Source organism: Streptomyces sp. LMG1-1-1.1 (genome assembly GCF_040815545.1).
In the GTDB taxonomy this organism is placed as follows: Bacteria; Actinomycetota; Actinomycetes; order Streptomycetales; family Streptomycetaceae; genus Streptomyces.
Genome location: NZ_JBFPNH010000087.1, coordinates 55387 through 111569, shown reverse-complemented (window position 1 = coordinate 111569; position 56183 = coordinate 55387). Strand labels below are relative to the sequence as shown.

At 74.6% G+C, this 56183-nt stretch carries 46 protein-coding genes and 1 pseudogene (2 of these 47 only partly in view); 23 read left to right on the top strand and 24 right to left on the bottom strand.

What is annotated here, in order from left to right:
* Window positions 1–1739: the 5' portion of an endonuclease/exonuclease/phosphatase family protein gene (locus tag MRBLMG1_RS35540; RefSeq protein WP_367828289.1), read on the bottom strand. The gene continues 100 nt to the left of window position 1, outside the view; the window shows 1739 of its 1839 coding nt (coding positions 1–1739); it begins with the start codon at window positions 1737–1739; its stop codon lies beyond the left edge, outside the window.
* A 210-nt stretch (window positions 1740–1949) separates the two neighbouring features.
* Here MRBLMG1_RS35540 and MRBLMG1_RS35535 point away from each other — a divergent pair, with 210 nt between their 5' ends.
* From MRBLMG1_RS35535 to MRBLMG1_RS35520, 4 genes and pseudogenes are all read left to right on the top strand, one after another.
* Complete coding sequence (locus tag MRBLMG1_RS35535) at window positions 1950–3404, top strand: hypothetical protein (RefSeq protein WP_367828288.1); 1455 nt, start codon at window positions 1950–1952, stop codon at window positions 3402–3404.
* A 321-nt stretch (window positions 3405–3725) separates the two neighbouring features.
* Complete coding sequence (locus MRBLMG1_RS35530; RefSeq protein ID WP_367828287.1) at window positions 3726–5156, top strand: alkaline phosphatase PhoX; 1431 nt, start codon at window positions 3726–3728, stop codon at window positions 5154–5156.
* A gap of 63 nt (window positions 5157–5219) precedes the next feature.
* Window positions 5220–5858 (top strand): annotated as a pseudogene (locus tag MRBLMG1_RS35525) (GntR family transcriptional regulator); the annotation flags it as partial.
* 353 nt (window positions 5859–6211) lie between these two features.
* Window positions 6212–7231: a 1-aminocyclopropane-1-carboxylate deaminase gene (locus tag MRBLMG1_RS35520; RefSeq protein ID WP_367828285.1), complete on the top strand. Its 1020-nt coding sequence runs from the start codon at window positions 6212–6214 to the stop codon at window positions 7229–7231.
* Window positions 7232–7301: 70 nt separating this feature from the next.
* On the opposite strand, the gene MRBLMG1_RS35515 is transcribed toward MRBLMG1_RS35520, so the two are convergent.
* Complete coding sequence (locus MRBLMG1_RS35515) at window positions 7302–8531, bottom strand: TerD family protein (RefSeq protein ID WP_367828284.1); 1230 nt, start codon at window positions 8529–8531, stop codon at window positions 7302–7304.
* Between the two features lie 36 nt (window positions 8532–8567).
* Window positions 8568–8807 (bottom strand): hypothetical protein, encoded by a 240-nt coding sequence (locus MRBLMG1_RS35510; RefSeq protein WP_367828283.1) that lies wholly within the window; start codon window positions 8805–8807, stop codon window positions 8568–8570.
* Between the two features lie 55 nt (window positions 8808–8862).
* On the opposite strand from MRBLMG1_RS35510, the gene MRBLMG1_RS35505 reads away from it, so the two are divergent.
* On the top strand, window positions 8863–9858 hold the full coding sequence (locus MRBLMG1_RS35505; protein ID WP_367828282.1) for an AraC family transcriptional regulator: 996 nt from the start codon (window positions 8863–8865) through the stop codon (window positions 9856–9858).
* A 377-nt stretch (window positions 9859–10235) separates the two neighbouring features.
* Here MRBLMG1_RS35505 and MRBLMG1_RS35500 read toward each other — a convergent pair whose 3' ends face one another.
* On the bottom strand, window positions 10236–11045 hold the full coding sequence (locus MRBLMG1_RS35500; RefSeq protein ID WP_367828281.1) for an NAD-dependent epimerase/dehydratase family protein: 810 nt from the start codon (window positions 11043–11045) through the stop codon (window positions 10236–10238).
* A 229-nt stretch (window positions 11046–11274) separates the two neighbouring features.
* Between MRBLMG1_RS35500 and MRBLMG1_RS35495 the strand changes: the two genes are divergently transcribed.
* The gene (locus MRBLMG1_RS35495) at window positions 11275–12207 is read left to right on the top strand and encodes a 5-dehydro-4-deoxyglucarate dehydratase (protein WP_367828280.1); all 933 of its coding nucleotides are present in this window, start codon (window positions 11275–11277) and stop codon (window positions 12205–12207) included.
* Complete coding sequence (locus tag MRBLMG1_RS35490) at window positions 12204–13337, top strand: hypothetical protein (RefSeq protein ID WP_367828279.1); 1134 nt, start codon at window positions 12204–12206, stop codon at window positions 13335–13337. Before MRBLMG1_RS35495 ends, MRBLMG1_RS35490 begins: the two co-directional genes overlap by 4 nt.
* Window positions 13338–13405: 68 nt before the next feature.
* Here the strand turns inward: MRBLMG1_RS35490 and MRBLMG1_RS35485 are convergent, their stop codons facing one another.
* Window positions 13406–14107 carry a GntR family transcriptional regulator gene (locus MRBLMG1_RS35485; RefSeq protein ID WP_367828278.1) on the bottom strand — a complete coding sequence of 234 codons (702 nt, stop codon included), beginning with the start codon at window positions 14105–14107 and terminating at the stop codon, window positions 13406–13408.
* A 194-nt stretch (window positions 14108–14301) separates the two neighbouring features.
* On the opposite strand from MRBLMG1_RS35485, the gene MRBLMG1_RS35480 reads away from it, so the two are divergent.
* Both MRBLMG1_RS35480 and MRBLMG1_RS35475 read left to right on the top strand, forming a co-directional pair.
* Window positions 14302–15543, top strand: coding sequence for an amidohydrolase (locus tag MRBLMG1_RS35480; protein ID WP_367828277.1), 1242 nt, complete (start codon window positions 14302–14304; stop codon window positions 15541–15543).
* A complete protein-coding gene (locus MRBLMG1_RS35475) occupies window positions 15540–17003 on the top strand; it encodes an APC family permease (RefSeq protein WP_367828276.1) in 1464 nt (487 codons plus the stop codon). The genes MRBLMG1_RS35480 and MRBLMG1_RS35475 overlap by 4 nt, the downstream gene beginning before the upstream one ends.
* Window positions 17004–17172: 169 nt before the next feature.
* On the opposite strand, the gene MRBLMG1_RS35470 is transcribed toward MRBLMG1_RS35475, so the two are convergent.
* Genes MRBLMG1_RS35470 through MRBLMG1_RS35460 form a run of 3 tightly spaced genes read right to left on the bottom strand, consistent with a single transcriptional unit; the run spans window position 17173 to window position 23250 of the window.
* A complete protein-coding gene (locus MRBLMG1_RS35470; protein WP_367828275.1) occupies window positions 17173–19977 on the bottom strand; it encodes a SpoIIE family protein phosphatase in 2805 nt (934 codons plus the stop codon).
* The gene (locus tag MRBLMG1_RS35465; RefSeq protein ID WP_367828274.1) at window positions 19974–22040 is read right to left on the bottom strand and encodes a SpoIIE family protein phosphatase; all 2067 of its coding nucleotides are present in this window, start codon (window positions 22038–22040) and stop codon (window positions 19974–19976) included. Before MRBLMG1_RS35465 ends, MRBLMG1_RS35470 begins: the two co-directional genes overlap by 4 nt.
* Window positions 21970–23250 (bottom strand): MFS transporter, encoded by a 1281-nt coding sequence (locus tag MRBLMG1_RS35460; protein WP_367828273.1) that lies wholly within the window; start codon window positions 23248–23250, stop codon window positions 21970–21972. Before MRBLMG1_RS35460 ends, MRBLMG1_RS35465 begins: the two co-directional genes overlap by 71 nt.
* A 190-nt stretch (window positions 23251–23440) precedes the next feature.
* Between MRBLMG1_RS35460 and MRBLMG1_RS35455 the strand changes: the two genes are divergently transcribed.
* A complete protein-coding gene (locus MRBLMG1_RS35455) occupies window positions 23441–24871 on the top strand; it encodes an NCS2 family permease (RefSeq protein WP_367828272.1) in 1431 nt (476 codons plus the stop codon).
* A 16-nt stretch (window positions 24872–24887) separates the two neighbouring features.
* On the opposite strand, the gene MRBLMG1_RS35450 is transcribed toward MRBLMG1_RS35455, so the two are convergent.
* Together MRBLMG1_RS35450 and MRBLMG1_RS35445 are read right to left on the bottom strand one after the other, a co-directional pair.
* A complete protein-coding gene (locus tag MRBLMG1_RS35450) occupies window positions 24888–25268 on the bottom strand; it encodes a hypothetical protein (protein ID WP_367828397.1) in 381 nt (126 codons plus the stop codon).
* A gap of 156 nt (window positions 25269–25424) precedes the next feature.
* Window positions 25425–26873 (bottom strand): peptidoglycan D,D-transpeptidase FtsI family protein, encoded by a 1449-nt coding sequence (locus MRBLMG1_RS35445; RefSeq protein WP_367828271.1) that lies wholly within the window; start codon window positions 26871–26873, stop codon window positions 25425–25427.
* A gap of 206 nt (window positions 26874–27079) precedes the next feature.
* Between MRBLMG1_RS35445 and MRBLMG1_RS35440 the strand changes: the two genes are divergently transcribed.
* Complete coding sequence (locus MRBLMG1_RS35440; RefSeq protein WP_414721715.1) at window positions 27080–28168, top strand: hypothetical protein; 1089 nt, start codon at window positions 27080–27082, stop codon at window positions 28166–28168.
* A 4-nt stretch (window positions 28169–28172) separates the two neighbouring features.
* On the opposite strand, the gene MRBLMG1_RS35435 is transcribed toward MRBLMG1_RS35440, so the two are convergent.
* From MRBLMG1_RS35435 to MRBLMG1_RS35425, 3 genes are read right to left on the bottom strand one after another with little or no spacing between them, the layout of a single operon-like run.
* Entirely contained in the window at window positions 28173–28790 is a 618-nt protein-coding gene (locus MRBLMG1_RS35435) for a response regulator (protein WP_414721718.1), read from the bottom strand.
* 38 nt (window positions 28791–28828) lie between these two features.
* The gene (locus MRBLMG1_RS35430) at window positions 28829–30067 is read right to left on the bottom strand and encodes a sensor histidine kinase (protein WP_367828269.1); all 1239 of its coding nucleotides are present in this window, start codon (window positions 30065–30067) and stop codon (window positions 28829–28831) included.
* Complete coding sequence (locus tag MRBLMG1_RS35425; protein WP_367828268.1) at window positions 30064–31059, bottom strand: hypothetical protein; 996 nt, start codon at window positions 31057–31059, stop codon at window positions 30064–30066. Before MRBLMG1_RS35425 ends, MRBLMG1_RS35430 begins: the two co-directional genes overlap by 4 nt.
* Before the next feature lie 211 nt (window positions 31060–31270).
* On the opposite strand from MRBLMG1_RS35425, the gene MRBLMG1_RS35420 reads away from it, so the two are divergent.
* The gene (locus MRBLMG1_RS35420; protein ID WP_367828267.1) at window positions 31271–31768 is read left to right on the top strand and encodes a cupin domain-containing protein; all 498 of its coding nucleotides are present in this window, start codon (window positions 31271–31273) and stop codon (window positions 31766–31768) included.
* Here MRBLMG1_RS35420 and MRBLMG1_RS35415 read toward each other — a convergent pair whose 3' ends face one another.
* Window positions 31769–32539 (bottom strand): IclR family transcriptional regulator, encoded by a 771-nt coding sequence (locus MRBLMG1_RS35415; protein WP_367828266.1) that lies wholly within the window; start codon window positions 32537–32539, stop codon window positions 31769–31771.
* Between the two features lie 162 nt (window positions 32540–32701).
* On the opposite strand from MRBLMG1_RS35415, the gene MRBLMG1_RS35410 reads away from it, so the two are divergent.
* Window positions 32702–34204 carry an aldehyde dehydrogenase (NADP(+)) gene (locus tag MRBLMG1_RS35410; protein ID WP_367828265.1) on the top strand — a complete coding sequence of 501 codons (1503 nt, stop codon included), beginning with the start codon at window positions 32702–32704 and terminating at the stop codon, window positions 34202–34204.
* Between the two features lie 40 nt (window positions 34205–34244).
* Here the strand turns inward: MRBLMG1_RS35410 and MRBLMG1_RS35405 are convergent, their stop codons facing one another.
* Window positions 34245–35258: a zinc-dependent alcohol dehydrogenase family protein gene (locus MRBLMG1_RS35405; protein WP_367828264.1), complete on the bottom strand. Its 1014-nt coding sequence runs from the start codon at window positions 35256–35258 to the stop codon at window positions 34245–34247.
* A 108-nt stretch (window positions 35259–35366) separates the two neighbouring features.
* Here MRBLMG1_RS35405 and MRBLMG1_RS35400 point away from each other — a divergent pair, with 108 nt between their 5' ends.
* Window positions 35367–36281 (top strand): AraC family transcriptional regulator, encoded by a 915-nt coding sequence (locus MRBLMG1_RS35400; RefSeq protein WP_367828263.1) that lies wholly within the window; start codon window positions 35367–35369, stop codon window positions 36279–36281.
* A 46-nt stretch (window positions 36282–36327) separates the two neighbouring features.
* Here the strand turns inward: MRBLMG1_RS35400 and MRBLMG1_RS35395 are convergent, their stop codons facing one another.
* Window positions 36328–37698 carry an MFS transporter gene (locus MRBLMG1_RS35395; RefSeq protein WP_367828262.1) on the bottom strand — a complete coding sequence of 457 codons (1371 nt, stop codon included), beginning with the start codon at window positions 37696–37698 and terminating at the stop codon, window positions 36328–36330.
* Between the two features lie 70 nt (window positions 37699–37768).
* On the opposite strand from MRBLMG1_RS35395, the gene MRBLMG1_RS35390 reads away from it, so the two are divergent.
* The 4 genes from MRBLMG1_RS35390 to MRBLMG1_RS35375 all read left to right on the top strand — a co-directional run bounded on the left by MRBLMG1_RS35390 (window position 37769) and on the right by MRBLMG1_RS35375 (window position 41291).
* On the top strand, window positions 37769–38710 hold the full coding sequence (locus tag MRBLMG1_RS35390) for a GlxA family transcriptional regulator (protein WP_367828261.1): 942 nt from the start codon (window positions 37769–37771) through the stop codon (window positions 38708–38710).
* Window positions 38711–38866: 156 nt separating this feature from the next.
* Window positions 38867–39343 (top strand): GNAT family N-acetyltransferase, encoded by a 477-nt coding sequence (locus MRBLMG1_RS35385; RefSeq protein WP_367828260.1) that lies wholly within the window; start codon window positions 38867–38869, stop codon window positions 39341–39343.
* Window positions 39344–39408: 65 nt separating this feature from the next.
* Window positions 39409–40119 (top strand): DsbA family oxidoreductase, encoded by a 711-nt coding sequence (locus MRBLMG1_RS35380; RefSeq protein ID WP_367828259.1) that lies wholly within the window; start codon window positions 39409–39411, stop codon window positions 40117–40119.
* A gap of 113 nt (window positions 40120–40232) precedes the next feature.
* On the top strand, window positions 40233–41291 hold the full coding sequence (locus MRBLMG1_RS35375; RefSeq protein WP_367828258.1) for an aminotransferase class V-fold PLP-dependent enzyme: 1059 nt from the start codon (window positions 40233–40235) through the stop codon (window positions 41289–41291).
* A gap of 213 nt (window positions 41292–41504) precedes the next feature.
* Here the strand turns inward: MRBLMG1_RS35375 and MRBLMG1_RS35370 are convergent, their stop codons facing one another.
* Window positions 41505–42029 carry a MarR family winged helix-turn-helix transcriptional regulator gene (locus MRBLMG1_RS35370; protein WP_367828257.1) on the bottom strand — a complete coding sequence of 175 codons (525 nt, stop codon included), beginning with the start codon at window positions 42027–42029 and terminating at the stop codon, window positions 41505–41507.
* Window positions 42030–42163: 134 nt separating this feature from the next.
* Here MRBLMG1_RS35370 and MRBLMG1_RS35365 point away from each other — a divergent pair, with 134 nt between their 5' ends.
* Window positions 42164–43231, top strand: coding sequence for an alkene reductase (locus tag MRBLMG1_RS35365; protein WP_367828256.1), 1068 nt, complete (start codon window positions 42164–42166; stop codon window positions 43229–43231).
* Window positions 43232–43329: 98 nt separating this feature from the next.
* Here MRBLMG1_RS35365 and MRBLMG1_RS35360 read toward each other — a convergent pair whose 3' ends face one another.
* Entirely contained in the window at window positions 43330–44430 is a 1101-nt protein-coding gene (locus MRBLMG1_RS35360) for a pyridoxal-phosphate-dependent aminotransferase family protein (protein WP_367828395.1), read from the bottom strand.
* A gap of 301 nt (window positions 44431–44731) precedes the next feature.
* On the opposite strand from MRBLMG1_RS35360, the gene MRBLMG1_RS35355 reads away from it, so the two are divergent.
* Together MRBLMG1_RS35355 and MRBLMG1_RS35350 are read left to right on the top strand one after the other, a co-directional pair.
* Window positions 44732–45697, top strand: coding sequence for a hypothetical protein (locus MRBLMG1_RS35355; RefSeq protein WP_367828255.1), 966 nt, complete (start codon window positions 44732–44734; stop codon window positions 45695–45697).
* A gap of 76 nt (window positions 45698–45773) precedes the next feature.
* Window positions 45774–46859 (top strand): amidohydrolase family protein, encoded by a 1086-nt coding sequence (locus MRBLMG1_RS35350; RefSeq protein ID WP_367828254.1) that lies wholly within the window; start codon window positions 45774–45776, stop codon window positions 46857–46859.
* 12 nt (window positions 46860–46871) lie between these two features.
* Here the strand turns inward: MRBLMG1_RS35350 and MRBLMG1_RS35345 are convergent, their stop codons facing one another.
* Window positions 46872–47432: a GNAT family N-acetyltransferase gene (locus MRBLMG1_RS35345; RefSeq protein WP_367828253.1), complete on the bottom strand. Its 561-nt coding sequence runs from the start codon at window positions 47430–47432 to the stop codon at window positions 46872–46874.
* Window positions 47429–49648 (bottom strand): penicillin acylase family protein, encoded by a 2220-nt coding sequence (locus MRBLMG1_RS35340; protein ID WP_367828252.1) that lies wholly within the window; start codon window positions 49646–49648, stop codon window positions 47429–47431. The genes MRBLMG1_RS35345 and MRBLMG1_RS35340 overlap by 4 nt, the downstream gene beginning before the upstream one ends.
* Window positions 49649–50000: 352 nt before the next feature.
* Here MRBLMG1_RS35340 and MRBLMG1_RS35335 point away from each other — a divergent pair, with 352 nt between their 5' ends.
* On the top strand, window positions 50001–50987 hold the full coding sequence (locus MRBLMG1_RS35335) for an SCO1860 family LAETG-anchored protein (RefSeq protein ID WP_367828251.1): 987 nt from the start codon (window positions 50001–50003) through the stop codon (window positions 50985–50987).
* 96 nt (window positions 50988–51083) lie between these two features.
* Here the strand turns inward: MRBLMG1_RS35335 and cobC are convergent, their stop codons facing one another.
* The gene (cobC, locus tag MRBLMG1_RS35330; RefSeq protein WP_414721714.1) at window positions 51084–52787 is read right to left on the bottom strand and encodes an Rv2231c family pyridoxal phosphate-dependent protein CobC; all 1704 of its coding nucleotides are present in this window, start codon (window positions 52785–52787) and stop codon (window positions 51084–51086) included.
* Between the two features lie 6 nt (window positions 52788–52793).
* Here cobC and MRBLMG1_RS35325 point away from each other — a divergent pair, with 6 nt between their 5' ends.
* On the top strand, window positions 52794–53522 hold the full coding sequence (locus MRBLMG1_RS35325) for a ZIP family metal transporter (protein WP_367828250.1): 729 nt from the start codon (window positions 52794–52796) through the stop codon (window positions 53520–53522).
* 2 nt (window positions 53523–53524) lie between these two features.
* Here the strand turns inward: MRBLMG1_RS35325 and MRBLMG1_RS35320 are convergent, their stop codons facing one another.
* The 3 genes in view from MRBLMG1_RS35320 to MRBLMG1_RS35310 are tightly spaced (each overlapping or abutting the next) and all read right to left on the bottom strand, a layout consistent with a single transcriptional unit that may run on beyond the window.
* Entirely contained in the window at window positions 53525–54910 is a 1386-nt protein-coding gene (locus MRBLMG1_RS35320; RefSeq protein ID WP_367828249.1) for a cobyrinate a,c-diamide synthase, read from the bottom strand.
* Window positions 54904–55512 carry a cob(I)yrinic acid a,c-diamide adenosyltransferase gene (cobO, locus tag MRBLMG1_RS35315; RefSeq protein ID WP_367828248.1) on the bottom strand — a complete coding sequence of 203 codons (609 nt, stop codon included), beginning with the start codon at window positions 55510–55512 and terminating at the stop codon, window positions 54904–54906. The genes MRBLMG1_RS35320 and cobO overlap by 7 nt, the downstream gene beginning before the upstream one ends.
* On the bottom strand, window positions 55512–56183 hold the 3' portion of the coding sequence (locus MRBLMG1_RS35310) for a putative cobaltochelatase (RefSeq protein WP_367828247.1). Its footprint extends 1422 nt past the window's final position; only the last 672 of its 2094 coding nucleotides appear in the window; the start codon falls outside the window, past its right edge — the gene reads right to left on this strand; the stop codon is at window positions 55512–55514. The genes cobO and MRBLMG1_RS35310 overlap by 1 nt, the downstream gene beginning before the upstream one ends.

Here is a 56183-nt window from a genome sequence, read left to right as displayed (position 1 = left end):
GGGCTCGTCAGGATCTGGTCGAGGACCTGGCTGTTGCCCTGGTAGACGTACGAGTAGCGCTCGCTGAGGGGCAGCGACGTCACGGCCGGGTACAGCGCGCCGCCGTCGGTCAGCGCCTGCGTCGTCCCGGAGAACTCGAAGTCGTTGATGTCGCCGACGACGAGGACGTCCGCCTGCTTCTCCACCGCGACGATGTCCTTCACGAAGGCGTTGACGGCCTGCGCCTGGAGGAGTCGCTTCGCCTCGGAGGAACGGTTCGGCGGCTGGTGGTGCGAGACGATGGACTCGTCGCCGCCCTTCGAACCGAAGTGGTTGGCGATCACGAAGACCGTACGGCCGCGGAAGACGAACTCGCCCGCGAGCGGCTTGCGGCTGGCCTCCCAGGCGGCGTTCGCCGGGTCGATGCGGCCGGGGGAGAGGGTCAGCGCGGCGCGGCCCTTGGTGCCCGTCACGGCGGTGGCGGTGGTCGCGTCGCCGCCCGCGCGGTCCGTGAAGGAGACCCGCTCGGGGTTGAAGAGGAAGACCTGACGGATGTTGCCGCCGGGCTCGCCGCCGTCCTTGCCGTTCTGCGGGTCGACCGAGCGCCACTCGTACGCCGGGCCGCCGGCCGCCACGATCGCGTCGGTGAACTTCTTCACCGTCAGGTCGGCGGCGACCGTGCCGTCGTTCTTGGCGCCGTTGTTGTCCTGGATCTCCTCCAGGGCGACGATGTCGGGCGAGGCCAGGTTGTCGACGACCGCCTTGGCGAGCGCGTCGAACTTCTCCTGCGGGTCGGTCGGGTCGAGGTTCTCGACGTTGTACGTCGCCACGGCCAGCTCGTTCTTGTGCTGCTTGTCCGTGGACTCGCGCTCCAGGCCCTCGTCGACGACCGTGCCCAGGGTGCGGGCCGTCAGCGTGTATCCGCCGAACTGGTTGAAGTCGAGCGGGCCCTCGGTGGTGCCGGTCAGCCGGTCGCCGACGTTCGCCTTGGGGAACGGCTGCTGGGCGAGCGGGGTCAGCGACTGGATCTGGAGCCGACCGGTGTTCTGCGACTCGTACGAGCCGTAGACGGTGCCGCCGCGCCGGTTGTCGTTCTCCCAGGGCTTCACCGTCACCCAGAGCTCCGCGTACGCGTCGGTGGCGCCGACCACCCGCGAGGAGCCGATCCGGACGTTGGTGCCCTCCAGGGACTCGTAGTAGTCCAGGGCGTACGTCTCGGGGTCGAGCGTCAGGCCGTTGATCGAGCCGCCCGCGGCCGGGTCGCCCTCGGGGGTGTACTCGTCGGGGACCGACCAGGGCGAGATCGTGACGGGGGCCGGGACGGCGTTGCCCTTCGAGACGACCGTGACGACCGGCTTGGAGATCTGGGTCAGCGACTGGTTCCCGGACGTCAGGCCGCCGGGGACGTACTCCGTGACCGTGCCGTTCACGCTGACCGCGTCGCCGACGGCGACGGTCGGGACGGAGCTGGTGAAGACGAAGACGCCCTCACTGGTCGCCGGGTCCGCGTCGGCCTCGGGGTCCTGGATCCAGAAGCCGCGCGAGCCGTAGGTGCGGACGCCGGTGACGATGCCCGTGACGCCCGTGACCGGCTTGCCGACGAGAGGCGAGACGCGCGTCGTGCCCTGGATGTCGTGGATGCGGACGCCGGCGGCGGCGTCCTCGGCGGCGGCGCTCGCCGAGCTCGCGAGCAGACCGGCGGCGAGGGCGGCGGCGACGACGGCGGAGACCGCGGCGGATCTCGGTATGGAGGAAGACATCAGAGGACTCCGAGGGTGCTTGGACGATCGGCATAAAGATCTACGCGCGTCAATCTCTTGCGAGAGCGGTGGACTTGTCAAGAGTCGACGGGTGTACGAAGGCTGACGGATCCGTGAACCGGCGGACGGCACCCCGGATGCGTCTACGCTGAGGACCGCTCTTTGAGCCCATTCGCCTTCACCCACGCACGTGTCGAGGAGACCCCCCAGATGTCAGCGGAGCACCCCACCCTTCCCCCCGTTCGGCTCCGTGCGGACGCGGAGCTGGCGCGGGACGCCCTGGCCGCCCCCCTCCTCGTCCAGGCGGTACGGCTCGCCCGCTGGGCCGGGCCCGACACCCGGGTCGACGCCGGCGGCGAACTCCTCGACGAGCAGCTCCCCGAGGCCGTCGAGGTCCTGGGCCTCACCGGCGAGGAGGACGCCGGGATCCTGGCCGGTGACGCCTGGCGGCTCGCGGTCGACACCGGTCTCGTCGACGTCGAGGACGGCGAGGAGGACGCGGAGGGGGCGGCCGCCGGGCGCGCCGCCGCCGGCGAGAACCTGGCGCTCGTCACGGGCGGTTCGCCGCAGGACGTCCTCGCGCTCTGGCTGGACGGCTTCGACGCGGTCTTCGCCGACGCCGTCGCCCCCGTCCTCGACGACCTGGACGCGATCGTCGGCGAGGACGGCGAGATCGACTTCGAGGCGCTGGACTGGGACCCCGAGGTGGAGGCCGACTTCCTTGAGGGCGTCCTCGGCAACCTCTACCTGCTGACCGTCAGCGAGGGCGGGGCCGGGGAGGGCCCGGTGCCGCTGCCCGCGCTCGCCGCGTCCATGGTCGTCCCCGACGACATGGGCGAACCGACCGACGACGTCCTGGAGCAGGTCTCCGACGCGATGATGCGGCTCGACGAGCAGTTCCGGCTCCTGGAGCCGATCGGGCTCGTCGAGTACCAGCCCGTCGACGAGGCCCTGATGGCCGAGGAGGGCGAGGAGCCCGCCCCGCCGGTCGACGACGAGGACGTCTCCCGGTACGGCATGGTGCGGCTCACCCCGCTCGGCCTGTACGGCGTCCGGGCCCGCATGCTGGAGGCCGGGGTGGACGCGCCCGCCGTCGGCGACCTGGCCGGGAAGGGCGCCGACGCGCTCCTCGACGGAATCGCCGGCTACCCGGAGGGCGCTGCCCGCGAGGAGACCGCCGCCTGGCTGAACGGCCGCGACGCGCTCACCGCGGCCCGCGAACTGCTCGCCGCCGCCCGGGGCGCGGACGCGGGCTCCCCGCTCCGCCGCCTGCACTGCCAGCAGACGCTCTCCCTCGTGGGCGCCGAGGCGGAGCCCGCGGTGCGGGAGGTGCTCGACGACCCGGAACTCGGCGGCCTCGCACGGGTCTGGCTCGCCGAGCGGGGCGCGACGGACGTGCCCGCGCCCTCCGAGACGATGATCTTCTGGCTGGCCATCGACACGATCGCGGCCCAGCTCGGCGCCGACGGCGACCTGGAGGAGCTCCAGGAGCTGATCGAGGGGCTGACCGGGCGCCACAGCGGCTTCTTCGAGGCCGCCTGGCGGGTCGAGCACCCGGCGACCGCGGAGGTCCTGGAGGCGATGGGGCGCCTGCACCGGGACAAGGCGGTCGCCAAGGACGCCCGCAAGGCCGCCTTCAAGGCCCGCTCGCGGTCCGGCTCCTGACGCGGTGCCGGGTGCGCGGCGGCGGGACCGTCGCGCACCCGGCACCCGGCACCCGGCAAGCACCCGGCACCCGGCACCCGGCACCCGGCACCCGGCACCCGGACCCGGCAAGCACCCGCACCCGGCACCCGCCGCGGGAGGCGCGGCCGGTGTTCCCGTGGGGTGAGACGACCGAGGGGTGCTCCCGCGGGGTGAGGCGATCGACGGGTGCTCCCGTGGGGTGAGGCGCGCGGCCGGTGTTCCCGTGGCGTTCAGCCGCCGTTCGCCGGGGCGCGCAAGGGTGGCCCGCGAGATCAGGCCACCACAGGGAGACGCCACGCCATGCCCCTCAACCGCAGAGAGTTCACCAAGCAGTCCGCCGCCGCCGGCGCGGGCCTCGCCCTCACCGGTGTCGTCGGGGCTCTCGCCACCGCGCCCGAGGCGCTCGCCTCCGACGAGCCGGAGGCGCACGGTGCCGGCCACGGTCACGGCCACGGGCACGCGCTCGGATACGGGCCGCTCGAAGCCGACCCCGAGGGCGTACTCGCCCTGCCCGCCGGCTTCTCGTACCGCGTCGTCACCCACAGCGGCGTGACCCGGCTGGAGAGCGGTGAGTTCACCCCGTCCAACCACGACGGCACGGCCGCCTTCGCCGGCCCGCGCGGCACCACGTACCTGGTCAACAACCACGAGCTCAAGGGCCCCCGCGCCAAGTGGGCCCACCCCGTGCCGCTCGCCGAGGGCCTCGTCTACGACCCGGCCGCGGCCGGCGGCTGCACGGTCGTCGAGGTGCACCGCGACGGCACCGTCGCCGAGTGGGTCGGCGTCGCCGGCACCTCCACCAACTGCGCGGGCGGCCGCACCGCCTGGGGCACCTGGCTGACCGGCGAGGAGACCGAGGACCTGGCCGGCAAGAACGGCATGACCAAGGACCACGGCTACATCTTCGAGGTCGACCCGCGCGACCGCCGCGCCAACCTCGACCCGAAGCCGGTCAAGGCCTTCGGCCGCTACGCCCACGAGGCCGTCGTCGTCGACCCCAAGCGCGGCCACGCCTACCTCACCGAGGACGCTTCCGGCCCCAACGGGCTGCTCTTCCGCTGGGTGCCGCCGCAGGACTTCGAGCACGGCCGCGGGAAGCTCCGTACCCTCGCCGACGACGCCGGTGTGCTCCAGGCCTTCAAGTGCACCGACTCCGCGGGCCGGTTCGTGGACGACCTCTCCCGCGCCACCCGGATCGGCACCGTCTACGGCGTGGACTGGGTCGACGTCCCCGACCGCGACGGCCGCACCACCCCGGTCCGCAAGCAGTTCACGGACGGCCAGGTCACCCGCGCCCGCAAGCTGGAGGGCATGTGGTGGGCGGACGGCGGCACCTACGTCGTCTCCTCCTACGCGCGCGAGGAGAGCCCGGGCGCCGCGCACGACGGCCAGGTCTGGTTCTACGACCCCAAGCGCCGCACCCTCACCCTCAAGGTGCTGCTCGGGGTGAACGCGACCCCCGGCGAGGACGGCGCCTTCGACGGTCCCGACAACATCACGGTCTCGCCCTACGGCGGGCTCGTCATCGCCGAGGACGGCGAGGGCGTCCAGCACCTCTTCGGCGCCACGGACTCCGGCCGGACGTACCCGATCGCCCGGAACGACCTCAACGACAGCGAGTTCACGGGTGTGACCTTCTCGCCCGACGGTGACACGCTGTTCGCCAACATCCAGGACCCGGGCATCATGGTGGCGATCACCGGCCCCTGGCGCCGCCAGCCCCGCGGCTGAACACCCCAGGGCCGAAACCGATCCCTGGTCAGTGCCATGGGCTGACATCTAACATGTCAGCCCATGGACGCACTGCGGCCCGTGGGCCGGACCCTGCTGCGTGACCGGGCGTACGAGGCGCTGCGCGAGGCCATCGTGCGCGGCGAACTCGCGCCCGGCGCCCCGCTCAAGGACGCCGATCTCGCCGAACGGCTCGGGCTCTCGCGCGCACCCGTGCGCGAGGCCCTGGCCCGGCTCGGCGACGAGGGGCTCGTCGAGTCCAAGCCGCAGAGCTACACCCGCGTCACCCGGCCGGTCAGCCGGGTCGTCCGGGACGCCGCCTCGGTGGTGCGGGTCATGCACGAACTCGCCGCCAGGACCGGCGTACCGCTCCTCGGCCCCGAGGGCATCCGGGCCATGCGCGAGGCCAACGAGCGCTTCGCCGCCGCCGTCCGCGTCTCCGACGTGGAGGCCGCCCTGAGCGCCGACGACGAGCTGCACGAGGTCCTCGTCGTCGCCAGCGGCAACCACGCCGCGGCCGCCACGATCGCGCGGTACACCCCGCTCATCCGCCGCGTCGAGCGGAGGCTCTTCGGCGACGCCGGAAGCTGCGGTTCGGCCGAACTCCACGCCCGGCTCATCGAGGCGTGCGCCGCCGGGGACACGGAGGAGGCGGTCCGGGTCACCACGGAGATCTGGGCGGCCCTCGAACAGCTCGCCGACGACGCCATCGAGGTCGCCGAGGTCACCGGCATCCCCGCCCCCGCCCCCGTCCCCGCCGCCGTCCCCGTCCCACCGGCGGCCGTGAGCCCGGACCCGACGGCGAGCCCCGCGCCGGCTGCCGAGCGCCCCGCGCCGGCTGCCGAGGGCTTTGCGCCCGCCGAGCGCCCGGCGCCGCCCGCCGAGAGCCCCGAGCCCGGCGAGAGCCCCGAGCCCGTCGTGGGACCCGAGGCCGTCGTGGGGCCGGCCGAGGGACCCGTCGTGGGGCCCCGGCCCGACGGGCCGCCCGTACCGTCCGGACGTCCGTAGCGCGTCCCGGACCGCCGATCCGTCGCCGTCACCCACCGGGAGCCGCCTTGCCGATCACCGATTTCGACCGCTACCCGCTCCTCTTCGGGCCCTCGCCGGTCCATCCCCTGGAACGGCTGACGCACCACCTCGGGGGCGCCACGCTGTGGGCCAAGCGCGAGGACTGCAACTCGGGTGTGGCGTACGGCGGGAACAAGACGCGCAAGCTGGAGTACCTGGTCGCCGACGCCCTCGCGCAGGGCTGCGACACCCTCGTCTCCATCGGCGGCGTCCAGTCCAACCACACCCGCCAGGTCGCGGCCGTCGCCGCGCGGGCCGGCCTGAAGTGCGTCCTCGTCCAGGAGAGCTGGGTCGACTGGCCCGACGCGGTCTACGACAAGGTCGGCAACATCCTCATCAGCCGCCTGGCCGGCGCGGACGTGCGCCTGGTGAAGGCCGGTTTCGGCATCGGTTTCAAGGAGAGCTGGGAGCAGGCGCTGCGGGAGGTCGAGGAAGGCGGCGGGAAGCCGTACGCGATCCCGGCCGGCGCCTCCGACCACCCGCTCGGCGGCCTCGGCTTCGCGAACTGGGCGTACGAGGTGGCCGAGCAGGAGCGCGCGCTCGGCGTCTTCTTCGACACGGTCGTCGTCTGCTCGGTGACCGGCTCCACCCAGGCCGGCATGGTGGCGGGCTTCGCCGCGCTCGCCGAGGAGGGCGGCCGGCCCCGCCGGATCATCGGCGTCGACGCCTCCGCGAAGCCCGGCCCGACCCATGAGCAGATCACCCGGATCGCCCGGGACACCGCCGCCCTCATCGGCGTCGAGCGCGCGGTGACGGCGGCCGACGTCGAGCTGGACGAGCGCTACCACGGCGGGGTGTACGGCATCCCGGACGAGGCCACCCTCGACGCGATGCGGCTCGCCGCCCGCACCGAGGGCATGGTCACGGACCCCGTCTACGAGGGGAAGTCGATGGCGGGTCTGGTCGACCTGGTGGACCGGGGGGAGATCGGCCGGGACTCGACCGTGCTCTACGCCCACCTCGGCGGCCAGCCCGCCCTCAACGCCTACAGCGCCCTGTTCTCCTAGGTCCTGTCGGGAAAGGCCCGCCTGGCCCGCGGCGCCTGACGGGACCCGGCGGAGCGCCCGGGCCGGTCGCTCAGAGCGCCTGGGCGGCCGGCTGCACCATGCCGCGGACGGTACGGGACTTCACGAACTCGCCGATCGCCGTCATCTCCCACTCGCCGGAGAACTGCTTGATCAGCTTGGCCATCATGACGCCGGTCTGCGGCTCGGCGGTGGTGAGGTCGAAGCGGACCAGCTCCTCGCCGGTCGCCGCGTCGATCAGCCGGCAGTAGGCCTTGGCGACCTCGGTGAACTTCTGCCCGGAGAAGGAGTTGACCGTGAAGACCAGGCCGGTGGCGTCGGCGGGCAGACGGCCCAGGTCGACGACGATGACCTCGTCGTCGCCCGCGCCCTCGCCGGTGAGGTTGTCGCCGGAGTGCTTCACCGAGCCGCCCAGGATGGACAGCTTGCCGAAGTAGCAGCTGTCCAGGTGGTTGCGCTGCGGGCCGTACGCGATGACGGAGGCGTCCAGGTCGATGTCCTTGCCCCGGTAGGCGGGCTCCCAGCCGAGTCCCATCTTGACCTGGGACAGCAGCGGGCGGCCGCCCTTGACCAGGGACACCGTCTGGTTCTTCTGGAGGCTGACCCGCCCCTTGTCGAGGTTGATCTTGCCGGTGGAGACGGGGGCGGCGGGCGCGGCGGGCGCGGCCGGGGGAGCGGGCGGCGCCGGCGGGGCGGCGATCCGCGGGTCCACCGGGGCGGCCGGCGGCGCGGGCGGGACCGGCGGTGCGACGGCGGCCGGTGCCGGGGCGGCGGCCGGCTCCTCGTCCACCGAGACGCCGAAGTCGGTCGCGATGCCGGCCAGGCCGTTCGCGTACCCCTGGCCCACGGCGCGGGCCTTCCACGCGCCGTTGCGCAGGTAGATCTCGACGACCACCAGGGCCGTCTCGGTGGCCAGCTGCGGCGGCGTGAAGGTGGCGAGGACGCTGCCGTCGTCCGCATTGCGCAGGGTCGCCGTGGGCTCGATGCCCTGGAAGGTCTGGCCGGTGGCGTCGGGGCTCGCCGTGACGACGATCCGCTCGATGCCGGCCGGGAGGGCGCCGGTGTCCACCACGATGGCGTCGGGCGCGGTCCCGCCGCCGGAGCGGTAGGTGACGCCGGGCCCGGCGGGCTGGTTGTAGAAGATGAAGTCGTCGTCCGAGCGGACCTTGCCGTTGGCGCCGAGCAGCAGGCCCGAGACGTCGAGCCGCACCGGGGCGGCGACGTCCACCGCCACGCGCGCGGCGGTGAGAGGGATGTTCGAGCCGGGGGTCATAGCGGTCATGCCAGGGCTAACGATCCGGGTCCCTTTGCCGTTCCCTTACCCGCGCGCGGTTCGGCCACTCTGGTTACGCGGGTGGTTCCTGGCCTGCCGTTCGTTGCCGAAGCGGTACGCGCCCGTCCAGCGGGCCATGACCAGCTGGGCGTCGCCGGACTCGACCTCCGCGAGGAACTTCTCGGCGCGCCCGCCGCGCAGCACGCCGGCGGCGCGCCCCTGGTGGGTGAGGACGACCGTGCCGTCCCGGCGCTGCTCGTACGTGAATCCCTGAGGTCGTGGCATGCCGCGCATCCTGCCGTTCCCGGTCAGATCCGTCATATGAATATTCTTTCGGTCCATGGGTGCAGTGGGGGCCGCGGGTGCGGTGGGTGGGAGTTCGTTCCGTACGGGGGACGTGGACGAGGCGCGTGTGGAGCTGGACGCCCGCTACTACGCGAACCGGATGGACGTGGTCGACGGGGAGCGGCGGCCTTTCGCGGCCCGCTTCGACACCGTCGTGCTCGGGCCGCTGGTCATCGGCGACCTGAGCTGCGGCGCCGACGTGCGGATGAGCTTCGGCGAGCTCGGCGCCTACCACCTGAACGCGCCGTTGAGCGGGACGATGGAGATGCGCCAGGGCGGCGGTTCCGCGATCGTCGCGACGCCGGCCGAGGCGCTGCTGCTCGATCCGGCGGGGGACACGTACCTCGACCGCTGGAGCGGCGACTGCCGGACGTTGTCGGTGAAGGTGGGGGCGGCCGCGCTGCGCGACCGGCTGGCGCAGCTGACCGGCCGTCCGCCGGGCGGCCCGCTCGCCTTCGCGCCCCGCCTGGACATCACGCGCGGCCCCGGTCTGAGCTGGGTGCGCTTCGCCCGGCAGGTCGCGGCGGAGGCGCTCGCCGGGGACGGGCTCGCCCGGCACGAACTGGTGGCCCGGCCCTTGCAGGAGGCCCTGCTGAACGGGCTGCTCCTGGCCGCCGACCATCCCTGGCGCGAGGTCCTCGCCCACCCGGCGGAGCCGCGCCGTCCGGCGCCGGTGAAGCGGGCGATGGACGCGGTGCGGGAGCGCCCCGAGCACCCCTTCACCAGCACCGAGCTCGCGGCGCTGTCCCGGGTGAGCGTGCGGCGCCTCCAGGAGTCCTTCCGCGAGTACGTGGGGATGTCGCCGATGGCGTACGTGCGGGAGGTGCGCCTCGACCGGGTGCGGGAGGAGCTGCGGGCGGCGGCCCCGGACGAGGTGAGCGTGAGCGAGGTGGCCTGGCGCTGGGGTTTCGCCCACCAGGGGCGGTTCGCGGCGCGCTACCGGGAGAAGTTCGGGGAGTCGCCGTCCCGGACGCTGCGGGCCGCCGGCTGACTGCGGGCGGCCGGCTGGCCCGTGGTCCCCGGCCGGGGTCGGGGTTCCGACCGGGGTCGGGGGCCGGAGCCGGGGTTTCAAGCCAGAGTTCGGGTCGGGCCCCGGGCGTGCGCGGGGCGGGGTCGGGGGCGTGACGTGCGCCGGGCGTGCGCCGGGTGCTCGCCTCCGTGCGTCGACTCGTCGCGCATTCCGGACAGGGGCCGCGTTCCGCGGCTCGCGATGATCTTCGTCCAGGCCTACGGTGAGGAGGTCCGGTCTGCCAGCGCGCGCCGTGACCCGGGCCCCGGCCGGCTCCCCCGTATCAGTCCGGCCGGGTCCTGCGTACCACCGCACCCCCGTCCCCCCGGTACGCGCCCGGTGGACTCGCCCCCGGTCGCTCAGTGCGGCCAGCGGGGCGGGTCGACGCAGAAGTGGCCGCCCAGGTAGAGGTCGTCGGCGCTGCCCTCCGGTGGGACGCCCTTGTCGGCGACGAGCTTCTCCGCGTACGCCTCCGAGTCGTCCCGCGGTTCGAAGCCGAGCGCGCGGGCCGTGGTGAGGTCCCACCACGCGCGCGTGTTGGCGGAGGAGCCGTACACGACGGTGTGGGCCACGTCCGGGGCGGTGAGCGCGGCGTGCAGGAGGCGGGCGCAGTCGGCGGGGCTGAGCCACATCGAGAGCATCCGCACGGAGGTGGGCTCGGGGAAGCAGGAGCCGATGCGGACGGAGACCGTCTCCACGCCGTGCAGGTCCCAGTAGAGCTGGGCCAGGTCCTCGCCGAAGCACTTGGAGAGGCCGTAGAAGGTGTCGGGGCGGTGCGGGGTGTCCACCGGGACCAGGGGTTCGCCCTCGCGGGGACGCCGGGTGAAGCCGACGGCGTGGTTGCTGGAGGCGAAGACCACGCGCCGGACGCCCTCCTCGCGGGCGGCCTCGTAGAGGTGGTGGGTGCCGGCGATGTTGGCGGCCATGATCCTGTCGAAGTCGGCCTCCAGGGAGATGCCCGCGAGGTGCACGACCGCGTCGACGCCCCGGACCGCCTCGCGCAGCGCCGCGCGGTCCGCGAGGTCGGCGACGATCGCGTCCGGTTCCCCTGGCACCGGGACGGCGTCCAGGAGGCGGAGGTCGTAGCCGTACGGGGGCAGCAGCTCCCGCATCAGCGTGCCGACGCCCCCGGCGGCGCCGGTGAGCAGGACGGTGCGGGGTACGGACATGGAGCGGGTCTCCTCCGTCGAGTGCCATGCGGCTGAGTGTCGTTCACAACCATGGACACGCTAGGGAGCGGTCCGACGGAGCGTCAAGGGTCCGTGATGCGGCGGGCTTTCTCCTTGACCCTTGTTCCTGGCTGATCTAGCGTGCGTCACGGCATCGTTCAAGAATATGGATGACAGTCATAACTGTGCACAGCGTGTCTGTGTGCAACGGACTTCCCTGGGAGCGCCCGTGACCACTGCCCCGCTCGCCGGCCGGCTCGACGGCCTGCTCTTCTTCCCCGTCACCGCCTTCGCGCCGGACGGCTCCGTCGACCTCGACGCCTTCCGCGCCCACGTCCGCGCCGGGGTCGACGCGGGCGCCGCGGCCGTGTTCGCCTGCTGCGGCACCGGAGAGTTCCACGCCCTCACCCCAGAGGAGTTCCGGGACTGCGTCGCCGCCGCCGTCGAGGAGGCGGCCGGCCGCGTCCCGGTCGTCGCCGGCACCGGCTACGGCACCGCGCTCGCCATCCGCTACGCGCGCCTCGCCGAGGAGGCGGGCGCGGACGGACTCCTCGCCATGCCCCCGTACCTCGTCGTCGCCGACCAGGCCGGACTGCTCCGCCATTACACCGAACTCGCCGCCGCCACCCCGCTCGACGTCATCGTCTACCAGCGGGACAACGCGATCCTCACCCCCGCCACCGCCGTCGCACTCGCCCGCACCGACGGCGTCATCGGCCTCAAGGACGGCCACGGCGACCTCGGCCTCATGCAGCGGATCGTCAGCGCCGTCCGCGCCGAAGGCCTCGACCTGCTGTACTTCAACGGCCTGCCGACCGCCGAACTCACCGGCGCCGCCTACCGCGCCATCGGCGTCACCCTCTACTCCTCCGCCGTCTTCTGCTTCGCCCCCGACCTCGCCCTCGCCTTCCACCGCGCCCTCGCCGACGGCGACGACGCCACCGTCGACCTGCTCGTCGACGGCTTCTACCGGCCGCTCGTCGAACTCCGCGACCAGGGACGCGGCTACGCCGTCTCGCTCGTCAAGGCGGCGGTGCGCATGGGCGGCCTGGACGTCGGCGAGGTACGGCCGCCGCTGAGCGAGCCCGCACCCGGACACCTCCGGGAACTCGCCCTCCTCGTCGAGCGCGGCCGGGCCCTCCTCAAGGAGGCCGGAGCGTGAGGGCGGGCGCCTTCCTCTACCCCTGGGACGTCGACGGCGACCCCGCCGCGCCCGCCCTCCTCGCCGGACTCGGCCTCGCCCAGGTCACCCTCGCCGCCGCCTACCACTCCACCCGGGCGCTGAGCCCCCGGCACCCCGCCCACCGGATCGTCACCGCCGAGTACGCAGCCGTGCTCTACCCGCCGGACCCCGACCGCTGGAACGGCCGCGCGCCGCGCCCGTACCCGGCGGGGGAGTGGGCGTCCGGCGACGCGTACGGGCGGGCCGCCGACGCCCTCGCCGGCACCGGCCTCGACGTGCACAGCTGGGTCGTCCTCGCGCACAACTCCCGCCTCGGCGCCGAGCATCCGGAGACCTCCGTCGTCAACGCCTACGGCGACCGGTACCCCTGGGCCCCCTGTATCGCCCGCCCCGACGTCCACGCGCTCCTCGTCGACCTGGCGGCCGAGGCCGCCGTACGGCCCGGCGCGGCCGGCACCGAACTGGAGTCCTGCGGCTGGTACGGCCTCGCACACCTCCACGCCCACGACAAGACCGGCGGGATCGCCCTCGGCGACCGGGAGCAGTACCTGATGTCGCTCTGCTTCTGCCCCGCCTGCCGGCAGGGATACGGGGACGAGGGCGCCGACCCCGACGAGCTGGCGGCCGCCGTGCGCGCGGCCCTCGCGCCCGTCTGGGCCGGTGCGGGCCCGGCCGGCGGCCTCGGCGCCCTGGAGGCCCCGGCCCTGGCCTGGCGCGCCGGGACCGCCCGCACCTTCCAGGACGCCGCCGTGGCCGCCGTACGGGCCGCCGCCCCGCCCGGCTTCCGGATCCTGCTGCACGCCGACCCCGACCCGTACCGCTGCGGCGCCGACGCCGGCACCGACCCGGCGCACGTCCTCGGGCTCGCGGACGGCGTCGTCGCCCGCCCGCCGAAGGTCGCCGCCTTCGCCGCCCACGCCCGCCCGGAGACCGTCGTCGCCGCCAACCTCTCCGTCGTCACCGGCATGGGCGGCGCGCCCGGACACCTCGCCCGCGACGCCGGCGCGGCCCGTGACGCGGGCGCGACCGAACTACGGCTCTACCACGCCGGGCTGGCCTCGGACGAGGACCTGCACGCGGTCCGCACGGCGCTGCGGAAGCTCGGCTAGCCTCCGGCGGACCAGGGCCCCGCGACGATCGCCGACCGCCGCCAGGTGATCGGCTTCTACAGCAGGCCCTATTCGCTGTCCTGCTCCTCCAGCGTCGCCAGCAGGCGTTCCGTCGAGGCTCGGGTGTCCGCGACGTGGGCGCGCGCGAGCGTCTCGGCGCCGTGCTCGTCGCGGTCGCGGACCGCAGCGTAGAGCCGCTCGTGGGCCCCGCACATCGGTTCGCCGTCGGACTGGGCGGAGGTGAGCCGGAAGAGGCGGCGCAGGCGGGAGTCGAGCGGGGCCATGAGGTCCACCAGGAGCGGATTGCCGGAGAGTTCGACGATCCGCCGGTGGAAGTCCGCGTTGAGGGAGACCGCCTCGCGCAGGCGTCCGGACTCGGCCGCCTTCCGGGCGCGGGCCAGGAGGCCCTCCAGGTCGCGGAGTTGCGCGGGGGTGGCGTGCCGGGCGGCGAGGCGGGCGGCCAGGCCCTCCAGGTTCTCCCGCACGTCGAAGAGGTGGGCGGCGTCGCGGGGGCCGAAGTCCGCCACCACCGAGCCCCGGCGCGGCCGCACCGAGAGGAAGCCCTCCGATTCGAGCCGCTGCATCGCCTCGCGCACCGGCACCCGGGAGACCCGCAGCTCCTCGGCGATCTCCCGCTCCACGAGGCGCGTGCCCGCCGCGTACTCCGCCTCGATGATCCGCTCGCGCAGCTCCACGTACACGCGCTCGCGCAGGGACGGGTGGCTGTCCCCGAGGGCGGAGCTGCCGGCGGCGGGGCGGGGCGTGGTCATGGGGACGGCTCCAGTCGGGAGGTGCGCGGCGGTGGTCCTCCGATCTTCGCAGACCGGTTCGGGCGGCCGGTGAACAACAGGGCCGTAAGCCATTGCCTGGTATTCGGTATACCAGATACGTTGACGCCGCACCGCGGTCACCAGGGCGAACCCGCCTCGCCCCCGACCCGTACGAACCTCTCGAAGGAGCCACCATGAGCGAGGCCACCGCCCCGCCTCCGCCCCCTGTCCTCCTCGGCGCGGGCCTCCCCGACGGGCGCGTCGCCGACGTCCACCTCCGCGACGGCCGCGTGCACACCGTCGAGGACCACGTCCCCGGCCGCCCCACCCCGCCCGGCGCCCTCCACCTCGGCGGCGCGCTCCTGCTGCCCGCGCTCGTCGACGGTCACGCCCACCTCGACAAGACCCTCCTCGGCGCGCCCTGGCGCCCGCACCACGCCACCGCCACCCTGCGGGAGCAGATCGCCGCCGAGCGCGCCTCCCGCCGCACCGCCGAGGTGTCCGTCGCCGAGCGGGCCGCCTCCCTCGCCCGCCGGATGGTCTCCCTCGGCACCGGGCACGTCCGCTCGCACGTCGACGTGGACCCGGACACCGGCCTCGACCACCTGCACGCCCTCCTCCGCGTCCGCGAGGAGTTCCGCGACCGGCTCGGCATCCAGCTGGTGGCCTTCCCGCAGAGCGGCGTCGTCACCGCCCCGGGCGTCGCCGACCTCCTCGACGCGGCCCTCGCCGACGGCGCCGACCTCGTCGGCGGGCTCGACCCGGTGGGCTTCGACGGCGACGCCGCCGGCCAGCTCGACACCGTTTTCGGCCTCGCCGAGCGCCACGGCAAGGGCATCGACCTGCACCTCCACGACGGTGGCGTGACCGGCACCGCCCAGCTGCGGGACATCGCCGCCCGCACCGCCGCCCTCGGCCTCGGCGGCCAGGTCGCCGTCAGCCACGCCTACGCGCTCGGCGCCGTCGACGACACCGAACTCGACCGCACCTGCGCCGCCCTGGCCGCCGCCGGCGTCGCCGTCATGACCAACGGGCCCAGCGGCCCCGTGCCGCCCGTCCTCCGACTGCGCGAGCACGGCGTCCGGGTCTTCGCCGGCTCCGACAACATCCGCGACACCTGGTGGCCCTACGGCACCGCCGACATGCTCGAACGCGCCACGATCATCGGCCTCAGGGCCGGACTCATGACCGACCCCGAACTGCGCACCGCCGCCTCCCTCGTCACCGGCGAGGCCGCCGCCGCGCTCGGCCTCGACGACTACGGGATCACCCCCGGCGCCCGCGCCGACCTCGTCGCGGTCGCCGCCGGCTCCGTCCCCGAAGCCGTCGCCGCCCACCCCCGCCGGCTGCTCGTGCTGCACGCCGGCCGGATCGTCGGGCCCTTCGCCGACGACACGTACCCCGAGATCGTCCCGTCCGCCGGAGGAGCGAGATGAGCGCCGACACCACCGCCCGCACGACCCCGGCGACGGAGAAGCTCGCAGCCGGCCGGATCGGCACCTTCGACCTCGTCTTCTTCGTCGTGGCCGCCGCCGCGCCGCTCACCGTCCTCGCCGGTGTCGCCCCCTTCGCCATCGGCATCGGCGGCCCCGGAGCCCCGCTCGCCTACCTCGTCTCCGGCGCCCTGCTCGCCCTCTTCGCGGCCGGCTTCACCGCGATGAGCCTGCACGTCCGCAACGCCGGGGCGTTCTACGCGTACGTCGCCCGCGGCCTCGGCCACACCCTCGGCGTCGGCACCGCCTACGTCGCCGTCGTCTCGTACAACCTCGTCACCCCCGGAGTCGCCGCCGCCTTCGGCTACTTCGCCGCCGGTTCGATCCGGGACGCCACCGGCGCCGACGTGCCGTGGTGGCTGCTCTCCGGGCTCTGCGTCCTCGGCGTCGGCGTCCTCGGCTGGCTGAAGGTCACGCTCAGCGCCAAGGTCCTGGGCGTCGCCCTGGTCCTGGAGGTGCTGTCGCTCGTCGTCATGGACGCCGGCATCCTCGGCGAGCGCGGCACGGCCGCCCTCGACACCGCCTCCTTCGCCCCCGCCACGCTCGCCGCCGGCGGCGTCGCGGGCATGTTCGTCCTGGTCATCGGAGCCTTCACCGGCTTCGAGGCCACCGCGATCTTCGCCGAGGAGGTGCGCGAGCCGCGCCGGACCGTGCCCCGGGCCACCTTCATCGCCATCGGCTTCCTCGCCGTCTTCTACGCGGCCGGCTGCTGGCTGATCATGGGCGCCTTCGGAACGGACCGCGCCGTGGAGCTGGCCCGCGCCGCCGACGGACCCGAACTGACCTTCAGGGCCGCCGAGCTGTACGCCGGTCCCTGGCTCGCGGACGCCATGCACGGGCTCATCGTGGTCAGCGCCTTCGCCGCCGCCCTCGCCTTCCACAACGCCGCCGCCCGCTACCTCTACGCCCTCGGCCGCGAGGGCCTGCTGCCCCGCCGCCTGGGCCGGGTCTCCGGGAGGCACGGCTCGCCGGGCGGCGCCGTCGTCGCGCAGACCGCCTTCAACGCGGCGGTCGTCGCCGCCGGCGCGCTGCTCGCCGCCGACCCGTACGGCGAGGTCTTCCTCTGGACCAACAGCGTCGGCGTCCTCGGCATCATGGCCATGCAGGCCCTCGCCGCCCTCGCCGTCTGGTCCTACTTCCGCCGCGACCGGATGGGGCTCTCGGCCGCCCGGGTGGTCTGGGCGCCGCTCGTCTCCTGCGCGGGCCTCGTGGTCCTCACGGTCCTCGCCGTGCTCCACTTCGACCTCCTCACCGGCCGCACCGGCGCCGTGAACACCGCCCTGCTGGTGCCGCTGCCCCTGGTGCTCGCCGCCGGTCTCCTCGTCGCCCTCCGCATCCGGCGCACGGACCCGGAGCGGTACGCCTCGCTGACGACGGTGGACGTGGAACGCGAACGCGACTGAGGGCGTACGGGGGCGGGGCCCGGCCCCGCCCCGCACATCACGCACGCCGGACGGCCGTCCCAGGCCCCCGCCCGTACGTCACGCCATCCGGGGTCTCCTCGGATGCGTGCGGCAGCGACGCCCGTATTTGGTATACCACGACATTCCGAGGGGTCCGCCGCACGGCCCCTCACCAGGCCAGGTCCTCCAGTGCGTCCAGATCCGGCACCGCCGTCGCCTCCGGTTCCGCGTCGCCCGTGCCCACCCGTAGCTCGGCCCAGATCGTCTTGCCCCGCCGGGCGTACCGGGTGCCCCACCGCTCCGCGTACTGGGCGACCAGGTACAGCCCGCGCCCGCCCTCGTCCGTCGTCGCCGCGTGCCGCAGGTGCGGGGACGTACTGCTGCCGTCCGACACCTCGCAGATCAGGGACCGGTCGTGGAGCAGCCGGACCCGCACCGGATCCGCCCCGTACCGCACCGCGTTCGTGATCAGCTCGCTGAGCACCAGCTCCGCGGAGAAGGCCAGCCCGTCGAGCCCCCACTCCGCCAGCTTCGCCGCCGCCGCGTTCCGCACCGGCGACACGGCCGACGGGTCCCGCGGCACCTCCCACTCCGCGATCCGCTCCCGGTCCAGCAGCCGGGTCCGCGCCACGAGGAGCGCGATGTCGTCGCGCGGCGTCGGCGACAGGAGCGTCGCGAGGACGTCCGCGCAAATCTGCTCCGGACTCCGGTCCGGGCGGGCGAGCGTGGACCGCAGCAGCCCGATCCCCGCGTCCAGGTCCCGGCCCCGGTCCTCCAGGAGCCCGTCCGTGAACAGGACCAGCTTGCTCCCCTCCGGCAGCCGGAGCTGCGTCGCCTCGAACGGCACGTCGCCGAGCCCGAGCCCCAGCGGCAGCCCCGGCGACAGCTCGGGGAACTCGACCCGACCGTCCGGACCCACCAGCGCGGGCCCCGGATGCCCGGCGCTCGCCACCGTGCACAGCCCCGACGCCGGATCGTAGATCGCGTACAGACACGTCGCGCCGGTGATGCCCTCCTCGCGCCGCCGCCCCTCCGCGTCCGTCTCCTCCGGCTCGCGGTCGTCGATCCGGCCCGTCAGCTCGTCGAGATGGCCGAGGATCTCGTCCGGCGGCACGTCCAGGGTCGAGAAGTTGTGCACCGCCGTCCGCAGCCGCCCCATCGTCGCCGCCGCGTGCAGCCCGTGCCCCACCACGTCCCCCACCACGAGCGCCACCCGCGCCCCCGGCAGCGGGATCACGTCGAACCAGTCGCCGCCCACCCCCGCCTTCGCCGGAAGATAGCGGTACGCCACGTCCACCGCGCTCAGCTCCGGCAGCCCGCGCGGCAGCAGGCTCCGCTGGAGCGTCACCGCCATCGCGTGCTCCCGGGTGAACCGGCGCGCGTTGTCGATCGCCACCGCCGCCCGCGCCGCCAGCTCCTCGGCGAACGACAGGTCCTCCTCCCCGAACGGCTCCGGGGTGTCCGCCCGCCAGAAGTTCGCCATCCCGAGGACCACCCCGCGCGCCAGCAGCGGCACCGTGAGCAGCGAGTGCATCCCGTACGCCAGCGCCCGCGCCGCCCCCTCCGGGTCCTGCGCCCGCCAGCCCTCCGCCGACGCCAGCTCCGCCTGCACCACCGCGTGCCCCGCGTTCAGGGCCTTCGCCATCGGCGTGCTCGGCACGTCGAAGCGGATCGTGTCACCGACCGCCTGGAGCGGCTGGTCGGGCCGCAGCCCGCTCATCGCCGTCCGCCGCAGCTCCGTGGTCGCCGCCCCGGCCTCCGGCGGCTCCTCCCCGCGCAGCACCGGCTCCAGGAGCTCCACCGTGGCGAAGTCCGCGAACCGCGGCACCGCCACCTCCGCCAGCTCCTCCGCCGTCCGTACGACCTCCAGGGTCGTCCCGATCCGCACCCCCGCCTCGTACAGCAGCTGGAGCCGGCCGCGCGCCACCGCCGCCCGGCCCGTCAGCGCGGCCAGCTCGGTGGTGTCCCGCATCGTCATCACACACCCGGACTCCGCGCCGCTCGCGACGGTCGGCCGCACGCTCACCGCGAGCAGCCGGTCGCCCGCCCGGTGCACCTCGTCCGTCGCCGACCGGCCCGACTCCAGGAGCTCGACCGTACGGGGATCGAGACCGAGCTCCGAGACGTGCCGCCGCTCCGCGTCCGGACCGAGCCCCAGCAGCCGGCGGGCCTCGTCGTTGGCGAGCAGGAGCCGGCGGTCCGCGCCCACGATCAGCACCCCTTCGCGGACCGCGTGCAGCACCGCCTCGTGGTGCTCCTTCATCCGGGTCATCTCCGCCGGCCCGAGACCGTGCGTCTGCCGCCGCAGCCGCCGGCTCACCAGCGCCGCCCCGCCCACCGCCAGCGCGAGCGCGCCGCCCGCCGCGGCCACCAGCAGCGGCAGCCGCCCCTGCACCGCGTGCGTGATGCTCTCCACCTCGATGCCGCTGCTGACCATGCCGACGACCCGGCCCTGCTCGTCCACCACCGGGACCACGGCCCGCACCGCGTCGTTCGGCGCGCCCCGGAACAGCTCGGTGAACGACTTGCCGTCCACCGCGGCCCGCGTCAGGTCCCCGGTCGCCTTCCGGCCGATCAGCTCCGGCTGCGAGTCGGTGTACCGCACCCCGGACGGGCTCAGGACCGCGATGAAGTCGACGCCCGTGGCCCGCCGGGTCGCCTCCGCCCGGTTCTGGAGCGCCGCCGTCGGGTCGGGCGAGGTCAGCGCCGCGTCGATGCCCGGGGCGTGCGCGAAGGCCTCCGCGACGGCGAGCGAGCGGATCCGGGCGTCCCGCTCGGTGTCCTGTTGGGCCTGGTGGAACGTCACGAACACCGCCGCCGCGATCACCAGGAGCGCGATCAGCGCCTCCAGGGCGAACACCTGCCCGGCGAGGCTCCGCAGCCCCGTCGTCCGCTCGCCCGGCGCCCGTCCGGGTGCCCCGCCCCGCCCCCGGTTCCTCCGCCGGCCCGCACCGGAGCCGTTCCGGGCCTTCATCCCGTGCTCCGCGCGATGAGGAGCGCCACGTCATCCGGCGCACCCGGCCGGCGCAGCGCCTGCAGCAGCAGGTCGCAGGTCTCCTCCAGGGGCCCGCGCGCCTTGTCGAGCAGGTCCACCAGCAGCGCGAGCCGCTCGTCGATCCCCTCGTCGCGGGTCTCGATCAGACCGTCCGTGTACAGCACCAGCCGGTCCCCGGGCCGGAACGGCACCCTCGCCGTGTGGAACGCGCCGCCGCCGACCCCCAGCGGCACTCCGGTCGACAGCCGCACCAGCTCGGCCGGCCCGTCCGCCGGGACCCGGACGGGCGGCAGATGGCCCGCGTTCGCGATCCGGCACCGGTCGCGGACCGGGTCGTGGACGGCGAACAGGCAGGTCGCGATGTAGTGCTCGAGGCCCGCCGTGATCCGGTCCAGATGCCGCAGCACCTGCGCGGGGGACAGGTCGAGGTCGGCGAAGGCGCAGGTGGCGGTGCGCAGCCGGCCCATCGTCGCCGCCGCGTCGATCCCGCTGCCCATCACGTCCCCGACGACGAGCGCCGTCTTGTCGTCCGGCAGCTGGATCACGTCGTACCAGTCGCCGCCGACCTCGCTGGACGCCTGCGCCGGCTGGTACCGGGCCGCGATCTCCAGCCCCGGCAGGTCCGGCGGCGCGCCCGGCAGCAGACTGCGCTGGAGCGTCACCGCCGAGTTCCGCACGCTCTGGTACCAGCGCGCGTTGTCGATGCTCACCGCGGCCCGCGCCGCCAGCTCCGTCGCGAGCAGCACGTCGTCGCCGTCGAAGGGCAGCGCGTTCCGGTCCCGCTTCAGGTCGAGCGCCCCGAGCACCTCGCCGCGCGCGATCAGCGGGACCGCCAGGTACGAGTGCACCCCGGCCCGCGCGAGCAGCTCCGCCGCCTGCGGGCTGCGGGCGATCCGGGACAGGTCCCCCGGGCCGACGTGCTCCACCAGGACCGGCAGCCCGGTGTGCACGCACCGGGTGACCAGCCGGTCCGCCCCGTACATGGCGACCGCCCCGGGCGGGTCGGCGGCCGGCAGCGCCTCCGTCCGGCCCGCGGCCTTCACCGCGAGCGCGCGGAACAGCTCGGGCCCCTCCTCGGGCGCGCCCGGCCTGCGCAGCGCGAGGACCGAGTCGAGGACGTCGACGGCGGCGATGTCCGCCAGCTCCGGCACCACCACCTCGGCCAGCTCGTCGGCGGTCCGCTCCACCTCCAGGGTGGTGCCCACCCGGGCCGAGGCGTCCGCGATGAGCGCGAGCCGCCGCCGGGACCGGTCCGCCGCCGCGTCCGCCCGGTGCCGCTCGGTCACGTCGATCACCGACACCGCGACCCCCAGGACCCGGCCCTCGGTCCCCTCCAGGCGGGAGAGCGACACCGACCAGGCGTGGTCGAGGTCCGGGTCGGCGGGGGTCCTGCCCGTGGTGGCGTGGTCGAGCACCGGCTCGCCGGTGGCGAGCACGGTGCGCAGCGCCGCCTCGAGCCCTCCGGTGTCGAGCATCGGCAGCATGTCGCCGATCCGCCGCCCCACGTGCAGCGCGGCCGGGATGCCGTTGATCCGTTCGAGGGCCGGGTTGACCAGGATGTACCGCAGCTCGGTGTCGAGCAGGGCGAGGCCGATCGGCGACTGGGTGACGAGCCGGTCGGAGAGGGCGAGCTCGGTCTCGACCCGCTCGACGGCGGAGCGGTCGGCGGCGATCCCGAGCGCGTAGAGCGATCCCCGGTCGTCGGTGAGCCGCATGTTCCGGAACTCCACCTGCCGGTCGGTTCCGTCCTTGTGCCGTACGGGGAAGGTGCCCGACCAGGTCGTGCCGCCGCGCAGCACCTCGCCGAAGAGGCGCATCGCTTCCTCACGGTGCTCGGGGCCGACGATCAGCCGGGCCACGTACCGGCCGAGCGCCTCGTCCGCCCGGAAACCGAAGAGGTCCTCCGCCTGGGGGCTCCACAGCACGATCCGGCCCCGCGCGTCCACCACGACGGCCGCCACCCCCAGGACGTCAAGGAGTCCCTTGCCGTCCAGGGGCACGCCGACCGGCCCCGTCGTCCCCGGGAACGAACCGGCCGTCACCCTGCCCTCCTCCCGCCGGGCCCGCACGCCTCCCTCCATGCTCCCCGTCCCCCGGTCCGGCCGCGCGCCGAGCCCGCGCGGCGAGGCCCGCGGCCCATCCCAGGCCCGTCAGCGCGAGCAGCGGCAGCAGGACCCGGACGTCGACGACCGCGACCAGGCCGGCGCCGAGCGCCAGGGCCACCGCGTTGGGGGCGAGGACGAGGGTGTGCGCGGTCGCGGCGACCCGCCCCACGGCGTCCGCGGGGGCCTCCCGCTGCACGGCCGTCACCACGGCGACGAGCACCCACGGAAGCCCGACGCCGATCACCGCGCTCGCCGCCAGGGCGGTCGCCGCGTACGGCAGTGCCCGCACTCCCACCGCCAGCGCGAACAGCGCCAGGCCGGCGGCGGCGAGCGTCCGCTCCGGGACCCGGCGGAGCAGCGGGCCGGTGACCAGGCCCGCGAGGACCGACCCCGCGCCCTGGACCGCGTACAGCACACCGGCGTACGCGGGCGCGTGCCCGAGGCCCCGGTCGACCACGGCGTAGATCGCGGCCCCGTTCACCCCGGCGAGCAGCATCGTGACCGCGCCCGTCGCCACCAGCGGCCGCAGCACCGGCGACGCCCGCAGCAGCCGGACGCCCTCGGCCGTCTCGCGCCACCAGTGGCGGGCGGCGGGACGCTCGGGCCGGGGCTCGCGCACCGGCATCAGCGCGAACACCCCCGCCGCGACCGCGAAGCTCGCCGCGTCGAGGAGGGCGACGGGGCCGCCCCCGTACCGGGCGAAGAGCCCCGCCGCCACCAGCGGCGCGATCAGCTTCATCGACTCGTTCGCGGTCATCCGCAGCCCGTTGAACGTGCCGAGCCGACCCTCGTCGAGCACCGTCGCCACCAGCGCCTGCTCCGCCGCCTCGTGCACCGCGCCCTGCGCCCCGTAGAGGACGAGCACCGCGAACAGCAGCCACACCCGGTCCGCCGACTCCACCCACAGGAGCAGCGGCAGCAGGACCGCCATCGCCGCGTTCAGGACGACCAGGAGGGGCCTGCGCCGCACCCGGTCCGCGAGCGTGCCGAGCAGCGGCCCGAGGAGCACCGGCGCCCAGAGGGCGAAGGCGGTCAGTGCCGCCAGACTGTCCGAGCCCGTCAGGGACTTCACCCAGATCCCGGAGACCAGCCACATCGCCGTCGTCCCGAATCCGGACACGACCACACCTGTCAGATACCAACGCATGCCCGCAGCCTGACCTCTGAGGAGGCCCCCGCGGATCGGTCGACTGCCCTAGAACAGCCCTGCAGAACAGCCTTGGAGAACGGCCCTGGAAACGGCTCTGGAGACGGCTCTGGAGGACTCCGTAACGCGGACGACACCTGAACGGGCCGCCCGGTGGGCACAATCCAGCCAGCCGTCCCCGAGGAGAGTCATGTCAGAGCTCAGAACCGGCGTCCCGAGCGCCTCCGCCGACCGGTACTTCCGCATCAGTGAGCGGGGGTCGACGCTCGGCCGTGAGATACGCGGCGGCTTCGCCACGTTCTTCACGATGGCGTACATCCTGGTCCTCAACCCGATCATCCTCGGCAGCGCCCAGGACAAGTACGGCCACCACCTCGACCCGGCCCAACTCGTCACCGTCACCGCCCTGGTGGCGGCCGTCATGACGGTGATCATGGGCGTCGGCGGCAACCTCCCGCTCGCCATCGCCGCCGGACTCGGCCTCAACGCCGTCGTCGCCTTCCAGCTCGCGCCCCTGATGAGCTGGCCCGACGCGATGGGGCTCGTCGTCATCGAAGGCCTGCTGATCTGCGCCCTCGTCGTCACCGGGCTGCGCGAGGCCGTCATGCACGCCATCCCGCAGCCGCTCAAGCAGGCCATCAGCGTCGGCATCGGCCTCTTCATCGCCTTCATCGGCTTCGTCGACGCCGGCTTCGTCACCCGCATCCCGGGCGAGACCGGATCCGTCCCCGTGCAGCTCGGCGCGAGCGGCCACCTCTCCGGCTGGCCCGTCCTCGTCTTCTGCCTGGGCCTGCTGCTGACCGTCGCCCTCATGGCCCGCAAGGTGAAGGGCGCGATCCTCCTCTCCATCGTCGTCACGACCGTCGTCGCCGTGGTGGTGAACGAACTGGCCGACGTCCCCGCGCGGGAGTGGGGCCTGACGGTCCCCGCCGTCCCCGACGACCTGGTCGCCGCCCCCGACTTCGGCCTGGTCGGCGCCTTCAGCCTCTTCGGCGCCTTCGGGCAGATCGGGGTGGTCACCCTCGTCCTGCTCGTCTTCACGCTGCTGCTCAGCGACTTCTTCGACACCATGGGCACGGTCGTCGGCGTCTCCAGCGAGGCCGGACTGCTCGACGAGGACGGCAAGGTCCCGAACCTCGGCCGGATCCTCCTCATCGACGGCGCCGCGGCCGTCGCGGGCGGCGCCGCCTCCGCCTCCTCGAACACCTCGTACATCGAGTCCGCCGCGGGCGTCGGCGAGGGCGCCCGCACCGGTTTCGCCTCCGTGGTCACCGGGGGCCTGTTCGCCCTCGCCCTCTTCCTCACCCCGCTCGCCACCGTCGTCCCCGCCCAGGCGGCCGCTCCGGCCCTGGTCGTGGTCGGCTTCCTGCTGATGACGCAGGTCAGGTACATCGACTGGTCGGACCAGGAGGTCGCGATCCCGGCCTTCCTGACGATCGTCGTCATGCCGTTCACGTACTCCATCACCAACGGCATCGGCGCGGGCTTCCTCGCCTACGTGGTGATCAAGGCCGTGCTCGGCAAGGCGCGCGAGGTGCACTGGCTGCTGTGGGGGACGGCCGCGCTGTTCGCCGTCTACTTCGCCATCGAGCCGATCGAGTGGCTCCTCGGCGTGAAGTAGCCGCGGACGACGCGGGTCACCGGTCGCCGACCCGCCGGTCGTACCGCAGCGCGGCTCCCGTCACCACCGCGCCGAGCCCCTCCCACAGGCCCACGCCGAGGAAGCCGGAGGGGGCGCGGCCGGAGACGACCGCGAGGGTGAAGACCGCGCACGTGAGGAGACGGAAGGGGACCGTCCACCGGAAGAAGGGCTTCCAGTCGGCGAGGGCGGCCAGCACGTAGTACACGCCCATGTTGAGCGCCGCCATGGAGGAGGCCGTCAGGAAGACCAGGGTGTGGTCCCCGTTCGCGCGTCCGCCCTCGGGCACCGGCTCGAAGCCCATGACGGTGAGCAGGGCGTCCGGGGCGACCAGGCCCACCACCCCGAGCGCGGCGGCGAGCACGCCGAAGACCGCCATGGTCCAGCCGGACAGGGAACGGGGCAGGCGCACGGCGGTCCTCCGTGGGACGGGAGCAGGGGCACGTCCCGCGATGCGAATGCGCACTCGGATCGCGGGGTGTGCCCCTGCATATCGTGTGACGGCGTCCGGCGGCCAATCGGCCCCCGTCCCCCGTCACTTCAGCGCCGCCGCCATCATCTTCCGCGCCACCGGAGCCGCCAGGCCGTTGCCGCTGACCTCGGAGCGGGCGGCGCCCGAGTCCTCGATCATCACCGCGACGGCGACCTGCTTCCCGGTGGACGGGTCCTTGGCGTAGGAGGTGAACCAGGCGTACGGCGTCTTGCTGTTGTTCTCGCCGTGCTGCGCCGTGCCGGTCTTGCCGCCGACCTCGGCCCCGGCCACGGCCGCGTTGCTGCCCGTGCCCTTCTCGACCACGGTCACCATCGCGCTGCGCAGCTGCTCGGCCGTCGAGGACGAGACGATCCGCCGGGTGTCCCCGTCCTTGTACGAGGTCAGCGCGTCGCCGTCGGAGTCGACGACCTCCGACACCATGTGCGGGGCCGCGAGGAGACCGTCGTTGGCGATGGCGGCCGACACCATGGCCATCTGGAGCGGGGTGGCCGTGACGTCGAACTGCCCGATGCCGGTCAGCGCCGTCTGGGCCGCGTCCATGCCGGAGGGGTACAAGCTGGCGTAGGCGCGGACCGGTACGTCGAGCGCGTCGTCGTTGAAGCCGAACTTCTCCGCCATCGCCTTCACCTTGTCCTGCCCCAGGTCGGCCGCCATCTTGGCGAAGACGTTGTTGCAGGAGTAGCGGAGCGCGGTGCGGATCGTCGCGTTCTCGCAGGGCGCGGAGGCGTTCTCGTTGTTCAGCACCCTCCGGGTGCCCGGCAGCGTGTACGGGTCGGGGCTCTCCGTCGCCGTGTCCACCGAGCCGTAGAGCCCGTCCTCGAGGGCCGCCGCCGCGACGACCAGCTTGAACGTCGACCCGGGCGGCAGCGGCTGCCGCAGGGCCCGGTTGACCATCGGCTTGTCCTCGTCGGCGGTCAGCGCCTTCCAGGCGTCCCCGTCCGTCGTCCCGGCGATCTTCGACGGGTCGTAGGACGGGGTGGACGCCATGGCGAGGATCCGGCCGGTCACCGGGTCGACGGCGACGGCCGCGCCCTTCTTGCTCCCCAGCGCCCGGTAGGCGGCCTTCTGCACGTCCGGGTCGATCGTGGTGACGACCGTGCCCGGCGCCTGCTGCTTGCGGGTGACGGCGTCCAGCGGGTTCTTCAGCCGGTCGTCGGTGCCGTCGAGGACGCCGGAGTAGATGCCCTCGAGCTGGGTGGCGCCGTACGCCTGCGAGCTGTAGCCCGTGACCGCCGCGTACAGCTCGCCGTCCGTGTAGGTGCGCTGGTAGGCGAGGTCCTCTCCCTTCGTCTTCTTCGAGCCGGTGACCGGCGAGCCGGCCACGACGATGTTGCCGAGCGGCTGCGCGTACTGCGCGATGGTCTTCCGCCGGTTCTTCGAGTCGTCCGCGAGCGCCTTGCCTTCGTACGCCTGCACCCAGGTGGCCCGGCCCAGCAGGGCCAGCACCAGGATCAGCACGAAGACCGACGTGTGCCTGATCGTCTTGTTCATCGCACCTGTGGGGACGAACGAACCGGTGACGGACGTTCCGGATGTGCCCCGTTTCTCAGCGAACCTTCATGTCGGGGTCGGCGGCCGGCCCCGAGCCCGCCGCCGCGGAGCCGCCACCGAGCCGGGTGGAACGGCCCCGGCGCCGGTGTGTGATCATGCGGAGGCCCTGGGGAGGGGCACGAGACGCGCGGGGTGGGGAGTCGGTCGTGGGCAAGGGCGGGGAGCACGGCGGTCCGGACGTGCCGGACGAGGTGTGGGAGCAGTTCCTGCGGACCGCGGCCGACGGTACGGCGGACGCCCCGAAGGAGCCGTCGGCGCGGGCCCGCGAGGTGGCGGCCCGGCTCAGCGCGCGGCCCGAGGCGCCGCCGGCGTGGCGCGCACACCCGACCGTGCGCCCCCGACGGAGGAAGGGCTGGTACGTGGCGGGGCTCGTGGCCTCGCTCGCCCTCCTCGTCGTGGCCGTGGACCCGGGAGGGTTCGTCGGATGGTCGTCCGGTGACGACGGCGCGGCCGCGCGGCCCCTGGCTCAGGAGACGGAGCGGCCGGAGCAGGCGCCTCCCGCGGAGGCGGGCGGGCGGGCCACGCTCGCCGAACCGTTCCGGGGGTCTCCCGCGGCCCGCTGGGCGGACGGCACGGCCGGCATCAGCGTGCCCGCCGCCCGGGCGACCGGGTGGATGACGAAGGAGGAGGTCGCACGGGCGCTCACGCGGACCCGCGACTTCCTCGCCGCCGCCAGCCTGGACCCGGCGGTGCTGCGGGGCGGACACCCGGACAAGGCGATCGCCCTGATCAACCCGCACCAGACGGACGTGAGGTCCTACGTGTCGACCGCGCTGCGCACACCGGGCCCGGACCACGACCCGCTGCTGCTCTTCAGCCGCTTCGACCCGGCGCGGGCCCGCCTCGTCGGCGACGCGGTCAGGACCCGGGGGCGCCTCACCTATCGGGAGGGCCGGCGCGGAGCCCTGGAGGTGACGGCCGACGTCACCTACGTCTACCCGACCGCCCCGGCGGGCGGCGGCGACGAGGTCGTGCGCGTGATCGTGCGGCGGGCGACCGTGGTGAGCTGGGACGACCCGGCGAAGGTGAAGACCGAGAAGGGGACCCTCACCCTGCTCTCCCACCGGGCCGAGACGACCAACGGCGGTTGCGGCGATCCCACCGGCTATCTCCGGCCGGTGTTCGGCGGCGGCGGAACGGACACCGCCGGGAACGACCGGACGGTCGACCCCTACGACCGCACGCGGCCGATGGCCGACGCCCACGACGGCTGCCGGCACGCCACGAGGTCCTGACCCCTCACCCCGTCCGCACGAACCCCGACTCGTACGCCAGGATCACCGCCTGGGTGCGGTCGCGGGCGCCGAGTTTCGCCAGGACCCCCGCGACGTGCGTCTTCACGGTGGCGGGGCCGACGCCGATGCGCTCGGCGATCTCGGCGTTCGTGAGGCCGGTCGCCACCAGCCGCAGGACCCCGGCCTCCCGCTCGGTGAGGCGGGCGACCCAGGGCGGGGCGGCCGGCGGACGGCGGCGGGCGTGTTCGGCGGCCAGGCCGCGGACGGCGGCCGGATAGAGCAGCGAGTCGCTGCGGGCGACCAGGCGGACCGCGCTCACCAGCTCCTCCGCCGCCGCCCGCTTCAGCAGGAAGCCGGCGGCGCCGACGCGCAGCGCGTCGTACACGTAGGAGTCGTTCTCGAAGGTGGTGACCACGACGATCCGGGGTGCCCGGGCCATTCCGGCGAGGATCTGCTCGGTGGCCCGGATGCCGTCGATCTCCGGCATGCGGACGTCCATCAGGACGACGTCCGGCTCCTCGGCCCGCACCACCGACACCGCCTCGGCGCCGGTGGCCGCCTCGCCGACGACCTGGAGATCGGGCTCCGCGTCGAGGATCACCCGCAGGGCGGTCCGCACCATCCGCTCGTCGTCGGCGAGCACGACCCTGATCGGGGCGCTCACCGGGGGATCCTGACCGCGAGGCGCCAGACGCCGTCCACCGGGCCCGCCTCGGCGGTGCCGCCGAGCAGCCGGGCCCGCTCGCCGACCCCGCGCAGGCCGCGCCCGCCGTGCGGGCGGGCGACCGGGGGCCGCTCGGGCAAGGGGTTCTCCATGGTGATCTCCCACTCCTCGGTCCGTGCGTCGAGCCGTACGGCGACGGGCTCGCCGTCCGCGTGCCGGGCCGCGTTGGTCAGCCCTTCCTGGACGATCCGGTACGCCTCGCGGGACAGCGCCTCCGGTACGGGGCCCAGGTCCCCGGCGACGGTCAGGGTCACGCGCGGTCCCGCGCCCCGCACCAGGGCCTCCAGGGAGTCGAGCCCGGGCCCCGGCCCGGGCCGCTCCGCCTCCCCGTCGTCCCGCAGGACCCCCAGGACCCAGTCCAGCTCCCCGACCGTGCGCCGGGTGGTCTCCTCGATGGCGGTCAGCGCCTCCCGTACGAACTCCAGGTCGGCCCGGTCGCCGTCCAGGACCCGGCGGGCCGCGCCCGCCTGGAGGGTGACCGCGCTCAGCGCGTGGCCGACCGAGTCGTGCAGCTCCCGGGCGAGGCGGTTGCGGGACTCGGCCACCGCCGCGCGGCGCTCGGCCGCCGCGAGCCGGTCCGCCGGGCTCGGCCCGAGCAGCCGGGGCGCCTGCCGGGCGAGCAGGGTCCCGGTGGCGGCGGCCCCGGCGGCCAGCGCGAGCAGCATGAGCAGCCCGGCCGGGAGCCCCGCCCACACCCACCCGGGCCGGTCGAGCCCCCAGGTCCGGCCGAGTTCGGACTCCCGGAGCGCCGGTGAGAACGGCAGCGCCATCACCGCCGCCGCGAACGGCGGCAGCGCCAGGCTCGCCCCGCTCACCAGCGCGCCGGCGCCCAGGTGCAGGCTGAACCAGCCGGCCGTCCTGGCCTTCGCCGCCCGGCCCTGCGCCGGGCCGTCGGCGAACCGGTCGGCGGGCACCCCGCACAGCGCCCGCGCGGCCGCCACCGACATCGGCCGGGCCAGCGGGAAGAGGGCGGTGACGGCGGCGAGCGGCAGCCCCACCGCGTACGCCCCGAACTGCACCCGGAGGTCCCCGGTGAACAGGCCGCCGCCGCCGAGCAGCGGCGCCGCGACGAGCGAGCCGACCATCCAGAAGGGCATGAACAGGGCGCCGCCCAGGATCAGATGGAGCCAGCGCAGTCTGGCCCGCTGCCCGAACAGGGCCGCGACCGGTCTCACGCCGCGGCGCTCCGCCGCCGCAGGAACAGCACCACGCACGCGGCGAGAAGGAACCCGGTGATCATGTCGCCAGCGTAGGACAGCTGTACGAGCTCGGGGACGCGCTTGGTCGGATCGGGGTCCGGCAGCAGCGCGACGAGCGACAGGTAGGCGCCCCAGCAACCCGCGGCGCCCGAGGCCGTCCAGGCCGCCGCCAGCGTGGTGCGGACCCGGAGCCGGGCGGGTCGGCGCAGCACGAGGAAGAGGGTGAAGGCGACGACGACGAGGAGGAAGGCGAGCCGCTCGGCCTCCAAGACGTAGAAGTCGGAGTCGCGTTCGGCGACGCGCCGGGCGGACAGGCCCGTGGTCGAGCCGGTCGCCCACAGCAGGTGGAGGGAGGCGGGCAGCAGCGCGACCACCGCGCCGGCCGCGGCGAGGGCCCGCGCCCCGGACCCGGACGCGCGGGCGGGCAGCTCGCCGAGCCGGCCTCGCCAGACGTGGCCCCAGCGGTCCCTGGCGTACAGGGCGAAGAGGGTGCCCAGGGCGAGGCCCTGGAGGATGAAGCCGCCGTAGACGACGCCGAAGACCCAGTCGTCCAGGAAGGGTTCGCTCGGCGCGGCGGCCTTCTCGTCGCCGGTGACGAGGGCGACCGCGAGCTGCACCGGGTAGCCGGTCATGATCGGGGTGAGCAGTCCGGTCGCCGCCCACATGGGGAGGGCGAGCAGCCAGGCGGGGACGCGCCGGCCCCAGTCCTGGGTGAGCAGCAGGGCGAGGACGACGACGAGGACGTCGGCGACCACCGAGACCGAGTTGGCGACGGCCATCATCTGCCGGTGCTCCAGGAGCGCGCTCCCGGCCGGGATGCCGATCTCGCTGCCCGCCACCCAGGCGACCTTGAGCGCGATGTACGGGAGGCAGGCGAGGATCGCGAGGGCGCGCAGCGAACGGCGGAGGGCGCCGGGGCGGTGGTCGGCGGCGGGTGCGGGGGCGGGGAGGTGAGCGGTCCGTGTCATGGCTCCACGCTCCCGTGCGGGCCGGGGGTCCCACCTCCTGCCCCATGGTGAACCGCCTCCGCCGCACGGGGGAGGGGCGCTCGTCCCCGGGCCCCGTCCCCGCGGGCCGTCGAGCTCCCGTTCCGGGGTGTCCGGCGACGGGAATTGACCGCCCTTTTCGATGATCAATTGACCTCTGCCAGTGGGTCAATGGCGCTCTAGAGTAGTGATCATGAACGAGAACGCGACCTTCGCCCCGCTCCTGACCCGCGCCGCCACCGCCGAGACCACCGCCGACCCGAGCAGTGTGATGACCCTGCTCGCCGACTCCGACACCACCGGCGGACAGCTCACCAGCTACCGCTCCTCGTTCGCGAAGGGCGCGGTCGGGGCCCCGGCGCACTTCCACACCAAGGCCTCCGAGATGTTCTTCGTGCTCGGCGGCTCGCTCCAGGTCCTGGTCGGCGAGGAGCTGACCGTCCTGGAGCAGGGCGACTTCCTCCTCGTCCCGCCGCACACCCCGCACGCCTTCGCGGCGGCGCCCGGCGCCGAGGCCGACGTGCTCTTCGCCTTCACGCCCGGCATGGCCCGCTTCGACTACCTGCGCCTCCTCGGCCGGGTCATGCGCGGCGAGGCGAGCTTCGAGGAGATCAAGGCGTCCTCGGAGCAGTACGACAACCACTACGTCGACAGCCCGGTCTGGCAGCAGGCCCTCGCCGACCGCGCGTGATCAGAGGCGGCGGGTCGCGAGCGCCAGCCGGTCCCGTGCGTCGAACAGGGCGTCCTTGATCATCTGCTCGTGGGCCGGGGTGAGCCGCGCCACCGGCACCGAGCAGCTGATCGCGTCCCGGGCCGGGGTCCGGTACGGGATCGCGACGCCGAAGCAGCGCAGGCCGAGGGTGTTCTCCTCGCGGTCCACCGCGTAGCCCTGCTCGCGGATGGCGTGCAGTTCCTCGATGAGCCGCTCGCGGTCGGTGATCGTGTGCTCGGTCAGCGCCGGCAGGGTCTCCGGCAGCAGCTTGCGCACCTGCTCGTCGCTGTGGGTGGCGAGCAGCGCCTTGCCGAGCGACGTCGAGTGCGCGGGCAGCCTGCGCCCGACCCGGGTGAACGGCCGCAGGTAGTGCTGGGACTGGCGGGTCGCCAGGTAGACCACGTTGGTGCCGTCGAGCCGTGCCAGGTGGATGGTCTCGGTGGTGTCGTCGGAGAGCCGGTCCAGCGTGGGCCGGGAGGCGGCCACCACCTCGTCGCCGTCGATGTACGAGGTGCCCACGAGCAGCGCCCGCACCCCGATGCCGTACCGGGTGCCGGTGGAGTCCGTCTCCACCCAGCCGAGCTCGACCAGGGTCCGCAGCAGCATGTACAGGCTGGACTTGGGGTAGCCGACGGCCTCCTGGACGGCGGCGAGCGAATGCATCCCGGGGCGCCCGGCGAAGTACTCGAGCAGCTCCACGGTCCGCACGGCGGACTTCACCTGTGCCCCACCCGCGTCGGCAGTCGCCATGACCCTCGCCCCTTTTCCGTTGTCCGGCCGCCCACCCCGCCGCCCACCGGCCGTCCCGGCCGATCGGAGCCCTTGTGGAGACGCCCGGGCCGTCAATAGAGTCCCGCCCAGATGTGTTCATCTACGGGAACTGTGTTCAGAATAGCGAACAGGGGCGTGGCGGTGGCGGCAGAACCAGTGTGGAGTGTGGACCCCCGGACGGGGAAGCCGCGCGAGCAGGTTGCGGTGGAGGCCACAAAGGAGGAGGTCGACCGGGCGGTCCGGGCCACGCACGCCGCCCGCGAAGCGCTCGCCGACCGCACGGCGCGGGCCGCCTTCCTCCGTACCGCCGCCGACCTCCTCGACGGGGCGGGCGACCAGATCGCCGAGGCCGCCGACGCCGAGACCGCCCTCGGGCCCGTCCGCCTGACCGGCGAACTCGCCCGCACCACAGCCCAGTTGAGGGCGTTCGCCGACGTCGTCGAGGAAGGCTCCTTCCTCGACGTGCGGATCGACCTCCCCGACCCCGGAGCCACCCCGCCCCGGCCCGACATGCGCCGCTGGAAGATCCCGCTCGGCGTCGTCGCCGTCTACGCCGCCAGCAACTTCCCGCTCGCCTTCTCCGTCCCCGGCGGCGACACCGCGAGCGCCCTCGCGGCCGGCTGCCCCGTCGTGGTCAAGGCCCACCCCGACCACCCGGCCACCTCCGAACTCTGCGCCACCCTGCTGCGCCGGGCCGCCGCCAAGGCCGGCCTCCCCGAGGACGTCCTCGTCCTCGTCCACGGCTTCGACGCGGGCGTCGAACTCGTCCGCCACCCGCTCGTCGCGGCGGCCGGCTTCACCGGTTCGATCCGGGGCGGCCGCGCCCTCTTCGACGCGGCCGTCGCCCGCCCCGTCCCCATCCCCTTCCACGGCGAACTCGGCTCCCTCAACCCGGTCGTGATCACCCCGGCCGCCGCCGGGGAGCGGGCCGAGGAGATCGGCGGCGGCCTGGCCGGCTCCATGACCCTGGGCGCGGGCCAGTTCTGCACCAAGCCCGGCTTCGTCCTGGCCCCCCGCGGCGCCGACGGCGACCGCTTCCTCGCCGCGCTCACCGCCGCGGTCAGCGAGACCGAACCGGCCGTGATGCTCGACCACCGGATGCGGGCCGCCTTCGTCTCCGGCGTCGCCGAACGGGCCGCGCTCGGCGGGGTGCGCACCACCGTCACGCCCGGCGCGGGCGGCGAGCACACCGTCAGCGCCGGCGTCCTCGACGTCGACGCCGACCGGCTCGCCGAAGACGGCCACCACCTCCTCCTGGAGGAGTGCTTCGGACCCGTCACCGTCGTCGCCCGCTACTCCTCCCGCGAGGAGGTCAGCGCCGTCCTCGGCCTGCTGCCGGGCAACCTCACCGCCACCCTGCACATCGCCACGGACGACGCCGGGGACCCCGACGCCGCCCCGCTGCTCGCCGAACTCACCCCGCTGGCGGGCCGCGTCCTCGTCAACGGCTGGCCCACCGGCGTCGCCGTCGCGCCCGCCCAGCACCACGGCGGCCCCTACCCGGCCACCACCTCCACCAGCACCTCCGTCGGCGCGACCGCCATCGAGCGCTGGCTGCGCCCGGTCACCTACCAGTCGACCCCCGGCCACCTCCTCCCGCCGGAACTCCGCGACGACAACCCGCTGGGCGTGCCGAGGCGCTGAGTCCGGTCCCGGAGGCCCGGCCCGATCGGCAGGACAGGACCTACGAGGGGACGCGCACCACGATCTTCCCGACGTGCGTGTTCGACTCCATCAGCCGATGGCCGTCGGCGATCCGCTCCAGACCCTCCAGGGTCTCGGCGATCACCGGCGCCAGCGAGCCGTCGCGCAGCCCCGAGCCGATGAATCCGGCCGCGCGGCGGCGCCCCTCCTCGGTCCTGGCCAGGGCGCCGTTGGCGTACGCGTGCGTGGTCAGCGGCCAGTTCGACGACAGCTCGGCCGGGCGCGGGTCCAGCCAGCCGTACAGCACGGCGGTGCCGCCGGTCCGCAGCGCGTCGCCGAGCCGGGCGAAACCGGGGCCGCCGACCGGGTCGAAGGCCAGCTCCGCGCCCGCCCCGCCGGTGATCCGCCGCACCTCCGCGACCAGGTCCTCCGTGTCGGTGGCGATCACGTGCGGCGCCCCGAGCTCCAGGAGCCGCTTCCGCTTGCCCTCGCCGCGCGTGACGGCGATCGGCACCGCCCCGATCCGCAGCGCCGACTGGATCGCGGCCGTCCCCACCCCGCTCGACGCCGCCGTGATCACCACGTGGTCGCCGGGGCGCAGCCCGCCGGTCAGCACCATCCCGCCGTACGCGGTGAAGTACGTCAGCCACACCGCGGCCGCCGTCACCGCGTCCACCCCCTCGGGCCGGGCCACCACGTACTCCTCCGGCAGCACCACCCGCTCCGCGTACACCCCGTACCGCCCGAAGTCGAAGTCGGCCGCCGCCATCACCGGGTCGCCCGGGGCGTAGGCGGTGACCCCGGCGCCGACCGCCTCGACCACCCCCGCCGCCTCGTAGCCGAGCCGTGAACCCGGCAGGGTCGCCGGGTAGTAGTAGGTGCCCGCGCGGAACAGCGCCTCGGCGCGGTTGAGTCCGATCGCCTCGACCCGTACGAGCACCTCCCCGGGCCCGGGGTCCGGCAGCGGCACCTCCTCCACCGTCAGCACCTCGGGTCCGCCGGTCTCGTGGAAGAGAACCGCCCTGGTCGTCCTGCCTGTTGCCGTGGTCGTCATGCACTCGACCGTAGGAGAGCGGCACGAGACGATCCATGTCCCCATGACTCCCGGACATGTCCGATCGTCTCGGACCCGCAGCCGTGGAGTACGGAGTACGGTGCCGGGATGGACGTACTGAGCGATGCCATCGCCGCCATGCGCACCGGACGGCCCCACTCCTCCCGCACGGTCCGCTTCGCCCCCTGGGGGATCCGCTTCCCCGCGAGCGAGGGCGCCGGGTTCCACGTCGTCCTCCAGGGCGCCGCCTGGCTGCTGCCCCCGGCCGGCGGCGCCCCCGTCCGGCTCGGCCCCGGCGACGTCGTCCTGCTGCCCCACGGCACCGGCCACGGCCTCGCCGACCGGCCGGACACCCCGCTCGTCGACGCCCTGCCCGCCCCCGACGGCTCCTGGCCCACCCCGCCCGACCGGGGCCCGATCGGCGCCGAGGAGACGCTGCTCCTCTGCGGCGCCTACCAGCTCAGCCGGCCCCGCGCCCACCCGCTGCTCACCGAACTGCCCCCGTACGTCCACCTGCCCGCGCGGGTCGGCGCCCACCCCCGCCTGCGGGCCGCCGTCGACCTGCTCGGCGCCGAACTCGCCGAGCCCCTGCCCGGATCCGACGCCATCGTCCCCGCCCTCCTCGACACCCTGCTCCTCTACCTGCTCCGCACCTGGTGGCTCGCCGAACGCGCCGACCGCTCCACCGGCTGGTCCGCCGCCCTCGGCGACCCGGCGGTCGCCGGCGCCCTCCGAGCCCTCCACGACGACCCCGCGCGAGCGTGGACGGTCGAGGAACTCGGCGCCCTCACCGGACTCTCCCGGGCCCCCTTCGCCCGCCGCTTCACCGCCCTCGTCGGCCGCGCCCCCCTCGCCTACCTCACCTGGTGGCGCATGACCACGGCCGGCCGCCTCCTCCGCTCCGACGACCTCCCGCTCCGCGTCGTGGCCCAACGCTCCGGCTACTCCTCGGAGTTCGCCTTCGCCAAGGCCTTCAAGCGCGAGTACGGCGTGGCACCGGGGCAGTACCGCAAGGGCGCGTGACCCGCCGCCCGGGCCACCACGGGGGGGCGCGGGCACCCGCGCCCGGTCAGCCCCGGCGGCCGGGCAGGCGCAGCGACGCCAGGGTCGTCATGGTCAGCAGGGCGGCACTGACGAGGAGGCCGGTCCGCAGCGCCGTCGTGAGGTCCCGGGCCGCGAGGGACCCGAACACCGCGACGGCGAGGCCGCCCGCCGTCTGCCGGATCGCGTTCAGAAGCCCCGCCGCCGTGCCCGCGCGCTCCGCGGGGACGGCCTCCATCATCGAGGCGATCAGCGGCGGCAGGGAGAAGCCCGCGCCGAGGGCCAGCGGCACCAGCAGCAGGGCCTGGGCCGCCCGGGAGGAGTCCGCGTCCACGGTGAGCAGGCCGAGCAGACCGGCCACCGCGACGACCTGGCCCACCACGATCGGCACCTTCGCCCCGTACCGCGCCGCCACCCTCGCCGAGAGGACGTTCACCCCGGCGAGGAGCCCCGTCATCGGCAGGAACATCAGCCCCGCGCCGAGCGCCGACAGGCCGAGGACCTGCTGGAAGAACAGGCTGAACACGAACACCATGCCGTAGAAGGCCACGCTGTTCGCCGCGCCCGCCGTCACCGCCACCGTCACCGTCGTGTTCCGGAACAGCCCGAGGGGCACCATCGGGTGCTTCCGCCGCGCCTCGATCAGGAGGAACGCGGCGAACGAGACCACCGCGACCCCCAGCGCCCACCACGCCTCCGGGCCGCCCTCGACGGCGGCGAAGGTCAGCGCCCCGAGCGCCGCCGCCGCCGTCACCTGCCCCGGCAGGTCGAGCGGAGCCGGCCGCCGCTCCGAGCGGGCCACACGGGCCAGCAGGACGAGGGCGGCGAGCCCGAGGGGGAGGTTGACGAAGAACACGCCGCGCCAGCTCCACGCCGTCGTCAGCGCCCCGCCCGCGACCGGGCCGAGCGCCACCGCGACCGTGCCACCCGCCGCCCACAGCGACACCGCGCGGGCCCGCCGCCCCGGATCGCCGTAGGCCTCCCGTACGAGGGCCAGCGAGGCAGGCAGCATCACGGCCGCCGCCACGCCCTGCACCGCACGGGCTCCGAGCAGCGCCGGAAGCCCGGGGGCGATGCCGCAGGCGGCCGAGGCGAGGGTGAAGAGCACGACCCCCGCCCCGTACGCCCGGCTCGCCCCGACCCGGTCCGCGAGTGCCCCGCTGGAGAGCAGCAGCGCGGCGAAGGCCAGGGTGTACGAGTCGACCACCCACGGGAGGCCGGACATCCCGGCCCGCAGGTCGGCGCCGATCGCGGGCAGCGCCACGTTGACGACCGAGGTGTCGAGGGTGATGAGCGCGAACCCGAGCATCGCGGCGGTCAGCGCGGGGCCGGGGGAGTGCTCGGGAGGGGCGGTGAGGGGGCGGGGGACGGGAGGCGCGGTGCGGACTGGGGAGGACATGCGCCCAGCTTCGTGACCGGCGGGGACGTACAGTAGTGGCCCGAATGCCATATGCCCGGAGGTTCTGGCCATGACCGTCGAGTCCCGCGCCCGGGGCGTCCGGCGCGTCGCCGTGATCGCCGCCCCGCCCGTCTCGATGTTCAACCTGGCCATCCCCGAGATGCTCTTCGGCAAGGTCGAGATCGACGGCCGGCCCGGGTACGAGACGGTCATCTGCACCCCCGACCCGGGGCCGGTCACCACCACGGGCGGCCTCGACCTGGTCGTTCCGCACGGCCTCGACGCCGTGGCCGGCGCCGACACCGTCGTCCTCGCGGGCAGCGGGGCCTCCACCGACACCGACCCCCGCATCCTGGACGCGCTGCGCCGCGCCGCCGCCGCGGGCAAGCGGATCGCCTCCCTCTGCACCGGCGCCTTCGCGCTGGCCGAGGCCGGACTGCGGCAGCAGCTCGCCGACCGGCACCCGGCCGTCGACCTCCAGGACGACGTGCTGTTCGTCCAGGACGGGCCCGTCCTCACCTCCTCCGGGTACGCGGCGGGCATCGACCTCTGCCTGCACGTCATCCGCACCGACCACGGCGCCGCCGTCGCCAACACGGTGGCCCGGCTCGCCCTCGTCGCACCCGTACGGCCCGGCGGCCAGGCCCAGTTCACCCAGACCCCGCTGCCGCCCGAGCGCGGGGTCTCGTTCGCCGACACGCGCGCGTGGGCGATGGCGCACCTCGACGAACCGCTCGGCCTCACCGACCTCGCCCGGCATGCCGGGGTCTCCGTCCGCACCCTCTCGCGCCGCTTCCACGCCGAGACCGGCGTCAGCCCGCTCCAGTGGCTGCTGCACCAGCGCGTCGAGCGGGCGAAGGAGCTTCTGGAGACCACTCCGCTCGCCATGGACCAGGTGGCCCGCGCCAGCGGCCTCGGCACCGCGGACTCCCTGCGCGGTCACCTCCTGCGCCGCACCGGCCTCACCCCGAGCGCCTACCGCTCCTCGTTCAACCAGCTCACGGGAGCTTGAGCCATGTGACCGAGCCCGGGCCGTCCGGCCGAGCCGATCCGTCTGTCGAGCCCGGGCCGTCCGGCCGAGCCGATCCGTCTGTCGAGCCGGGCCGCCACCGTCCGGCGGGCGACGCGACCCGGAACCGGCGTCGTGTCCTCCGCGTCCTGAGAGGGCGTGATCAGACTCGCCACCGCGAACGACCTCGACGCCGTCGTCGCGCTCCACACCGAAGCCCGTGCCACCTACTACCGAGGCCACGTCCCCGACGCCGACTTCGAGGGCCCCGAGGAGCTGGCGCGCTCCCGGGCGGCCTGGGCGGCGGCCGTCGACGGCGGCCGGGTGCTGTGCGCCGAGCGGGACGGCCGGGTCGTCGGCGTCGCCGCGTCCGGCGTCAGGGACGGCGTCATGACCCTCTCCCAGCTCCACGTCCTGCCCTCCCGCTGGCGCGGCGGCGTCGGCGCCGCACTCCACGCCGCCTGCGTCGACGCCTGGCGCGAGGCCGGGGCGACCAGCGCCCGCCTGGAGGTCTTCGAGAAGAACGAGCGCGCCCAGGCCTTCTACGCCGCCCAGGGCTGGACCCCGGACCCGGACCGCCCGCGCGACGGCGACCACCTGGTGCTCCGGCTCACACTGGGGCCGGACGCGGAATGAGGGAGGCCGGCCGGGGCGTTCGACCGTACGGAACACCCCACCGGCAACCCTCGGAGAGAAGTCACATGCGCGTCGAGATCTGGAGCGACATCGCCTGCCCCTGGTGCTACATCGGCAAGGCCCGCTTCGAGAAGGGGCTCGCGGCCTTCGCCCACCGCGGCGACGTCGAGGTCGTGCACCGTTCCTTCGAGCTCGACCCGAACAGCCCCAAGGGCGACCGGGCGCCCGTCCTCGACATGCTGGCCAGGAAGTACGGCCGCACCCTCGACGAGGCCCGCGCCATGGAGGCGCACGTCGCCTCCAACGCGCACTCCGAGGGCCTCGGCTACCTGACCGAGGGCCGCGACCACGGCAACACCTTCGACATCCACCGGCTGCTCCACCTCGCCAAGGCGCACGGCCGCCAGAGCGAGCTGCTCGACCTGGCCTACCGCGCCAACTTCGCCGAGGAGCGCTCCGTCTTCGACGCCGAGACCCTGGTGGCGCTCGGCGTCGAGGCCGGTCTCGACGAGACCGAGGTGCGGGCCGTCCTCGCCGACGAGTCCGCCTACGCCGACGCCGTACGGGAGGACGAGCGCGAGGCCGCCGAACTCGGCGCCAACGGCGTGCCGTTCTTCGTCCTCGACCGCCGCTACGGCATCTCCGGCGGCCAGCCCGCCGAGGTCTTCACCCAGGCCCTCGAACAGGCCTGGCAGGGCCGGGCGCTCCAGCCGGTCGGCGGCGCCGACGCGGAGGTCTGCGGACCGGACGGCGCCTGCGAGGTTCCCCAGGCCTGACGGCCCGGCGGCCTGACCTGCGGGGCTCTGACCTGCGGGGATAAGCGCGGCTTGGATGTCCCCACGGTCGATTCGCGATTGACGGGTGATCGTGGGGAATCCAGGGTGGGGACATGGATTCCCTTGACCAGCCGCTCGGCGGCGCCGAGTTCGCGCCCAAGAAGACGTACCTGAACACCTCCGCCTGCGGCCTGCTGCCGCGGCGGACCGTCGAGGCCGTCACGCTGCTCGCCGAGGAGACCGCCGACGGCTCCCCCGACGGCGCCGGCAGCTTCGACATCGTCGACGAGGCCAGGGCGAACTTCGCCCGGCTCGCCCACGTCTCCCCCGAGCGGGTGGCCGTCGGCAGCTCGGTCGCCGTGCACTGCGGGATGATCGCCCAGTCGATGCCCGCGGGCGCGGAGATCCTCTTCCCCGAGGACGACTTCTCCTCCGTCCTCACCCCGTTCACCATCCGCGGCGACCTGAAGACCCGGTTCGTGCCCCTGGAGCGGCTCGCCGAGTCCGTCGGCCCCGGGACCGCGCTCGTCGCGTTCTCCGCCGTGCAGTCGGCGGACGGGCGTACGGCCGACCTGGCGGCGGTGCGGGAGGCGGCGGCCGCCCACGGCGCCCGCACGCTTCTGGACGCCACCCAGTCCGCCGGCTGGCTGCCGCTGTACGCGGGGGACTGGGACTACACGGTCACCGGCGGCTACAAGTACCTGCTGTGCCCGCGCGGCGCGTCCTTCCTCACCGTCACCGAGGAAGCGCAGGACTCGGTCCTCCCCATCCACGCCAACTGGGTCACGGGCGAGGAGCTGTGGGTGAACAGCTACGGCCCGGTCCGCGAACTGGCCCGCTCCGCGCGCCGCTTCGACGAGCCCGCGGCGTTCCTCTCGTACCACGGGGCGGCCCGCTCGCTCGCCCTCCTGGAGGAGATCGGCATCGAGCGGATCGAGGCCCACGACAAGGGGCTCGCGGCCCGCTTCCGCTCCGGGCTCCTCGACCTCGGCCACGCGCCCGTCATGGACGACTCGACGGTCGTCGCCATCCCCGGCCTCGGCGACCGCGCCGAAGCGCTGCGGGCGGCCGGCGTCCTGCTCTCGTCCCGCGCGGGCAACCTGCGGGCCTCCTTCCACCTGTACAACACCACGGCGGACGTGGACCGCGCCCTGGACGTCCTGGCGGGCTGAGCGAGCCCACCACGACGGCCGCCACCGGCCCGGCGTCAGGGGGGACGGGGCGTGGTGATGCCCGGTGCGGCGTCGGAGGCCGGAGCGCGGGGAGGTGTCGGCCCTGCGCCACCGGGCAGGTCGAGCCTCCGCCCGGCCCGGTGTCAGCAGACGGGTCAGGCCTCCGCCCCGCCCGGTGTCAGCAGACAGGCCAGGCCTCCGCCCCGCCCGGCGTCAGCAGACGGCGCCCGGTGCGGGCGGGCAGGCGGCTTCCTCGCCCGCTTCCTCGGCCAGGCTGTCGCCGACGAGGCCGAGCAGGCGGGCGAGCTCCGCGCGGTCGGCCGGGGCGAGCCCGGCCAGCGTGCGCTCCTCCAGGTCCGTCCAGGCGCCCTCGACCCCGGCGCGCAGGGCCGTGCCCTGTTCCGTCGCCTCGACCAGGACCGCGCGCCGGTCGGCGGGGTCCGGGCTGCGGCGGACGTATCCGCACTGCTCCAGGCGCTGGAGCATCTTCGTCACCGTCGAGGGGTCGAGGCCGAGCGACTGGATGAGCTCCGACTGGCGGACCGCCCCGCAGTCCCACAGGCGCATCATCATCAGCTCCTGGCCCGGGTAGAGGCCGAGGTCCCGCAGCCGTCGGCCCATGGCGATCCGGTGCAGCCGCGCCACCCACGCCAGGGTGTGGCTGACCGTCCCGCCGCACGCGGCGGCGGGCCGCGGCTCGGCGGACGGGGCGGTACAGACGGGGTCGGTTCCTGACATCACGGGCTCCTCGGGACGGCTCTCGCCCCCAAGATTACCTTGGTCCGCAGATTCTCTTGGTTGGCCAAGTAAATGGGTTACAGTGACATCGGCCCGATTAGTTGGCCGACCACATATTCTTGTGAGGGACAGTCGTGACCACTGCATGGGACCCCATCGACCTCGCCGGCACCCGCCTCGCCAACCGCATCGCGATGGCCCCCATGACCCGCAGCCGCGCCAACGGCCAGGACGGCACCCCCACGGCGGCCGTCGCCGAGTACTACGCCCAGCGCGCCTCCGCCGGACTGATCATCACCGAGGGCGTCCAGCCCGTCCCCGAAGGCCAGGGCTACCCCAACACCCCCGGACTGCACACCCGCGAGCAGATCGCCGCCTGGCGCGAGGTCACCAGCGCCGTCCACGAGCGCGGCGGACGGATCTTCGCCCAGCTGATGCACTCCGGTCGCATCGGCCACCCCGACCTGCTCGACGGCGACCTCCACCCCGTCGGCCCCTCGCCCGTCGCCGCCGCCGGCCAGGTCTACACCCACGAGGGCCCCAAGGACTTCGTCACCCCGCGCGAGCTCACCGGCGACCAGGTCCGCGAGGCCGTCGCCGGCTTCGCCTCCGCCGCCCGCAACGCCGTCGAGGCCGGCTTCGACGGCGTCGAGATCCACGGCGCCAACGGCTACCTGATCCAGCAGTTCCTCGCCTCCGGCTCCAACCACCGCACCGACGAGTGGGGCGGCCCCGTCGAGAACCGCATCCGCTTCGCCGTCGAGGTCGTCAGGGCCGTCGCCGCCGAGATCGGCCCCGAGCGCACCGGCCTGCGCATCTCCCCGGCCAACACGCTCAACGACATCAGCGAGACCGACACCGAAGAGCTCTACACCGCCCTGCTCACCGCCATCGAGCCCGTCGGCATCGCCTACCTCCACGTCCTGGAGACCGCCCCCGAGCGCCGCCCGCTCGTCCTCGACCTGCGCAAGCGGTTCGCCGGCACCTTCATCCTCAACCCGGCCACCGAGGGCGAGACCGACGCCGCGTCCCTCGCCCTGATCGAGGACGGCACCACCGACCTCGTCGCGTACGGCCGGCTCTTCATCGCCAACCCCGACCTGCCCGCCCGCCTGCGGGCCGACGGCCCCTACAACACCCTGGACAGCGCCACCATGTACGCCGGCGGCCCCCAGGGCTACATCGACTACCCCGCCCTCTGAAGCCGGACACGCGGAAGGGGACGGCGGCCCGGCACCGGACCCCGCCCCCTTCCGCGTACGGCCGGGACCCTGCCTACCGCGTACGGCCGGGACCCTGCCTAGCTCCAGGCCTCCGTGACCGCCCGGCGCGCGCCCTCCAGGTCCACCGTGCGGCCCGACTCGCCGAGCGCCGCGCCGAGTGCGGCGAGCGAGGACTGCACGGCGCCCGGGGTCGCGTCCACGCCGTAGTGGTTGACCCGGATCATCTCCTTGGCCAGCGCCCCGCCGCCGGCGATCAGCGGCAGCGACGGGTCGGCCGCCAGGGCCTTCGCCACCAGCTCGGAAGCGTCGAGACCGGCCGGGACGCGCAGCGTCGTCGCCACCGGGGCCGCGTCCCGCGCCTCGTACACGTACGGCTCGAGACCGCCGCCCAGCGCCAGCGCGCCCGCCCGGGTCGCGGCCGCCGCCGAGGCGTGCCGCGCCATCAGCGCGTCCAGACCCTCCGCCTCGATCCGCTCCACACAGGCCTCGAGGGCCAGCATTTCCAGCTGCGCCGGCGCGTGCAGCAGCGCCTTGCGGCCGCCGTCGATCCAGCGCTCCTTCCAGTCCAGGAGGGAGAGGTACGAGCGGCGCGGGGCCGCCGGGTTGGCGGCGAACCGCTCCCAGGCCCGCGCGCTCACCGACACCGCGGACACGCCCGCGGGCCCGCCCATCGCCTTCTGCGCGCCGATGATGCACATGTCCACGCCCCAGGCGTCCGGCAGCACCGGCTCCGCGCCGATCGACGCCACCGCGTCCAGGTAGAACAGCGCGCCGTGCGCCCGCACGACCTCGCCGATCTCCGCCACCGGGTTCGTGTTCCCGGTCGCCGCCTCCGCGTGCACCAGCGACACGAAGTCGATCTCCGGATGCTCGGCGAGCGCCCGCTCCACCTGCTCCGCCGTCACCGCCGTGTGGAACGGCACCTCCAGGTCGACCACCGTCGCCCCGCAGTCCCGCAGCCAGTTCCCGAAGGTCTGCCCGTACGGACCGGTGACGATGTTCAGCGCCGTCGAACCGGCCCGCGCCCCGCTCCGGATGCACCCCTCCAGGGGCAGCAGCGCCTCGCCCTGGGCGATCACCACGTCCTGCTCCGTGGAGAGCAGCGCGGCCACCCGCCGCTCGATCGACGCGAACCGCGCGGCGGTCAGCGGGGCCAGATCCAGGAGCGGATGTGTCACGGTCACGAGGGTTCCTTCTTCGGTGGCGCATGCGTGTCGCATACATCGGTTCGGACTCGGGCCAGCCTAGGGGGTGTCCGGGTCCGCACTGCGCCGGACAGGGCCCGATCGCGCCCGCGGGCGCGTGCGTGGCGCAGCGCCCGGCCGGGCGGCCCGTGCCGTCCGGCCCGTGTCGTCACGACGGTGTGCGGAACATGTCACAAGGCGCGTACCGCCGGGCTCCGCCGCTTCCCCCGGAGCCCCACCGGTGGGATGTTGCGGGCCGGAGCGGCACCGCGGGGAGCCGCCGGGAGGAATCGGGGTGGACGCCATGGTCCGGAGGACCGAAAGCACCGACAGAACGCTGCTGCGCCGGGCGGTGGTGGCCGCCGCGGCGCTCGCCCTCGCCGCACCGCTGACCGTCGGCGCCTCGGGAGACGCGGGAGCGGCGGCGGGGGCGTGGGCGGTCTCGGCCCGCCCCATCGTCTTCGCCCGCTACGACGCGGCGGCGCCCGTCGAGGACCTGTACGCGATGGCCCCGGGCGGCGGCAAGCCCGTCAAGCTCACCCACACCCCCGCGGTCAGCGACGTGATGCCCAACTGGTCCCCGGACGGCAAGCGGGTGGCGTTCCTCCGCTACGGCTCCGGCGGCGCCATCGACGGGATCTGGACGATGAACGGCGCGGGCGGCGACCTGAAGTCCGTGCCCGGCACCGCCGGCGCCTCCGAACCGGCCTGGTCGCCGGACGGCAAGCGGATCGCCTACTCCCTGCCGGTCGGCACCGAGCGCGAGATCTACGTGGCGGACGCCGACGGCACCCCCGCCACGCGGCTCACCCACACCGCGGCGGACGAGTTCCATCCGACGTGGTCCCCGGACGGCACGCGCCTCGCGTTCAGCAGCGTGGACGCGGCCGGAAACAGCAGGCTGATCCGGCTCCAGCTGTCCACCCTGGCCCAGACGCCGATCACCGCACCGGGCTCGAAGGACTGGACGCCCGACTGGTCGCGCGGCAACAGGATCGTCTTCAGCCGCGTGGACGCCACCGGCTTCGCCCACCTCTACGTCGTCGCCCCCGACGGCACGGGACCGCACCCCATCACCTCGGCCCGCGCCAACGACAAGTACCCGTCCTGGTCGCCTGACGGCAGGCGGCTGGTGTTCACCCGGGGCGGCACCGACGACGAGGACCCCGAGCACCTCTTCCTCGTCGGGGCCGACGGCACCGGGCTCACCCAGCTCACCAAGACCGACTCGCACGACCTGGAGGCCGACTGGCGCCCGTGACGGGCCCGGCGCCCGCGCCGCGGACGTGACGGACATCGCCGCCCGGGTCCCGGGCGGCGGCTCGTAGAGTGCAGGCATGAGCGATCACGCGGTGCTGCACGTGAAGGGGCGGGTGCTCGTCGGCCCGGAGGACGTACGCGACGAACTGTGGTGCGTCGGCGGGCGGATCACCTTCGACCGGCCCGCCGCCGAGGCGGTGACCGTGGAGGGCTGGGCGCTGCCCGGACTGGTCGACGCCCACTGCCACGTCGGCCTCGACCGGCACGGCCCCGTCGACGACGCCACCAGCGAGAAGCAGGCACTCACCGACCGGGACGCGGGCACCCTGCTGATCCGGGACGCCGGCTCGCCCTCGGACACCCGCTGGATCGACGACCGCGAGGACCTGCCGAAGATCATCCGCGCCGGCCGGCACATCGCCCGCACCCGCCGCTACATCCGCAACTACGCCCACGAGATCGAGCCCGCCGACCTCGTCGCGTACGTCGGGAGGGAGGCCCGCCGCGGCGACGGCTGGGTCAAGCTCGTCGGCGACTGGATCGACCGCGAGGCCGGCGACCTCACCGCCTGCTGGCCGCGCGCCGAGGTCGAGGCGGCCATCGCGGAGGCGCACCGGCTCGGCGCCCGGGTCACCGCGCACTGCTTCGCCGAGGACTCGCTCAGGGACCTCGTCGAGGCGGGCATCGACTGCATCGAGCACGCCACGGGCCTCACCGAGGACACCATCCCGCTCTTCGCCGAGCGGGGCGTCGCCATCGTGCCGACCCTGGTCAACATCGCGACCTTCCCGCACCTCGCCGACGGCGGCCAGGAGAAGTTCCCCCGCTGGTCGGCCCATATGCGCAGGCTGCACGAGCGGCGGTACGACACCGTCCGCGCCGCCTTCGACGCGGGCGTCCCCGTCTTCGTCGGCACCGACGCGGGCGGCTCCCTCGCCCACGGGCTCGTCGCCGAGGAGGTCGAGGAACTGACCCGGGCCGGCATCCCGCCGGTCGACGCGCTCGCGGCCACCGCCTGGCGGGCCAGGGCCTGGCTGGGCCGACCCGCCCTGGAGGAGGGCGCCCCGGCCGACCTCGTCGTCTACGGCGAGGACCCGCGCGCGGACGTCCGCGTCCTCGCGGCGCCGCGGCGGGTCGTCGTCAACGGCCGGGTGGTCGGCTGACCGGCCGGCCCGTCAGCGGGTGAGGAAGGCGAGCCGGGCCTTCTTCTCCGGGATGAAGACCTCCGGCAGGTCCACCTCGGGCAGCACGACCACCGGGCCCGGCTCGAAGCCGGCCCGGACCATCCGGGCGACCGCCTTCTCGTTGGCCGCGTCCGGGTCGACCACGATCCGGGTGCGGTCGCGCAGGGCGAAGTCGATCAGCACGCCGAGCAGCCGGCCCGAGAACCCGGCCTCGGGCGCGGCGCTGGGCGCGAGGAGCAGGTGGACGCCGATGTCGCCGGGCAGCACCTCGTAGCACTCGCCGACCCGGTCGGCCGCGGGGTCGTACGTCTGGAAGACGGCGACCGGCACGTCGTCCCGGCTGACCAGGTAGCCGTGGTGGGTGGTGAGCGAGTCGAGGTGCGCGTAGGTCTCCCGGACCTGCTCGACGCTCGTGCCGCCCATGCCCCAGAAGCGGGCCCGGTCCTCGTTCACCCAGCCGTGGATGAGCGGGGCGTCCCGGTCGGGGTCGACGGGGGCGATGCGGACGGTGCCGAAGCCTTCGACGGTCCGGTCGTACACGGCGGTGGTCATGCTGATTCCTTTTCGGTGGCGTCGGTGGGGTCGGTGGCGTCGGTGGCGTCGGTGGTGTCGGTGGCGTCGGCCGTGGCGGTCGCTCCGGACGCCTCGGTCCCGTCGGTTCCGTCGGTCTCTTCGGTGAGCCGGTCCCAGTCGGTGACGACGGGGGCGAGTTCGCCCCGCAGCCACAGGGGGAGCTGGTCCTGGTGGTGGGGGTCGCCGGGGACGCCGGATGCGCCGAACGGCACGATCCAGCGGCTCCGTTCGCGGTCGCCGAGGTCCCAGACGTACCGGGCGGCGGACGCGCGGGCACTGCGGTCGGTCCACCCGGGCACGCTGGACGTGGACAGCACGCAGTCGTGGTCGCCGCCGAGCCCCGGCCACCGGTCGTCGTCGGCGTCGGGCAGCGCCTGCCAGGGCGCGAGCCGGTGGGTCGTGCCCCAGGCCGCGGGCGGCGTACCCGCCCCGACCTCGTCGAGCGCCTCGCGCACGATCCGGTCGACGTCCGCGGCCGGCACGGGACCTGCCGTGAGCAGGGTCTCCAGGGCGTAGGCGACCCGCGGGCCGAGCGCCAGCCAGGGCCGGAACACCTCGGGGTACGGGGCGGGTCCGCGCAGCGCGGCGAACGCCTCGTGGCCGGCCAGTCGGCGCACGACGGCCCCGCGCACGGCGGCGTAGAGCCCGGCGCCGGTGCTCTCGGCGTCCATCCGCCGGTCCCAGCCGAGCAGCCGCTCACGGACGGCCGCGGCGGCGGGGGAGAGGCCGTCGCCGTTCCCCGCCACCTTCGCCAGGAGCCGGGCCGCCGAGGGGTTGTCGGTGTCCGCGTGGACGGCGGCCGTCGTCTCCGGGGTCCAGGACGCCGAGGCGTCGAGCAGCTCGGCGATCCGGGCCGCCCGGTGCGGCGGCGCGAACTCGACGCCCAGCGGCGCGGCGAGCCCCCGGGCGTTGGCCATCACCGCGTGGCCGCGCACCTCGGCGCGGGGCAGCGGGGCGGGCGCGGCGGCCCAGGCGTGCGCCGGGTCCCAGGCGGGCACGACGCGCAGGGAGTTGGCGCGGTCCCGCACGGGCACGTGGCCGGCGACCCGGTGGAGGAGTCCGCCCGCGGTGTCGGCGGCCTGGACGACGTTCACCGGCTCGACCCAGCCGTCGAGGGCCGCGTCCACGTCGGCGACGGTCCGGGCCCGCAGCAGCGCGGGCAGCACCCCGAAGCCGAGCTCTCCGGTGACCCGGGGCGGGTACCGCAGTGCGACCGCCTCCCAGCCGGAGGCGGGGTCTCCGTCGGCGGGCCCGCCGTCCACGCCGATGATCACCGGGCCCCGGTCGGTCTCGATCACCTCGATCTCGACCGGTTCCGCGTCCGCGACCTCGATCGTCTCGGTGTGCGCGGCGGCGGGGCGGCGGCCCTCGGGGCCGACGGCCTCCACGGTCCCGTCGGGGAGCCGGTGGAGCCGCTCGCGGTACAGGTCCTGGTAGTCGGCCATCGCGTTGGTGATGGCCCAGGCCACGGGTCCGGTGTGGCCGAAGTGGGCGAGGCCAGGGACGCCGGGCACGGCGAGGCCGACCACGTCGTACGCGGGGCAGGAGAGCCGGATCTGCTGGTAGACGCCAGGGGCCTCGATGAACCGGTGCGGATCTCCGGCGACCAGGGCCGCCCCGCTCGCGGTGCGTTCGCCGGCCACCACCCAGCCGTTGGATCCCGCGGTGCCGGGGCCGTCCGTCGCGAAGAGCTCCGTCCACTCCTCGCCGAGCCGCCGGGCGACCTCGTCCCGCCACAGCTTGGTGGGGAAGCCGGCGAAGAGGATGTGGGTGGAGAGCCAGACGGCGAGCGGGGTCCAGGGCTCCCACCGGCCGGGCGCGAGTCCGGTCGCCGCGAACTCGGGTGCGCGCCGGGCCCCTTCCGCGAGGCCGTCGTTGACCCCGGCCACGTACGCGCGTACCCAGGCCGCCGTCTCCGCGTCGGTGCGGTCGAGCCGCTCGAAGCAGCGGCGGGCGGTGTCGGCGAGCCGGGCCTGCCGGACGAAGGTGTCCCAGGCGATCTCGGCAGCGCCCAGGAAGGCGGCGGTGGTGCCCTGGGCCCGGTGCCGTTCGACCTCCAGCTGCCAGGCGCGGTCGCGGGCGGTGGTCCGCCCCTGGGCGAAGGCGAGTTCGTCCGGGTCGGCGGCGCGCAGATGGGGGACGCCCCAGGCGTCCCGGTAGACCTCGATGCTCACGGAGACCCCGATCCCGTCCATGTCCGCGCAGATTTCTTAGGTAAGGCTGTCCTAAATTAATCTACAGGAGCGGCAGGTGGGCCACGTGCACCGGGTTGACGATCCGTGACGTGAGGGCGCCGTGCGTCGTTCTCACCCAATCCGCGCGCACCACCCCGTGCGAAAGACGCGGGACGTGCGGGAACGGTTGTGTCCAAAAGAATCGAAAATGAACACGGAAACCCCCCTTTGGAGTGAACTCACGTCAGGCGACTGTCGGTTCACTCTCCGTGCGTAAAGATTCCGGTGTCTCAAGTCGCCGAGGCCGCGCCGACCCACCGTCCCCGTGGTGAGCGGCCGGCGACGCCATGTCTCCTGTGGGGGTTCCACCATCTTGAACAGCAACACCTTCCGCATGCCCGCACGCCGTACCGCCGCCGCCGCGACCGTCGCCGCGCTGACCGTCGGCCCGGTGCTCCTCGCCGCCCCCGCGGCGCACGCCACGGGCGGCGAAGGGCGTGCCACCGCCGTCGTCCTGCGGACCGGCCTCGACGTCTCCCTCCTCGGCAAGACGGTCGACGTGCCCGTCCGTGCCTCCCTCAACGAGGTCAAGGCGCCGCGGACGGAGAGCGAGACCGCGCTCTCCGTGAAGGTGCAGGGGGCCGAGGGCGGGAAGCCGATCGACATCCTCGCCGCCGACGTCGCCACCTCGAAGGCCACCGTGGACGAGGACAAGGCCGAGGGGTACGTGAACCTGGTCAAGGCCCGGGTCCACGTCCCCGGCATCCCCGCGCTCTCCCTCATCGAGGTCGAGAAGGTCACCTCCAAGGCGCTGTGCGAGACGGGCAGGAAGCCGGTCGCCGAGTCCAACGTCCTCGGCCACGTCACCGTCTTCGGCAAGAAGACCACCCTGTCCACCGGCGGCCGGACCCACGTCAGCGTCCCCGGCGTCGGCGACGTGACCCTCGACCTCTCCCGTACGTCCACGACCTCCCGCACCGCGGCCGCCACCGCGCTCGAACTCAAGGTGGAGGTCGACCCGCTGAAGCTCGGCGTGGCCGAGGTCAACGGCACCGTCACCCTCGCCGAGGCCACGTGCGAGACGCCCGAGGGCGCCGCCCCGACGCAGAAGCCCACCGAGCGGCCGACGGAGCAGCCCAGCGAGCGGCCCTCCGAGCAGCCCACCCAGCAGCCCTCCGCGAAGCCCAGCGACGCGGGCGGCATCAAGACGAACAACGGCGGCACCACGCCCACCGAGAACCTCGCCGAGACCGGCGGCAGCTCCACCACCCCGTACCTCGCGGCCGGAGCCCTCGCCCTCCTCGTGGCGGGCGGCGGCGCCCTCGCGCTGACCCGCTCGCGCGCCCGCTCGCGCGACTGACGGCCCGAGGGGGAGGCGCCGGGGGGTGCCGGGGGAAGGAAAGGGGTTGGGGGAGGGCGACGGCGTCGCCCTCCCCCAACCCCTTCGTCCGTACCCTCAGCCGCCGATCAGGAGCGCCTGGTCCAAGGCCTGGAGGAAACGGTTCGTCGTCGCCCGGTCCCGCACCGCGAGCCGCAGCCAGTTCCGGTCGAGCCCCGGGAAAGTGTCGCCCCGGCGGGCCGCGAACCCCAGCGACCGCAGCGTCTCCCGTACCGTGTCCGCCCGGTCGATCCGGATCAGCACGAAGGGGCCCTCGGACCCCGCCACCGTCCGCACCTCGTCGAACTCCGCGAGACCGGCGAGCAGATGGGCCCGCTCCACCCCGATCCGGTGCGCCGCGTGCTCGGCCTCCGCGAGCGCCGCCCGCGACATGCACGCCTCCGCCGCCACCAGGGCCGGCGTCGACACCGGCCACAGCGGCTGCACCCGCTCCAGGGCCGCGACCGTCTCCGGCTCCGCGAGCACATAGCCGATTCGCAGCCCGGCGAGCCCCCAGGTCTTGGTCAGGCTCCGCAGCACCACGAGGCCCGGCACGTCGGTCCGACCGGCCAGCGACTCCCGCTCGCCCGGCACCGCGTCGATGAACGCCTCGTCCACCACCAGCGTCCGCCCCGGCCGGGCGAGCGCCGCGATCGACGCGGCCGGATGCAGCACGGAGGTCGGGTTCGTGGGGTTCCCGATCACCACCAGGTCCGCGTCCTCGGGCACCGCGGCCGGATCCAGCCGGAAGCCGTCCACCTCGCGCAGCACCACCCGGTCCACCTCGTGCCCGGCGTCCCGCAGCGCCGCCTCCGGCTCGGTGAACTGCGGGTGGACCACCACCGGCCGCCGCACTTCCAGCGCCCGCGCCAGCAGCACGAACGCCTCCGCCGCGCCGGCCGTGAGCAGCACCCGGTTCGACGGCAGGTCGTGCCGTTCGGCGACCGCCGCCCGCGCCGCCCGGCCGTCGGGGTAGGCCGCGAGGCCGGTCAGCGAATCGGCGATGCGCTCCCGCAGCCAGTCCGGCGGGGTGTTCGTCCGGACGTTGACCGCCAGATCGATCAGTTTCTCGTCCCTGACCTCGACGTCACCGTGGTGGCGCAGGTCGTGGGCGTCGGTATCCGTGTGGGTGTCCATGGCCGCCGTCGTGTGGGGGGTGGGGATGGTGGGGGGTGAGCCAGGCTCGCCAGCGATGTACCCGTGAGCCGAGGGCAACAACCGTACGCCTGGGGCATCTTCGTTCGGATGAAACGGGGCAGAAACGGCAATCGCGCAGGTCACCCGACGCGACTTCCGCTTCGACACGAGCAGCACGGCCCCGCCGCCACCGACCGGTAAGGTCCCCGGCCCCGCACCCGACTCCGTACCCCCGCCCGCGACCGGGCCCGCGCCCGGCTCCCCACCCGACCCCGACTCGGGGACCGCGCCCGACTCCGCCCCTCTGCCCCTGCCCGGCCCCGCGCCCGCCGCCAGCAGTGCGGCCGCCTCCGCCACCGACGCCGTGCCCGTCGCGGCCAGCGGCAGCGCCGACGGATGCGGTACGGACACGGTGGCCAGCACCTCCGCGGGGAAGCCGCGCACGGGCACGCCGAGCGCCGCCGCGGCCGCCACGATCCCCGGCTCCGCAGCCCGCGCGTCCAGCGTCCCGAGCGACCGGACCCGGGCACGCGTCAGCCCCGCCTCCCGCAGCACGGCGTCCACCAGGGCGAGGACCTCGTCCACCGGGACGCCCGGCCGGGCCCCGACACCGAGGTGCGCGGACGCCGCCGGATCGGATAGCAAAGGCCCATGGCTGTAGTCGTCGCGCTCGGCGCGTTCCTCATGACGCTCTTCGGCGGCTGGGTCGCGCAGCGCGTCACCGACCGCCGCCACCTCGTCCTCGGCCTGGCCGGCGGACTCATGCTCGGCGTCGTCGGGCTCGACCTGCTGCCGGAGGCCCTGGAAGCCGCGGGCGACGAGATCTTCGGAGTGCCGGAGGCCCTGCTGCTGTTCGTGGGCGGCTTCCTCCTCGCCCATGTGATGGAGCGTCTCCTCGCCGTCCGCAGCGCGGCGCACGGCGTCGGCCCGCACGACAGGGTCCCGCAGGTCGGCCTCACCGCCGCCGCCGCGATGGTCGGCCACAGCCTCATGGACGGCATCGCCCTCGGCGCCGCCTTCCAGGTCGGCGGCGGCATGGGCGCCACCGTCGCCCTCGCCGTCATCACCCACGACTTCGCCGACGGCTTCAACACGTACACGATCACGAGCCTCTACGGGAACGCCCGCCGCAAGGCCGTCGCCATGCTCGTCGCGGACGCCGTCGCCCCGCTCCTCGGCGCCGCCTCCACCCTGCTGTTCACCCTTCCGGAGGAACTCCTCGGCAGCTATCTCGGGTTCTTCGGCGGCGCCCTGCTCTACCTCGCCGCGGCCGAGATCCTGCCCGAGGCCCACCACGAACACCCCGCCCGCTCCACCCTGCTGTGCACGGTGGGGGGCGTGGCCTTCATCTGGCTCGTGGTGGGCCTCTCCGGCGGCTGATCTCACCCGCAGTGCTCCACGAACCGGGCGGCGACCTCCGGGGACCCCGCCCAGTGCGTGTGCACGTAACTCGCGTGCACCCCGCCCTGCACGAACCCCTCCACACGCCGCTCCGGCTGCCGCAGACCCCACGCCGCCAGCGCACCCGCACCCGGCTCGATCACGGTCCGGTGGAACTCGTGCCCCCGCATCCGCGCCCCGGCCGGGGCGACCACGCTGTCGTTCACCGCGACGGCGTCCCGGTACCCGAGCGTCAGCCGCTCCGACATCCGCGCGTCCGCGTCGAGCACCCCGCACATCGGCGTGCCGTCGAGCGACCGCGCCAGGTACAGCAGCCCGGCGCACTCCGCCGCGATCGGCGCCCCGGACGCGGCCAGTTCGGCGACGGCCTTCCGCAGCGGCTCGTTGGCCGACAGCTCGGAGCCGTACATCTCGGGGAACCCGCCGCCTATGACGAGCCCGCTCGTCCCCTCGGGGAGGGCCTCGTCCCGCAGCGGATCGAAGGTCACGACCTCCGCCCCGGCGGCGGTGAGCAGCTCCGTGTGCTCCGCGTACGAGAACGTGAACGCGGCGCCACCGGCGACGGCGATCCGCCGCGGCGGGCAGTCGCCCCGCGGGGCGGTACGGGTGGGCTCCACGGGACCACCGGCGTGCGGCCGTTCCCCGACCTCCGCCGACCACGGCTCCTCGTACAGCTCCGGAGCCGACCGCGCCAGCGCCAGCAGCGCCTCCAGGTCGCACCCCGCCCGCACCTGCTCCGCCTGCGCCGCCACCGCGGCCACCGCGGCGGCCTGCCGCTCGGCCACCGGGACCAGACCGAGGTGCCGCGACGGCGTCGCCACCGCCGGCGCCCGCCGGAGGACGCCGAGCACCGGCACCCCCGACTCCCCGAGCGCCTCCCGCAGCAGATGCTCGTGCCGGTCCGTCGCGACCTTGTTGAGGATCACCCCGCCGATCCGCACCTCCGGATCCCACGACGCGAACCCGTGCACGAGCGCCGCCACCGACCGCGACTGCGACGACGCGTCGACGACGAGCACCACCGGCGCCTTGAGGAGCTTCGCCACCTGCGCGGTGGACGCCAGCTCGCCCTGGTCGGCGGCACCGTCGTACAGGCCCATCACCCCCTCGACCACGGCCAGGTCGCAGCCGCGCGCCCCGTGCAGGAAGAGCGGCGCGATCCGCCCCGTACCGCACATGTACGCGTCGAGGTTGCGGCCCGGCCGGCCGGTGGCCAGGGCGTGGTAGCCGGGGTCGATGTAGTCGGGGCCGACCTTGTGCGGGGAGACGGCCAGGCCACGGCCGGCGAACGCGGCCATGAGGCCGGTCGCGACCGTGGTCTTGCCCGCGCCCGAGGAGGGCGCGGCGATGACGAGACGTGCTACCACTCGATGCCCCGCTGGCCCTTCTGACCGGCGTCCATGGGGTGCTTGACCTTGGACATGTCGGTGACGAGATCGGCGAAGTCGAGCAGCTCCTGCGGCGCGTTGCGGCCGGTGATGACGACGTGCTGGTGGCCCGGACGGTCGCGGAGCACCTCGACGACCTCCTTGACGTCTATCCAGCCCCAGTGCAGGAGGTAGGCGAACTCGTCGAGGACGTAGAACTTGTACTTCTCCTCGGCGAGGTCCCGCTTGACCTGCTCCCAGCCCTCGCGGGCCTTCTCCTCGTGGGACTGCTCGCCGTCGGCGACCTCGCGCTGGATCCAGGACCAGCCCTCGCCCATCTTGTTCCAGGTGACCGTGCCGCCCTTGCCGGTCTCGCCGAGCGCCTTGAGGGCGTTCTCCTCGCCGACCTTCCACTTGGCGGACTTGACGAACTGGAACACCCCGATCGGCCAGCCCTGGTTCCAGGCGCGCAGCGCCATGCCGAAGGCGGCGGTCGACTTCCCCTTGCCGACGCCCGTGTGCACCATCACGAGTGCGCGGTTGCGGCGCTGACGGGTGGTGAGACCGTCGTCGGGTACGACGGTCGGCTGTCCCTGCGGCATTAAGCGGCCCTCCATGCGGTCTGCGTTGTCTGTCCTGCTGCCTGTACGTCTCTGACGAGGCCGGCGATCGAGTCGGCGCGCAGCTCGTCCAAGGTCACGGCGGTGCCGCCGAGTTCGCGGGCGAGCTGCCCGGCGAGCCCGAGGCGCACCGGTCCGGTCTCGCAGTCCACGACCACGCTCGCCGTGCCGTCGGCGGCGTGCAGCCGCGCGGCCCGGGCGGCGAGCGCCACCGGATCGCCGGCCGCCCTTCCGCCGGTGGCCCGGCCGTCGGTCACGACGACGAGCAGCGGCCGGCGCGAGGGGTCCCGCAGCCGCTCGACCCGCAGCACGTCATGGGCCTTGAGCAGCCCGGCCGAGAGCGGCGTGCGGCCACCCGTCGGCAGCTGTTCGAGGCGGGCGGCCGCCGCGTCCACGGACGAGGTCGGCGGCAGCGCGACCTCGGCGTCCCGGCCCCGGAAGGTGACCAGGCCGACCTTGTCGCGCCGCTGGTAGGCGTCGAGCAGCAGCGAGAGGACCGCGCCCTTGACCGCGCTCATCCGCTGCCGCGCCGCCATCGAACCGGAGGCGTCCACGGCGAAGAGCACCAGGTTCCCCTCCCGCCCCTCCCGAACCGCCTGCCGCAGGTCGTCCCGGCGGACCACGAGACCCGGACCTGACCGCCCGCGCGCCCG

Bases quoted from the DNA above. Each gene is read 5' to 3' on its own strand.
- MRBLMG1_RS35535 (WP_367828288.1), top strand. From the start codon at position 1,950: ATGTCAGCGGAGCACCCCACCCTTCCCCCCGTTCGGCTCCGTGCGGAC.
- MRBLMG1_RS35530 (WP_367828287.1), top strand. From the start codon at position 3,726: ATGCCCCTCAACCGCAGAGAGTTCACCAAGCAGTCCGCCGCCGCCGGC.
- MRBLMG1_RS35515 (WP_367828284.1), bottom strand. From the start codon at position 8,531: ATGACCGCTATGACCCCCGGCTCGAACATCCCTCTCACCGCCGCGCGC.
- MRBLMG1_RS35510 (WP_367828283.1), bottom strand. From the start codon at position 8,807: ATGCCACGACCTCAGGGATTCACGTACGAGCAGCGCCGGGACGGCACG.
- MRBLMG1_RS35505 (WP_367828282.1), top strand. From the start codon at position 8,863: ATGGGTGCAGTGGGGGCCGCGGGTGCGGTGGGTGGGAGTTCGTTCCGT.
- MRBLMG1_RS35500 (WP_367828281.1), bottom strand. From the start codon at position 11,045: ATGTCCGTACCCCGCACCGTCCTGCTCACCGGCGCCGCCGGGGGCGTC.
- MRBLMG1_RS35485 (WP_367828278.1), bottom strand. From the start codon at position 14,107: ATGACCACGCCCCGCCCCGCCGCCGGCAGCTCCGCCCTCGGGGACAGC.
- MRBLMG1_RS35480 (WP_367828277.1), top strand. From the start codon at position 14,302: ATGAGCGAGGCCACCGCCCCGCCTCCGCCCCCTGTCCTCCTCGGCGCG.
- MRBLMG1_RS35475 (WP_367828276.1), top strand. From the start codon at position 15,540: ATGAGCGCCGACACCACCGCCCGCACGACCCCGGCGACGGAGAAGCTC.
- MRBLMG1_RS35470 (WP_367828275.1), bottom strand. From the start codon at position 19,977: ATGAAGGCCCGGAACGGCTCCGGTGCGGGCCGGCGGAGGAACCGGGGG.
- MRBLMG1_RS35460 (WP_367828273.1), bottom strand. From the start codon at position 23,250: ATGCGTTGGTATCTGACAGGTGTGGTCGTGTCCGGATTCGGGACGACG.
- MRBLMG1_RS35455 (WP_367828272.1), top strand. From the start codon at position 23,441: ATGTCAGAGCTCAGAACCGGCGTCCCGAGCGCCTCCGCCGACCGGTAC.
- MRBLMG1_RS35450 (WP_367828397.1), bottom strand. From the start codon at position 25,268: ATGGCGGTCTTCGGCGTGCTCGCCGCCGCGCTCGGGGTGGTGGGCCTG.
- MRBLMG1_RS35445 (WP_367828271.1), bottom strand. From the start codon at position 26,873: ATGAACAAGACGATCAGGCACACGTCGGTCTTCGTGCTGATCCTGGTG.
- MRBLMG1_RS35435 (WP_414721718.1), bottom strand. From the start codon at position 28,790: ATGGTGCGGACCGCCCTGCGGGTGATCCTCGACGCGGAGCCCGATCTC.
- MRBLMG1_RS35425 (WP_367828268.1), bottom strand. From the start codon at position 31,059: ATGACACGGACCGCTCACCTCCCCGCCCCCGCACCCGCCGCCGACCAC.
- MRBLMG1_RS35420 (WP_367828267.1), top strand. From the start codon at position 31,271: ATGAACGAGAACGCGACCTTCGCCCCGCTCCTGACCCGCGCCGCCACC.
- MRBLMG1_RS35415 (WP_367828266.1), bottom strand. From the start codon at position 32,539: ATGGCGACTGCCGACGCGGGTGGGGCACAGGTGAAGTCCGCCGTGCGG.
- MRBLMG1_RS35405 (WP_367828264.1), bottom strand. From the start codon at position 35,258: ATGACGACCACGGCAACAGGCAGGACGACCAGGGCGGTTCTCTTCCAC.
- MRBLMG1_RS35400 (WP_367828263.1), top strand. From the start codon at position 35,367: ATGGACGTACTGAGCGATGCCATCGCCGCCATGCGCACCGGACGGCCC.
- MRBLMG1_RS35395 (WP_367828262.1), bottom strand. From the start codon at position 37,698: ATGTCCTCCCCAGTCCGCACCGCGCCTCCCGTCCCCCGCCCCCTCACC.
- MRBLMG1_RS35390 (WP_367828261.1), top strand. From the start codon at position 37,769: ATGACCGTCGAGTCCCGCGCCCGGGGCGTCCGGCGCGTCGCCGTGATC.
- MRBLMG1_RS35380 (WP_367828259.1), top strand. From the start codon at position 39,409: ATGCGCGTCGAGATCTGGAGCGACATCGCCTGCCCCTGGTGCTACATC.
- MRBLMG1_RS35375 (WP_367828258.1), top strand. From the start codon at position 40,233: ATGGATTCCCTTGACCAGCCGCTCGGCGGCGCCGAGTTCGCGCCCAAG.
- MRBLMG1_RS35370 (WP_367828257.1), bottom strand. From the start codon at position 42,029: ATGTCAGGAACCGACCCCGTCTGTACCGCCCCGTCCGCCGAGCCGCGG.
- MRBLMG1_RS35350 (WP_367828254.1), top strand. From the start codon at position 45,774: ATGAGCGATCACGCGGTGCTGCACGTGAAGGGGCGGGTGCTCGTCGGC.
- MRBLMG1_RS35345 (WP_367828253.1), bottom strand. From the start codon at position 47,432: ATGACCACCGCCGTGTACGACCGGACCGTCGAAGGCTTCGGCACCGTC.
- MRBLMG1_RS35340 (WP_367828252.1), bottom strand. From the start codon at position 49,648: ATGGACGGGATCGGGGTCTCCGTGAGCATCGAGGTCTACCGGGACGCC.
- MRBLMG1_RS35325 (WP_367828250.1), top strand. From the start codon at position 52,794: ATGGCTGTAGTCGTCGCGCTCGGCGCGTTCCTCATGACGCTCTTCGGC.
- cobO (WP_367828248.1), bottom strand. From the start codon at position 55,512: ATGCCGCAGGGACAGCCGACCGTCGTACCCGACGACGGTCTCACCACC.